Origin of the sequence: Stenotrophomonas sp. SMYL86 (assembly GCF_036320025.1) — a bacterium.
GTDB lineage: Bacteria > Pseudomonadota > Gammaproteobacteria > Xanthomonadales > Xanthomonadaceae > Stenotrophomonas > Stenotrophomonas maltophilia_A.
Genome location: NZ_JAWIRU010000013.1, coordinates 57,165 through 113,543, shown reverse-complemented (window position 1 = coordinate 113,543; position 56,379 = coordinate 57,165). Strand labels below are relative to the sequence as shown.

The following is a 56,379-nucleotide window of genomic DNA, read 5'->3' as shown; positions in this document are numbered from 1 at the left end:
CGCAACCACACCGCGCGCCAGTTCATCCTCACCCGCCAGCACCACGAAGCGGATGCCTGCCTTGGCCGCGTACTGGAACTGCTTGCCGATCTTCTTCGGCTCCATCTGCACTTCGGTGTTGATGCCACCGGCACGCAGGCGGCGGGCAATGTCCAGCGACTGCGGCATGCCCTGCTCGTCCATCAGCGCCACCAGCGCCTGTACGCTGCTGGCTTCGATGCCGTCGATCAGGCCGGCCTCGCGCAGCTGCCAGAACAGACGCGACAGACCAATGGAGATACCCACACCCGGCAGCTTGGACTTGCTGTAGTGGCTGGCCAGGTCTTCGTAACGGCCGCCCGAGCAGATCGAACCGATCTGCGGGTGGTCGGTCAGCGTGGTCTCGTAGACGGTACCGGTGTAGTAATCCAGGCCGCGCGCAATGGAGAAGTTCAGGCAATACGCGGTTTCCGGCACGCCCAGCGCCTGCACCAGCTGCAGCACTTCGCGCAGTTCGGCGACGCCGGTACGCAGGATCTCCGAAGAACCGGCGTCGGCTTCCAGCGTGGCCAGCTGCGCCAGCGCATCGGCATGGCCCTGCGAACGCACGGCGACGAACGCCAGGATCTTCTCGACCTGTTCTGCCGGGATGTTGAAGCCCTCGCCCACCAGCGTCTCGCGCACGTAGTCGGCGCCGCGCTTGTCCAGCTTGTCCACTTCGCGCAGCACCGCCAGCTGGCGCTCACCCTCGGCCACACCCAGGCTTTCAAAGAAGCCGCGCATCAGCTTGCGGTTGTTCAGCTGGATGCTGAAGTCACCGATGCGCAGTTCCGAGAACACCGCATGGATGACCGCCAGCACTTCAGCGTCGTAACGCACGCTCAGGCTGTCCTTGCCGATCACATCGATGTCGCACTGGTAGAACTCGCGGAAGCGGCCGCGCTGGGCGCGCTCGCCGCGGTAGACGCGCTGCATCTGGTAGCGGCGGAACGGGAAGGTCAGTTCGTGTTCGTGCTCGGCCACGTAGCGCGCCAGCGGCACGGTCAGGTCGAAGCGCAGCGCCATTTCCGGCAGCGAGCGATCGCCCGACTCGGCCGCGTTCGCCAGCGCCCCGGTGGACTGCACGAAGTACACCTGGCGCTCGGTCTCGCCACCGGACTTGGTCAGCAGCACGTCGGACAGCTCGAACACCGGCGTCTCCACCGGCAGGAACCCGAAGCGCTCGTAGTTGCGGCGGATGACGTCCAGCATGCGCTGGAACGCAATCTGCTCGCGCGGCAGCAGTTCAAGGGTGCCGGGCGGGGTACGGGGCTTGATCACGGGCGGAACTCCTGCTGGAACGGGACGTGGGAGGGGGCGACATTCTAGCGCCCCCGCCACGGGCAGGGTCGAACGGCCGCTTGAAGTATCATAAGGCCCTCCCCGCCCGCGATACGCCCCCCGCAACATGTCACGGCCTTCCGGCGCTCCGCCCGCCACCAACGATCCCGCCTCGCCGTCCTGCGCCACGCTGGACTGCCTGCACTGCTCGGTTCGCCACCTTGCGGTGTGCTCGGCGCTGTCGCCCGATGAAGTGCAGGCGCTGGAGCAGGTCACCGTCTCGCAGCAGGTCAGCATGGGCAGCACGCTGGCCCGCACCGGTGAAGAGCGCGACCATGTCTATACATTGACCGGCGGCGCACTGCGCCTGGTGCGCACCCTGGCCGACGGCCGCCGCCAGATCAACGGCTTCGTGCTGCCCGGCGACTACCTGGGCCTGAGTGGCAGCGACCACCATCGCTACGACATCGAGGCCATCGCCGACAGCCGCGTCTGCCGCGTCGCGCTGCCACAGATGAAGGCACTGCGCAGCCGTTTCCCGCACCTGGAGCGCAAGCTGCTGCAGCGTGCCTGCCAGGAACTGGATGCCGCGCAGGACGCCGCGCTGGCACTGGCGCGCCTGCAGCCGGCCGAGAAGCTGGCCGATTTCCTGCTGCGCCTGGCCGCGCGCGAGGCCAAGCTGGGCGGCGACGGCCTGCGCGTATCGCTGCCGATGGGCCGCGGCGATATTGCCGACCATCTGGGCCTGACCATGGAAACGGTCAGCCGCACCTTCACCAAGCTGCGCCAGCAGGGGTTGATCGCCCTGCCCCACCTGAACGTGGTGGAGATCCTCGACGAGGATGGGCTGCGCACGCTGGCCGGTGAAGGGTTGATCTGACCGCATCGCGGTTCATGGGGTTGGGGGGGGGGGGGGGGGGGGACGCCCTGAAGCACGCCGCCGGGTGGGGGGCGCGCGGGCGCGGGGCCCCCCCCCCCCCCCCCCCGCGGGCCCCCCCCCCCCCCCGGGGGGGGGGGCGCCCCCCCCCCCCCCCCACCCGCGTCCCTCTCCGCTCAGCGCAGCAGTACCTCACGCAACGCCGCGTAATCGGCCGCCAATGGTTCGGCGTGCGCCGGCCGCTGCAGCAACGCATCCAGCGCAGGCGGCACCGCCACCGTTTCGCCGATCAGCGGCTCGACCACAGCCTCGAACTTGGCCGGGTGCGCCGTGGCCACCACCGCCCAGTCGCCCTTGGCACCGCGTGCACGCAGGTCCTGCAGCACCTTCACCGCCGTCGCCGTGTGCGGGCAGAACAGCTCGCCGCGGCTGGCATGCGCTGCCGCAATCGTCGCGCGGATGGTCACGTCATCCACCGCGAACGCGCGGAACGCAGCACGCAGTTCCGCGTCGTCGCCGTGGTAGAGCCAGCGCAGTCGCTCGAAGTTGCTCGGCGCACCCACGTCCATTGCATTGGCCACCGTCGCCACACTGGCCTGCGGCTGGTACTCGCCGCCATTGAAGTACACCGGCAGCACCGCATTGGCATTGGTGGCCAGCACGATCTGGCCGATCGGCACGCCCAGCGCGCGCGCCAGCACGGCCGCCATCGCATTGCCCAGGTTGCCGGTCGGCACCACCAGATTGAGCCGGCGACGATGCGCCGCGTAGTGGCTCAACGCCGCATGCGCGTAATAGCTCATCTGCGGTAGCAGTCGGCCCAGGCTGATGCTGTTGGCCGAGCTCAACGGCACCTGCGCCTGCAGTTCGCGGTCAGCCAGTGCCTGCTTGACCATCGCCTGGCAATCGTCGAACGCACCCGCCACACGCAGGGCCTGGATGTTGTCGCCGAAACAACCGAGCTGATGCGCCTGGCGCGGAGATACGCGGCCATCCGGATACAGCACCACCACGCGCACGCCGGGCTGGCGATGGAAGGCCGCCGCAACGGCGGCACCGGTATCGCCGGAGGTGGCGACGACGATCGTCAGATCGCGGTCCTTGCCGGCCTGCAGCCGCGACAGCGTACCGGCCAGGAAGCGCGCGCCGATGTCCTTGAACGCCGCGGTTGGTCCATGGAACAGCTCCAGCACGTGGTCACCATCGCCGAGAGCGCGCAGCGGGACCGGAAAGTCGAACGCCTCGCGGCAGATCGATGGCAGTGCAGACTCCAGCGCGTCGCCAGCAAAGAACGGCATCAGCAGATCGGCGGCGGTATCGGCCAGGGTCGCCCCGGCCTGTAGCTCGCGTGGCGCCGGCAGTGTCTGCGGAACGTACAGCCCACCATCAGGCGCCAATCCGGCGGCGATCGCCGCGCTGAGGCCAACGGCCGGAGACTGGCCGCGGGTCGAAACAAATTGCATGGGTTCGGTATCCAGTAAAGGGGAAGGATTCAGCACAAGCGGGCTCCCGGTGCATCCAGCGGTGACACCCAGGCATCGCTGTCAAAACCTGCGGCGGCGAATGCCGCCTGCACCGGTGTGGCGGCGGCACGCGCCTGGTCGGCATCCTCGAACCAGGCGAACACGCTGGGACCGGCACCGGAGATGCCTGTGCCCATTGCATTGGCCGACAGCGCCGCATCACGGGCGGCTTCGAAGCCGGCAATCAATCCGGCCCGTCGCGGTTCGACCAGCACATCGCGCAGGCCCGCGCGTACCAGCGCCGCGTCACTGCGATGGCAGCCACTGAGCACCAGCGCGAGGTTCGCGCTCTGCGCCACGAACTCGCCCAGCGCATAGCTGCCCTGCAGCGCCTGGCGTGCGCGGCGCGTTTCCAGCACCGCATGCGGATGCACCAGCAGGCTGTGCCAGGTAGCCGGCACCGGAATCGGCAGCAGCCGGTCGGCCGTGCACAGCGCAAGACCACCCAGCAGCAGCGGCCCCACGTTGTCACCGTGGCGGCCACCACTGGCCACCGCCTCGCCATCCAGCGCAAACGGATACAACGCCTCGCGCGACAGCGGCACATCCAGCAGCGCGTTGGCGGCGACCAGCGCCGCAACACTCGACGCTGCCGAACCGCCCATGCCGGAACCGAACGGAATGCCCTTGTCGATCTCCACCGCGAAACCGAAGTCCAGGCCCAGCCCTGCGCGCAGCGACATCAACGCTGCACCCGCAGTGTTCCCGGCGGCATCCAGCGGCAACTCGACGGCACTGCCACGGATCGCCTCGATGCGCACCACGGGCTCATTGATGCGGCGCACGCTCACGGTATCGCCAATGCCGGCAATGGCATGGCCGAGAATATCGAAGCCCACCGCCACGTTGGCCACCGAGGCAGGCGCGAACGCACGTGCGATCACAGCCGCGCTCCTTCACCGGCCGCGACCCGCAGCAGGTCGGCAAACACACCCGCCGCGGTGACTTCCGGGCCGGCGCCCGGACCCTGCACCACCAACGGGTTGTCGCAGTAGCGACGGGTGCGGAACTGCACCACGTTGTCGGTCAGCCGCAGGTTGGCGAAGGCGTGATCGGCCGGCAGCTCCTGCAGACCGACCGACGCGCCATCGGCACCCAGCCGTGCCACATAGCGCAGCACCGCCCCCCGCGCCCGCGCGTCCTGCAGGCGCTGCAGCAGGCTGGCATCAGACTGACCCAGCCGCGCCATGAACTCATCCACGCTACCCTCGCGCAGCAGCGCCGGCACCAGGCTTTCCACCTGTACCTGTTCCAGGCTGAGCGCGTGGCCGGCTTCGCGGGCGAGGATCACCAGCTTGCGCGCCACATCCACACCCGAAAGATCATCGCGCGGGTCCGGCTCGGTGTAGCCCATCGACCGCGCCTGCGCGACCAGCTGCGAGAACGGCTGGCTGCCATCGAAGCGGTTGAACAGCCAGGCCAGCGTGCCGGAGAAGATGCCTTCAATCGCCAGCACCTCGTCACCGGTATCGACCAGATCGCGCAGCGTGGTGATCACCGGCAGGCCCGCGCCGACCGTGGCCTCGTAGCGGAAGCGCGCGCCACTGGCCGCCGCTGCAGCACGGATGCGCTGGTAACGCGGCAGCGGCCCGGCACCGGCCTGTTTGTTGGGGGTGACCACATGGATGCCGGCCGCCAGCCAGCCCTCATAACGCTCGGCCACCTCGGCACTGCCACTGCAGTCGATCACCACCGCATGCGGCAGGTGGGCGGCCAGCAGGTGTTCGGTGAAACGATCCAGATCGCTGGACTCGCCCGCTTCGCGCAAGGCCTCCCGCCAGTCGGCGTGCAGGCCATCCACTTCCAGGCGCATGCGCGAACGCGAGGCCAGCGCGCGCAGGCGCAGATCCACATTGGCCTTGGCCAGCAGCTGCGGGCGTGCGGCAAGCAACTGGTCCAGCAGTGCGGCACCGACGTTGCCCGGCCCGATCACACCGACCGCAAAGGTCTGCGGCGACAGCCAGAAGCCGGCATGTGCAGCGCGCAAGGCGCGGGTGGCATCGGCACTGTCCACCGCCACCGAAATGTTGCGTTCGGACGAGCCCTGCGCGATCGCCAGGATGTTCACCTGCGCACGGCCCAGCGCCTCGAACAGACGTGCGGCCACACCGGGCTGGCCGGCCATGCCGTCTCCGACCGCGGCCAGCACGCTGACGCCTTCGCTGACCTGCACGCGCTGCACCTGGCCCACCGACAGCTCATGCGCGAACGCATGCAGCAGCGCCTCGCGGCCACGGCCGGCTTCAGCAGCACGCACCACGCAGCAGATCGAATGTTCCGACGAACCCTGCGAGATCATCACCACCGACACCTGCGCCTGACGCAGGGCGGCAAACACACGCTCGGCGGTACCGGGCACACCGATCAGCCCGGTGCCTTCCAGGTTCAGCAGGGCCAAGCCGGGGCTCAGGGTCAGGCCCTTCACCGGCCCGCGCGGCGAGCGCTCGGCGCTGATGCGCGTCCCCGGATGCGCCGGCTGGAAGGTATTGCGGATGAAGATCGGCAGGCCGAGGCGGATCGCCGGCGACATCGTCTGCGGGTGCACCACCTTGGCGCCGAAATAAGCCAGCTCGCAGGCCTCGTCGTAGCTCAGCGACTCCAGCTGCACCGCCTCGGGCACCAGCCGCGGGTCGGCCGACAGCACGCCGTCGACATCGGTCCAGATGTGCAGTTCATCGGCGTTGAACAGCGCGGCGAAGATCGCGCCGGAGTAATCGCTGCCGTTGCGGCCGAGCGTGGTGATGCGGTCATGACGGTCACGGGCGACGAAGCCGGTGGCGACCAGGCGTGGCTGCGGATGCTGCAGGCGCCACTTGGCCAGGCGGTCGGCACTGGCTTCCCAGTCGACATCCACGCCCAGTTCGCCATGCCCCACCACCAGTACGTCGCGCGCATCCAGCACTGCACAGTCTGCGCCCAGCGCCTGCAGGTGCGTGCCGAGCAGCTGCGCGGAAAACACTTCGCCCAGGCCCTGCACGCGGTCGAGTACTTCGCGTGGCAGCTCGCCGATCACCGCCAACGCCGCCAGCACGTCGGCCAGTTGATCGAAGCGGGCGTCGATCCATTCAACGGTCTCGCCCACCTGCTCGCCCAGCAGGGCCACGGCGGCACCACGGTGGCGCGCGCGCAGCGCATGCCAGGCCTCGCGCCAGCCTTCGTCTCCCTTGGCTGCCAGCTGGGCCAGGTCGATCAGTGCGTCGGTGACGCCCTTCATCGCCGAGACGACAGTGACCTGCAGCGATTCGGGGCGGGCCAGCAGCAGGCCGGCAACATGGCGGTAGCGTTCGGCATCGGCCACCGAGGTGCCGCCGAACTTGTGCACGACGATGGGCGGTGCAGCCAGATCGGCCGGGGCAACGGGATGAGCGGGGGCGTGGGAAGACATGCAGACCTCGGTAGGAGGCCCCGTCGCATGCAGGTGTCGAGTTTCCCCGCCACCTGTATGGTGCGGGGCCGTGGTTTTCGGGAGTTACACGAAGACGACGGGCCGCACCAGGGCAGTGGTGACGGTGGTGGTGGTAATGGTGGTGGTGGCGACCGGCGCAGTCGAACGGCCCGCAGTAGCGGGGGCGATCAGGCTGGCGTGGGCGGCATCAAGAACCATGACGCACAGAAAACACCGTGCGCCGGGCCGCTGTCAAGTGCTGCGGTGCAAAAAGTCGTTGCCGCGATCATCGGCCAACATGCCGGCATTTGGTTGCATCTGAGACAAAGCGGCCATCAGTATGCTTGACGACCGCATTCAGCCGGCATGTTCGGCGATCGCGCGGGGCGTGCGATGCGCATGCGCGCACAGCATCACGCCGGCCACCAGGAACACGATCGCCAGCGCTTCGAGCAGGGAGGGCCAGCGCTGCTGCCAGGCGAATGCGTAGAGCAACGCGAACAGGGTCTCGAACACGATCATCTGGCCGGTCAGGGTCAGCGGCAGCAGGCGGCTGGCACGGTTCCAGAACGCATTGCCAAGGATCGAGGCGACCACCGCCACACCTGCGCTGATCGCCCAGAAACCACCCCACTGCGCCGCCGTGTGCCCGCCGCTGTGGCCGATGAAGGCCATCGGCACCAGCAGTAGAGCCAGGCCGCCGGTGGTGACACCGGTCAGCAGCGACCAGTCGTGGCTGGACAGATCCGGTCGGCGCGCCAGCCAGCGGCTGTTGCCGATCGAGTACAACGCCCACGAGAACAGCGCGCCGAATGCGCACAGCAGGCCGATCAGGCGCTGCCGCCACGGTGTCGCGAGGTGCTCAGACATCAGTGCTTCCCAGCCAACCAGTGCCACGCCCAGCACGCACAGGCCCAGTGCCGGCAGCAGCTGCTTCAGCGGCACCGCGCCCTGCTCGCGCACACCGACCAGGGTCACTACCACCGGAATCAGGCCGACAATCAAGGACGCCGCCGCACCGCCAGCCCACTGCACCGCCGTCGCCAGCAGCAGGAAATACACCAGGTTCCCGGCCAGGCTCAGCCACAACAGGCCGATCCACTCGGCGCGGCCCAGCCGTGGTGCCAGCCGCTTCCAGCGCGGCAGCAGCAGGGCTACGGCGATCAGACCGTAGACCAGATAGCGGCCGGCCGACAGTTGCAGGGCATTGAACGACTGCAGCACGGCGGGCGCGAGGAAGACCACGCCCCACAGCGCGCCAGCGGCAACGCCATTGGCGATGCCCAGGGCCATCGGGTTGTTGCGCATTCGGGTTCTTCGGGAGGAGAGAACAGGCCGCGCAGTGTAAGCGCTGGCCGCTGGGCGCTCTTGACCGAGGCTACTGCCCGCCCGCCTTTGTAGCGGCGCCCCATGCTCGACTGCCGTTCGCGAGGTGGCCGGTGCAGAAGCCGTCGAGCATGGCTCGACGCTACAGTCCGGCGTTCCTGCGCCACGCGGCGGGGGTCTGCCCACACTCACGGCGCAGCGCGCGGGTCAGTGCGCTCTGCTCGGAATAGCCTGCGGCCAGCGCGATATCACTGATCGGCGCCGTGCTGGTGCGCAGCTGGTGCTTGGCCCAGCGCAACCGGCTTGCACTGAGCCAGGCCTGCGGACTGAGCCCGAACTCACGCTGGAACAGCGCGTGCAACCGGCTCTCGCTGACCCCGACAGACGCGGCCATGCGCGCCACCGGCCACGCCTGGCCCGGATCGGCCTGCACTGCCGCACACAGTCCCTGCATGCGCGCGCCACTGCCGGCCGGTGCAAATACCTGCAGCAGCTGCGGCAGCAGGGCCGGCATCGGCTGCCCGTCCTGCACGCCCGCCAGGCGTTGTCGCAGCGCATGCGGCAGGTGCAGCCAGCGCTGCCGGCACAGATGCTCCTGCGTGCCGTCATCAAGCACGCCGGGAGGACAATCGACGATCACGAAACCGTTCGGGCCATCGGCCATCTGGTCATGCGCTTCGCCGGCCGCAACGAAAACCCCCTGCAGCAGGTCCAGGCGGCCACCGCGGCCTTCCATCTCGAAGTGCAGTTCGCCCTGCAGCGGCAGCACCCATTGCGCGTAGTCATGGCGATCCAGGCCGGTGGCCTGGCCGTAGTGCCGCAGATGGAAGATGGCGCCCATCCGCGCAGTGTGCGCGTGTAGCAACGGCCGTGCAAACCGCTGCTATAGTCGATCCGTCATCCAACGCAGGGAGTGCAGGACATGACCCATCGGCAGGTGTCACTGGTGCTCGCCAGCAGCCTCGGCCTGGCGCTCGCAGCTTCGGCGTCCGCACAGGAGCGTACGCCCCCGGCCCCGCACTGCATGGACGCGGTCGGCGTGCAGGAAGTGGAGCAGGCATCACCGCGCTCGATCGCACTGCGCGCCGCCTCCGGACAGGCCTATCGCATCGACTTCAGCGAGGATTGCCCCGGCGTCCGTGGCGCTACCTCGCTGAAGCTGGAAGCACCTGCCGGCTGGGCCTGTGGTCGTCCCAGCGAACGCGTCGTGGTCGACGGCCGCCGCTGCGCCGTCAGTGCGGTCACCCCGCTGCAGGATCGCGACTACGCCAGCGTCGCCCGCGACAGCGACCGCCGGCGCACGGCCACCCTGCCCGCCGTGACCATCCGCGAGCGCAGGGAAATCCGCCGCAGCTTCGGCGGCTCACCGTCGTATTGCTTTGCCACCCGCAACGTGCGTGCCTGGTCATCCGACCCGCAGGGCATGCTGGTGGAGACCAATCCGCGCCGCAATGGCGGCCACCGCTACTACCGGGTCGAACTCGGCAGCCACTGCCGCCAGCTCGACCGTGCGCCGCAGCTGAGCTTCCACTCGGGCCTGCAGAACGGCCTGATCTGTGGCAATCCCGGCGATCGGATCATGACTGCCGAGTTCGAGACAGACGATCTGCGCGGTGAAAGCATCGCCCCGCTGCCGCAGTACACCCGCGGCAGCTGCGCGATCGAGGCGGTCTACCCGGCCTCCAGCCAGGCGTCGAACTAACCGTCGACGCCCAGGAAGGTGAACGGTGCGCTGGGCACGAACTGGCCCAGTGCATCGCCGGCAAAGGTATTGCGCTGGTCCTTGCCAAGATCGAGCTTGAGCACCTGGCCGCCGAAATCGACCTTGTTCAGATCGACCCAGAAGGTGTTCGGGGTCAACGCCGACTCGAAGAAGTACAGCCGCCGCTTGTGATCGGCCACCGTGCGCCAGCGCGTGGATGAGATGTTCGGCTCACCCGGCGTGGTGATGCCATACGGCACCGACGCATTGCGGATCACGCTGAACACACTGGCCAGCGCCTCCACCGGGTCTTCGGCCTTGGGTATGGCGTTGATGTAGAACGAGGCGCGCGCGAAACGATCGGCGGAGCGGTTGGTGCCCGGCAGCATCACCGTGCCGCCGATCTGCTGCCAGTAACTGTTGAGGGCCAGCTGCTGCTCGAAGATCGGCGAATTGGTCATCACCTGATAGCGCCGGTCATGGTGGATCACCTGGCGACCGCCGATGTACTCGACGATGGCGCTGTCGCCGGTGGCATCGGACAGCGACAGGTGCAGCGTCGCCTGGCGGTCTTCGCCCGGCACCTTGTCGGTGACGATCGAGTACGGCTCACGCTTGAGCGCCGCGACCGCCTCGTCCACGGTGGCGAAATTGTCCAGCACATACTGCGCCCACAGCGAGATCGCCAGTCCCGGCTTGTTGCCACGCTGCTGCGGATACTCCGATTCCACCAGCCACAGCAGGTTGGCCACCAGCCCCTTCTCGTTCATGCCATCGGTGGTCGACACGTCGTAGCCGGTGGCCACCACGCTGCCGTAGCGCGCAGTCCAGGCCAGCGATTTCGGACCGGCCAGGCCGGTGCGTGCGATGCCACGCGGCAACACGTAGAGGTTGGTCGCCACATCGACCTTCCAGTCCATCGAGCGCGCAGTGATCACATCGCCGTTGTCGCCCCGATACACCGCACGCGTGCAGGCCAGTGCCGGCGTGATCGCAGATGCCAGCGCCATGGCCAGCATTGCCTTTCCCTTCCACTTCATCCGTGCCATGTCGTTACGCTCCTTTCCCCGTGGTCCGTCGATCTGACCCGATCCATGGTGACACAGGGGTGAAGCCTCAGCGCACGAAGCGATCGTGCAGCCAGAAGCCCACCACCATGGCAGGCACGAACCACAGCGCTTCACGCGATGCGACAGCCAGCCCGGCGATGGCCGGTCCGGGGCAGTAACCAGCCCATCCCCAGCTGATACCGAATAGCGCGGCGCCCAGCAGCAGGCGCGCATCGACATCACGTGCGGTGGGCAGCTGGAAGCGGGCCGCATACCCGGGACGCGCGCGTCGCAGCACCCAGCGCTGCCCGACGGCACTGACCAGCAGCGCCGAGGCCAGCACCCACATCAACGTCGGATCAAAATCACCGGCGACATCGAGGAAGCCGAGCACGCGACGCGCGTCGGTCATCCCGGAAAGCGCCAGCCCAGCGCCAAACAGCGCACCCGACACAGCGGCGGCCCATACCCCGCGACTCATGCCAGGCCTCCGCCGTGCCGGATCAGGAACGTGGTCAGCATCGCGCAAGCCATGAACACCAGCACTGCCAGCAGCGAGCGCTTCGAGCCTCGGGCCATGCCACAGACGCCATGACCACTGGTACAACCACTCCCCAGGCGCGTGCCGAAGCCCACCAGCAGGCCGGCGCCGATCAACTGCCAGGCCGGCAAGGCATCGCGCAGCAGCACGCGTGGCGAGGCCTCGGGCAACGCCTGCCACCACAGCACCAGCCCCGCTGCTGTGAGCAGGCCCAGCAGGAATGCCCAGCGCCAGCCGCGCTCGCCTTCCGCTGCGCGCAGGCTGCCCGCGGCGATCCCGCTGATACCCGCTACGCGCCCGAGTGTGGCGAGCAGCAACACCGCGGCGGCGCCGATCAGCGCCCCGCCAGCCACCGCAGTCCATGGCAGGTTCACGCCCTGCCCTCCTTCACGCCGCTCATGGGATTGCCCTTTGATTTAGATTTATCTAAATTAGACACTTCTAAACAAAAAGGTCAACCATGGCCCGCACCCCGCTCGACAGCGCCGCCATGGCCGAACACGCCGCAGAGGCTGCAACGCTGCTCAAGAGCCTGGCCCATCCTGCGCGGCTGCGCGTGCTGTGCCGCCTGGTCGAAGGTGAGGCACCAGTACCGGAACTGCAGGCATTGACCGGCCTCAGCGCATCGGCGCTGTCACAGCATCTGGCGGTGTTGCGCGAACTGGATATCGTCGCGACGCGTCGCGAAGCGCAGACCATCCACTACCGCGTGATTGAAGGGCCCGCACTGGGCGTGCTGCAGGCGCTGCATGCCGCCTACTGCGGTGGCACTTCGCGTTGACGCTCAGCCGGCGTGCAGGGCGGGCTGCACGACGTTGTCGAGCAGATCCACCGGGGTCGGCGCCGAACGATCACCTTCCAGCGCCCGGCTGAAACCCGACCAGTCGCTGGCCGAAAGCTGGCGCAGCAGTGCTGCATCCACCGGCAACGCGCGCATCGACCAGTACGGAAACTGACGCTGGCCCAGGCGGCCGCGCGCCAGCTCGATGATGTCGACATGGCTGCCGGCCTGCAGGATGCGCTCGTACACCGAATCGATACCGTCCGGCGGCCCCTCGATGTACTGCAGGAATCGCCCGCCGTCATGCAGCAGCACACCGGTCACGCCCGCCATCTTGTTGAAGCGGGCGGCATCGTCGACCAGCGCCTGCAACCGTTCAGCGGAAAGATCCGGCAACGCCTGGCTGACGTAGGCGATGGCACGCAGTGGCATGGTGCTTCCTTGACAAGATGTACACCCACGGTAGCAGTTGCGGACGAGTCCGTCTCAGCGCCCGTGGATGTTTCCTGAAGAATTCAGTTTGCCGCTGCAGGCAGCCCTTCTGCGCGTCTCGGCAGCAGCGCTTCGAACACCACCTGCCCGGCCTCGTTGCGCGCTGCGATGCGCCCCCCGTGCGCACGCACGAACTGATCGACGATGTACAGGCCCAGCCCCAGGCCCTTGCTCTGGTGGAAGCTGGCCTTGAACGGTTCGAACAGCCGCGGCAGCAGCGCGTCGTCGATCCGGCCGGCATTGCTGACCCGGAGCAGCACGCTGCGCGGATCGCGCCCGTCCACCTCCACCCTCGCCTCGCTGCCGTGGGTGAGCGCGTTGCCGACCAGATTGGCGGCAACCTGGCCGAGACGGTCCAGATCGCCCTGCAGCCGCGTATCGCCGTGCATGTCCAGATGGATCCGGTCCGCGCCATGCGCGCTGCCCGCTTCGGCCACCACCGCGCGGGTCACGTCGGCCAGATCGCAGGCACTGGCCTGCAGGTGCAGGCCACCGCTGCGGATCCGTGAGAAGTCCAGCAGCTGTTCGACCATGCGTGCCATGCGCAGAGTGCTTGCCTCCAGGTACTGCAGGGTCTGCTGCGCGCCCGCATTGTCCTGCGGGATCTCCATCGCCAGCTTGTCACTGCACAGCAGGATCGCCGACAGCGGCGTGCGCAGGTCGTGGGTCAGCACCGCCGCCATTGTTTCGTTGAGCTTGAGCGCGCGTTCCAGCGCCTCGTTGCGCGTCTTCAGCAGCTGCCGCTGCTGGTACAGCTCAATGAAGACGTTGACCTTGCTCAGGATCACCTGCGGCGCCACCGGCTTGTGCAGGAAATCGACCGCACCGCTCTCGTAGCCCTTGAACACGCGCAGGGGATCATCCGGGGAGGCGGTCAGGAAGATGATCGGCACGTCGCGGCTGCGATGCGAACCGCGCATCAGTTCGGCCAGGGTGAAGCCATCGATCTCCGGCATGTGCACGTCCAGCAGGGCCAGTGCCACCTCGTGCTCGAGCAGCAGCTCCAGCGCCTGCGCGCCGGAGCCGGCCAGCAGCAGATTCACGCCCTCGCGCTGCAGCAGCGCCCGCATGGCCACCAGGTTCTGCGGTACGTCATCGACGATCAGCAGGTTGACCGGGGACTGCGACTGCGCAGGGTCCGGTGGCAGCAGGTTCATGCAAACAACTCCTTCAGGCGGCGACACATCAGTTCAAGGGGCAGCACGGCATCGGCGCCGGCGTACTGCAGGGCGGAGGCCGGCATCATCGACGCTTCGGCTTCCTCGGGACATTGCAGCCAGGCACGGCCACCGGCACGGCGCACGGCGGCAACGCCCTCGCTTCCATCACTGCTGGCACCGGTCAGCAGCAGGGCCAATACCCGCCTGCCGAACACCGCAGCAGCGGAGTCGAACAGCGGATCGATGGCCGGACGGGAGAACAGCACCGGCGCATCCACCGACAACGCCACCGCCCCCTCGTCCTCCACCAGCAGGTGGTAATCCGGCGGCGCGAACGTCACCGTGCCCAGCTGCAACGGCTGCTTGTCTTCAGCTTCGCGCACCGGCAGCGCGCAGTACGGCGCCAGCACCTCGGCGATGCGGCTGGTGCGGTCACGCGGCAGGTGCAGCACGGCCAGTACCGGCACCTGCAGCGTCGCCGGCAGCGCACCGAGTACCGCCTGCAGGGCCGCCACGCCACCGGCAGACGCGCCGATCACCAGCACGGCAGGACGCGCCGGCAGCGCCATCAGGCCACCTTCCGGTACAGGCGGTGCTCGCGCGAACAGACCTCGAAGGCGTCATGGTGGCATCCGAACTGCAGCGATTCCTTGCTGCCAAGACCGAGGAAGCCTCGATGCACCAGCGCCTCACGGAACAGGCCGACCGCGCGGTCCTGCAGATCGCGGTTGAAATAGATCAGCACGTTGCGGCACGACACCAGGTGCACTTCGGAGAACACGGTATCGGTGGCGAGGCTGTGGTCGGCGAACACCACGTTGCGGCGCAGCTGACGGTCGAACACCGCGCCGTCGTAGGCCGTGGCGTAGTAGTCGGACAACGACGCCGTGCCACCGGCCGCCAGGTAGTTGCGGCTGAACTGGGCCATCCGGTCGATGCCATAGGCGCCCGCCTCGGCGGTGGCCAACGCGGCCGGATTGATGTCGGTGGCATAGACGATGCTGCGATCAAGCAGGCCTTCCTCATGCAGCAGGATCGCCAGCGACCACACCTCCTCACCGGTGCTGCAACCGGCCACCCACAGCTTCACCGAGGGATAGGTGCGCAGTACCGGCACCACCTGCTCGCGCAGTTCACGGAAATACGCTGGATCACGGAACATCTCCGAGACCTGCACGGTGAAGAACTGCATGGCCTGGGCGAACAGCTCCGGCTCGTGCAGCAGCCGGTACTGCAGGTCGACCAGCCGTTCGCACTCATAGCGCTGCATCGCCTGGCGCATGCGCCGGCGCAGCGACGACACCGCATAGCTGCGGAAATCGTAGTGGTAGCGCTGGTACAGCGCTTCCAGCAGGACCTTCAGCTCCAGGTCGAACAACGCCTGTTCGTTCATTGCCGCGAGCACCAGACCCGGCACAGCGAGACCAGCTTGTCGACGTCGATGGGTTTGGCGATGTAGTCGTTGGCACCGGCCTGCAGGCAACGCTCGCGGTCATCGGGCATGGCCTTGGCGGTCAGCGCGATGATCGGCAGGTCCTGCAGGTGACGTTGCGCGCGGATCTCGCGCATCGCGGCCAGGCCGTCCTTCTCCGGCATCATGATGTCCATCAGCACCAGGTCGACCTCGCGCTCAGCCAGGCGATCCACCGCTTCCTGGCCGTTGCGCGCGATCTCCAGCGTCACGCCCAGCGGCTCAAGCACGCTGGACAGCGCGAAGATGTTGCGCACGTCATCCTCGGCCAGCAAAACAGTACGGCCATCGAGCACGGTGTCGCGACGGCGGGCCTCGCGCAGCAGGCGCTGCTGGTCGGTGGGCAGGCTGGCTTCCACGCTGTGCAGGAACAGGGTGACCTCATCCAGCAGGCGTTCGGGCGAACGCGCGCCCTTGATGATGATGCTCTTCGAATAGCGGCGCAGGCGCTGCTCTTCCTCGCGGCCGAGCGCGCGACCGGTATAGACGATCACCGGCGGGAAGCCGACATCATCATTGCCGGCCATGTGCTCGAGCAGGTCGTAGCCGCTGCCGTCGGGCAGCGACAGGTCCATCACCATGCAGTCGAAGGTGACCGTGCTGAGCTGCTCCAGCGCGCCGGCCAGCGTTCCCACTGCAACGATCTGCAGCTGATCACGGCCCAGCAACAGTTCCAGGTTGTGGCGCAGCTCGCTGTCGTCCTCGACGATCAGCAGGCGCCGCACGTCGCGCTGGCTGGTCTGTTCCAGCTGTTCGATGGCCGTCACCAGCCGCTCGCGCGTGGTCGGCTTGATCGCGAAACCAATCGCACCCAGCTCGCGCGCCACCTGGCTGCGGTCCATCGCCGAAACCACGTGCACCGGGATATGCCGGGTATCGGGGTTGCGCTTCAGGCGCTCCAGCACGCTCAGGCCGGACACGTCCGGCAGGCCGATATCGAGCAGGATGCCGTTGGGGCGCAGTTCGCTGGCCAGGGTCAGTGCCTCTTCGGCAGTCCCGGCCACCACGCAGTCGAAGTCCAGTTCATGGGCCAGGGCCACCAGCGCTTCGGCGAACGTGGCGTCGTCCTCGACGGCCAGGATCAAGCGGCCGGCGCGTTGGCGACGGCCGCGGTCATCGGCCACGCTGGCGGTGACGGGCGCCACGGATGCAACGGTCGGTGCGACAGCGGTGCGCGCAGCGATCGGCGGCGCAGGCTGCGGCGCAGGCGCTATTGAGGCGGCGGCAGGCACTTCGCCCGGTTCCGAAACCGGCGCGCCCTGCAACGGCAGTTCCAGGATGAAGCAGCTGCCGCGACCCGGTTCACTGTCGACCTGGATGCTGCCACCCATGCGCTCGGCCAGATCGCGCGAGATCGACAGGCCCAGGCCGGTGCCACCGTAGCGGCGGCGGGTGCTGCCATCGGCCTGGCGAAAGGCTTCGAAGATGACCTGCAGCTGCTCGCGGGCAATGCCGATACCGCTGTCGCAGACCTCGAAACGGATGCGTCCTTGACCGCCCGCACGCACGTGCAGGCTGACCTTCCCATGCTCGGTGAACTTCACCGCATTGGCCAGCAGGTTCTTCAGGATCTGCTGCAGGCGCTGGCTGTCGACCACCAGCTGGCTCGGCGCCAGCGCATCGGCCTCGATCTGCAGGGCCAGGCCCTTCTGCCGCGCCATCGGCTCGAAGGTCTCACGCAGGCGCTGCAGTACGCTGCCCGTCACCACCACTTCATCGGCCAGCTCGACGTGGCCGGCCTCGATGCGCGAAAGGTCCAGGATGTCGTTGATCAGCGCCAGCAGATCGTTGTTGGACGACAGGATCGCGCGCGCATACTTCACCTGTTCTTCGGTGAGCGTGCCGTCCTTGTTGTCGGCCAGCAGCTTGGCCAGGATCAGCGAGCTGTTCAGCGGCGTGCGCAGTTCATGCGACATGTTGGCCAGGAACTCGGACTTGTAGCGCGAGGTGGCGGCCAGTTCGTTGCTGTTGCGCACCAGCTGGCTCTGCGCGACCAGCAGCGCCTGCTTCTGCGCCTCCAGCTCGTGGGTGCGCTCTTCCAGCTGGACGTTGCTCTGTTCCAGCTCGGCCTGCTGTTCTTCCAGATGGCTCTGCGACTGCAGCAGGCTGCGGCTCTGCTCTTCCAGTTCCTCATTGGCCACGCGGAGCTCTTCCTGCTGGGCCTGCAGCTCCTCACCCTGGCGCTGGGATTCCTCCAGCAGTACCACCAGTTGTGCGCGCAGCAGCGAGGCACGCAGCGCCATTCCGATGGTCTCGGCACAGCGCTCCAGCAGCTCGACATCGAGTCGATCCTGTTCGCCGGCGCGGGTGCGTCCCAGTTCAATGATGCCCACCACCGCACCATCGCTGCTGATCGGCGCCAGGATGCGCTCGCGCACCGGCAACCGCCCCAGGCTGGTCTGCAGCTCAAGCACCGCATCATCCCCCCCATGCAGGTGGCGGATGCGTTCGTCCCGTGCCACCTGCCCGGCCACGCCCTCCTGCAATGCCAGCGACGCCGGCATACCGGACGGCAACGCCAGACCGCCGGTCAGCTGCAGTCTTCCCCCTTCCAGACGGTAGACGGCGGCGACATCGGCCTGCAGCTGAGCCCCCAGGCTGGTTGCCGCCGCCTCGGCGATCTGCTCTGGACCCAGGTCACCGCGCAGGCTCATCGCCACCGCGTTCTCGGCCTCCTGCAGCCACAGCGCGCGCATCGCTTCGCGCCGCGCCTGGATGGCGCGGGAGACGATCAGCGCGATCATCAGGAACGCACACCCGCCAATGCTGCGGTTGACGAACGAGAACGCCGAGTTGGAGCTGGCCGGGGCAACGTTGTAGCCGATGATCAACAGGATGCAGGCGACGACGGCCACGATGAACGGCGCGCGTGCACTGCGCTGGAACAGCGTGACGCCGACAGCGAGGAAGTACGCCAGCCAGACGGCGTAGCCCAGCGGAACCACCAGTTCCAACGCAATGGTCGCTGCCAGCAGTACGGCGGAGGTCATCCAGATCCAGCGGTCACGCGTAGTCGCACCAGGACGCATGCAGGTCGGTTCCAGAGCACAAAGGGTGGGTGATGGTACTCCGTGTCGTATTCAGCCGCACAGGACCATTGGCACGTGCCGCGCCTGCACGCACTCTTCACACTGCACTGCCTAGCTTCACGTCCCTCCCAGGGGTAATGCTCATTTCCACGTGGACGCAGCTGCTTCTACGACGTCCGTGCTGACGGACCCTTCCCGCCAACTGCGACTGCTGATCGACAGCGTGCGCGACCATGCGCTGTACCTGCTTGATCCTGATGGCATCGTCTGCAGCTGGAACCCCGGCGCGGAGCGCATCAAGGGCTATTCAGCCGGTGAAGTGGTCGGCACGCACTTTGGCCGTTTCTATCTGGCTGCCGATCGCGAAGCCGGGGAACCGCAGCGCCTGCTCCGCCTCGCAGCGCAGCACGGTCACGTCGCCAGTGAAGGCTGGCGGGTGCGCCGCGATGGCTCGTCTTTCCGTGCCAGCGTGGTCATCGAGCCGGTCGTCGAAGCAGGCGAGCTGCTCGGCTTCGTCAAGATCACCCGCGACATCACCGAGCAGTGGCAGGCACAGCGGCTGCTGCGTGATGCCCAGCGTGCGCTGCGCAATACCCAACAGTTCGAGACCGTCGGCCGCCTCAGCCGCGGGCTGTCGCACGAGTTCAACAATCTGTTGACCACCATCGGCAACGCCCTGGACCTGCTGTCCCTGCGCGTGAACGGTGACGATGCACGCGCCGCCGAGCTGCTTGATGCGGCGCAGACCGCGACCGATCGTGGTGCGCTGCTGACCCGCCAGCTGCTGGCCTTCAGCACCGGCCAGACCCTGATCCGCGAACCACTGGATATCAATGCGCTGATACGGCAGTGGCTGCCGGACCTGCAACGCGCCTGCCCGCCCACGGTGGTGCTGGATGCCCAGCTGGCGCCCGGCCTGCCTGCGATCAACACCGATGCGCTGCAGCTGCAGACGGCGCTGGCCAATCTGGTCGCCAATGCCGCGGATGCTACCCTTGAAGGCGGCCGCATCCTGATCGGCACTGCACTGGAGCATCGCCTCGACCCGGATGCGGACTCCACGCTGCAACGTGGCTATGTCACCCTCAGCGTCTGCGATGAGGGCCACGGGATGGCGGCCGACATCGCCGAACGGGCGACCGAGCCGTTCTTCACCACCAAGGACATCGGCAAAGGCAGCGGCCTGGGCCTGAGCCAGGTGTTCGGATTCACTACCCAGAGCGGCGGCTTCGTCGACGTGTCCACCACGCCCGGTGTCGGCACCACGGTCAGCCTGCTGCTCCCCGCAATGGAGGACCCTGCCGATGACCGATGACCCGATCCGCGTATTGATGGTGGAAGACCAGACCGATCTGCGTGAAATGATCGGCCTGGCCCTGCGCGACCTCGGCATCGACGTGGCCACGACCGCCGATGCGCATGAGGCCGCCGCCCTGCTGAAGGGCGAAGCGCGTTTCGACGTGGTGTTCAGTGACGTCAGCATGCCCAACGGCATGTCCGGCATCGAACTGAGCGAGCATGTGGCGCGCGAACAGCCGCAGGCGCGGATGATCCTGTCGTCCGGTTATGCGCGCTCGCAACTGCCGCCCCTGCCGGAACAGGTGGAATTCCTGCCCAAGCCGTATCGGCTGCGCCAGTTGGTGCAGTTGTTGAAGCAAGCGTAAGGCACGGTGCCCCGGCAGCAGGGCCCTGCGGTCAACCCGTCATCGCCCCCCGCTGGAACGAAGCCAGCAGCGTAGAGGCTGCCGCTGCCGGCGCCAGCCGACCGCGCGCCAGTGACCAGGTGATGCCGTAGAAGCAGGTCCAGTAGAAGTCCGCGAGCCACACTGCGGTGAAACCAACATTGAACTCTCCGGCCGCCTGACCACGCAGGAAGAAGGCCTCGAAGCGCTCGCCGATCGGCGCCCAGCGCTCCGGCAGCAGATGCAGGTCACCCTGGCGCTGCTGCTCTTCCATCATCCGCGCGAACAGCAGCGTTACCAGTTCCCAGTCCGCCAGCAGCGTGGCGGTGACCTGCTCCAGCACGTGGTGTGCATCACCGCCCTCATCGAACCAGACCGCCGCCGCTTCCACGCGCTCGAAGCCGGCCGCGAACAGTGCCTCGTCGATCGCCTCCCGGGTGGGCGCAAACCGGTACAGGGTCGCGCGGCTGATACCCGCCCCGCGCGCGAGTTCGCTGAGGGTGCAGCGCGGATGGCTGACCAGGGTGGCCGCCAGCGCGTGGGGCAGGTCGCGGCGGGTGCGTGCTGCAGCAGGTCGCATGAAAGCGCTGAGGTGTGGGTTCGCCCTCACGCTAGCATGAATCACCAATTAATAAACTGAATCAACGATGATTCATTCCGATCACCGATGCGCTAAAACAGGGATGCGTCCGGTGCACCCGGGTCGGTGCACGGCAGGGAACGCGTCACAGGCATCGAAGGAGACAACGCCATGCTGCATCCACTACGCGATATCGCTGTGTTGTTCGACGCCAGCGACACCGGGGACCGCGTTCTCAACATCGCCGCCCATCTGGCGCAGGCACAGCAGGCCCATCTGGTCGCGGTCTCCACCGCCCAGCATCCCACCGACATCGCCAACGGCTTCGCGCGCGGTGCCGGCATCGCCGCCGCACTCGACCACGAGGCGCGCGCGGATGCCGCCTGCACCGCGCAGCTGATGCAGAACCTGCGTGCCGTGTCCGAGCCGCTGCAGATCAGCACCGAACTGCGCATCGTCTCGGACTATCTGGGCGGCGCCGACCTGGCCCTGCAGTCGCTGTACTGCGACCTGATCATCGCCGGCTATCCGCGTACTCCCGGCGCCCCTTCTGGCTGGCACCCGCTGGGAACGCTGCGCCAGACCGGCGTGCCGATGCTGCTGGTGCCACCGCATTGGCATGGCGACCAGGTCGGCCATCGCATCGTGGTGGCCTGGAATGCCAGCAAGCAGGCACGCCGTGCGGTAGCCGATGCGCTGCCGTTGCTCGCACGTGCAAAAGCGGTGCACCTGCTGATGGTCGACACGCCCAGGGCCGAGGCCACACCTGGCGCCGAGATGGCCCAGCACCTGGCGCGGCACGGCGTCGAAGTAGAGATCCAGGCGATCAGTTCAAGCCAGGGCGGCGTTGCCGCGACCATCCGCCAGCACGTGCTCGATGCCGACGCCGACCTGCTGGTGCTGGGCCCCTACAGCCGCAGCCGGGTGGTCGAGCGTGTGCTCGGCGGGGTCACCGAGGATCTGCTGGCCGAAGTACCGGCGCCCTTGTTCGTGTCGCACTAGTACCGCCCTGCCCTGCCCGGCGATAGCCGGTCAGCGACTGCCCGGTGTGCCGCCGGAAGTAGCGGCACAGGTAGGATGCATCCTCGAAGCACAGGCGCTCGGCGATGCGACCGATCGGCAATTCGCTGTAGGTCAGCAGCGCCTTGATTTCCAGCACCACCTGGCGATCAATCAACGCCTTAGGCGTTTCGTCGAAGCACTCGCGGGTCAGCTGCGCAAGATAGAACGGGGTGATGCACAGCGCGTCGGCATAGGACTGCACGTCGCGCTGGCGCGTGCTGCGCTCACCGACCAGTTCCCAGAAATTCCAGGCCAAGCGCTCGCGTCGGCTGACCTGCGCCACGGCCACACCGCGCGCCGGCAACAGCGTTGCGAATTTGAGGAAGAACGTCTGCAGCAGGTTGCGCAGCATCACGTGACGATAGCGGCCGCCATTGTGCTGTGCATCCATCAACTGCTGCAGCCAGCCCTGCAGCAGCGGCACGTCCAGCGGCGACGGCACGCAGTGGGGCTGATCGTGCAGGAACTTGAACAGTGCATTGGGAAGCACATAGGCCACCTCCGATGCCAGCGCCTTGGGCATCAGGCAGACCACCGCCAGAAAGCCGCGTGAGCGCTGCCGCAGCAGCGCCAGCGTGTCCTCTGCCAGCACCAGCACATCGTGCCGCTGCACCGCTACCTCGCGGAAGTTCAGTGCAAAGCGTGCGCGCCCCGATACGCATACCAGCACCGCCAGATAAGCGTGGCCGAACGACAACGGGATGCCTTGCCCTTCGGCCAGCGTACTGACCTCCAGGCGCATGGATTCGTCCTGGTCCAGGAGCTGGGGTACGCGATCCATGGGCCGACCCGGCTGTATTCCGGGCCCCAGCATACCCGGGCTCGGCCACCCGTTGTGAAAAGTACCGAAACCATCAAGGTCCCGCTCTGGGCCGATCGCGCCTGGCGACCTAGCCTGTGCACTCTCTTTGTTCCCGTGGAATTGACATGCAGCTGCACACCGAACGCTTGATCCTTCGCCCCTGGCGCGACACCGACGCTGCCGATCTGTACGAGTACGCCCGCGACCCGCGCGTGGGCCCCATCGCCGGCTGGCCGGTGCACACCAGCGTTGAGGAAAGTACCGAAATCATCCGCACCGTCTTCAACCGGCCAGAGGTCTACGCGCTGCAGAGCCGCGAGGACGGCCACGCGATCGGCTGTGTCGGCATCCTGATCGGCACCGACAGCAACTTCGAGATCAGCGATCGAGAGGGTGAGATCGCCTACTGGATCGGCGTTCCGTACTGGGGCCGCGGACTGGTGCCCGAAGCGGTGCGCGAAGTGATGCGGCACGCCTTCATGCAACTGGAACTGGACGCACTGTGGTGCGGCTACTTCGCTGACAACCTGCAATCGCTCAGCGCGCAGAGCAAATGCGGCTTCCAGCATCACCATACCGAAGTGAACAAGTTCAACAGCTTCCTCGGCGACTACCGCACCGAGCACATCAGCCGCATCACCCGCGAGCAATGGTTTGCCCTGCAGGCCACCTTGCCAGCATGAGCGAAGTTCAGGCCGACGTGCGCTGCATGAACAGAAGTTCCGGCGTCGAGGACGCATCAACCTGCTGGAAGCCGAGGTCGCGATACAGGGCCACGGCAGCTGCGTTGTCACGATAGACGCGCAACGTGAGGCGCTGCACACCGGCTTCGCGCATGGCCTGTGCACTCAAGGCCTGCATGAGCAGCCGGCCAAGGCCGCGCCCGCGTGCCAGCGGGGAAACAATGATGCGGCCCAGGTGCGCGGCACCGGCGTCGGTCATCCAGTACTGGCCAAAGCCCAGGCACTGGCCCTGCTCGTCAAGCAGCGCCCAGCCCGGCCGCAGCCCGAGTTCGAGCACCTGCGCGAACCGTTCCTGCGGCAAGGGAAACGGCACGCCGGGGCCCGCCCAGCGCTGGGTGGCCTCGGCGGAATCAAGCCAATCGGCAATGGTGGCGTAGTGGGAAGGCTGGACGGCGCAAAGGCTTGGTTTCATGACCCGCATGGTGCGTCATTCGTGACGATTAGACACGCTGCGTGGCGACACTTGAGTTTTGTCATAGGACAATAAACAATTCCAGGCGTCCAGCCCATTCCCCCTTCGGGAGATCCCATGTTCAAAGGCCTCAGCGCGTTTCCACTGACCCCGCTCTCTGAAGCCGGCATCGACTTTCGTGCGTTTGCCGGACTGATCGAGCGCCTGGCCGATTCCGATGTTGATTCGATGGGCGTGCTTGGCTCCACTGGCAGCTACGCCTATCTGGAGAAGCACGAGCGCAAGCGCGTGCTGCGCGAAGCCCTGGCGCACGCAGGAGGCGTACCGGTCATCGCCGGCATCGGTGCACTGCGTACCCGCGATGTGCTGGAGCTGGCGCTGGATGCGGAGGATGCAGGTGCTGCAGGCCTGCTGCTTGCCCCGGTGTCCTACCAGCCTCTGAAGGACCATGAGGTGCAAGGGCTTTTTGAAGCCGTATGCGCGGCGGTGCGCACGCCCATCTGCGTCTATGACAACCCCGGCACCACGCACTTCCGTTTCTCCGATGCACTGCATGGCCGGATCGCCGCGCTACCGAACATCGCCTCGATCAAGATTCCGCGCCTTGCTGATGATCCCGCCGAGGCTGTCGCGCGCGTTGCCGCACTCCGCGCGTGCGTTCCTGCGCATGTGACGCTGGGCGTCAGCGGTGACGCGTCGGCCGTACGTGGACTGCTGGCGGGGTGCGATGGCTGGTATTCGGTAACTGCCGGACTGTTCCCCGAGGTTGCGCTGCAGATCGTGCGGGCCGTGGAAAACGCCGATGAGGAAGGTGCGATTGCCCTCTCCGCACGGCTGGCGTCGCTGTGGTCGCTGTACGACCGGTTTGGCGGGATTCGCGTGATGGCCTGCGCGGCGGCGCTGCTGGGGCTGTGCAGCGAGAACTGCCTGCCGTTGCCGTTGCAGGGGCTGCGGGACGGTGAGCGCGAGGAGGTGGACGCGGTGCTGGGTGGGCTGGGGTTGTTGTAGAGCCCCGGAGTGCAGCTGCCATGCGCCTGCGGAAGATGGTGACCCCGGCCCGATTCGAACGGGCGACCTTCCCCTTTGGCGCAGCGGCTACTGGGGAGCAGGTGCTTTCGCGATCTTGGCGCGCGCCAGTCCGTCACTCCCAGTCGCAGGCCTTGCGACTGGTTTATGGGTGAATTCGGCCCAAATCAGGAGGCCAAAAGCAGATGACTGAAGAGAACATCACCCGAAGCTACTTCCTTGAAGGAATTCTTGAACTTGGAAGGAATTGGGCGCTTGCTGTAGCCATAGCATCTGCAGGACTGGTTGCTAGCCGGACGGAGACCATCGATGGCCCACAACATTGGGAGCAACACGTGTTTATTGCATGCGCCATGACAGCATGCCTCTGGATGGTGCTTGCGGTTCTTCGCTTTGAAGAGGGGCTGACGCATCGAGTGAAAGGGAAGGGCTGGCTGGCCAGATTTTCTGCGCTGGCGCTCTATGCATTTCTGGCAATGCTTGGCGTATCCGTGATCACCGTTGTCAGCCATTTTTCATGGAACAACGAGGTTGTTCAGATCTGCGACTCTGCAAAAGGACGCGCAGATAGCAAGATCCCCCATTACGATGAGTGCAAACGACTACAGGCACAGCGCCAGATCGTAGTGGACAAGCTGGAAGGCCGAAATGGGGCTCCTGCAGGACGTGAGTAGCATTACGCCCCTCCTGACTTGCCCGGCCAGCCTCTGGATTTCGCGCGAACCTCATCCAACGTAACGTGCGCGTAGTGGTCAACGATCCAAGTGGTGACGCCTTTAGGGAGGTGGCGAATTCTCCTATCTCCATGGAATCGAAGCCCAAGGACAGGGCCACCTTCAGCAGGATGATTCGATTCAATCAGCAACCGCGATCCCCGCCGCATGGCGGCGCTCTCGCAGTAGCCAGCACGGATGGCCGCCCGCATACCAAAGAGGTCCGTCAGGCACTCCTGTACGAAGCGCTACTGCTTCGAGGAGAGAGGCGGCCGGGGATATTCGGATCCTTTCATTGCATGCTCGCGTGATGAGCCGAACGGCAACCCTCAAGCTCAAGAAGCAATCGGCCGATAAACAGTCCATGAGAATTACCTTGAAATACAAGGCGATACTGTGGGTAATGGAAGCCCTTTTGCGTATCCCCACCTCATATCAGGGTTTCGTCTGGTATCAGACGAAACGTGCCAAGCAGCTCAGCAATTGCGTTGCCGACATGTGTGAGGCCGACTACATTTCGGAGCAGGCCATCAAGGCGGCCCAAGCAGAGCCGGAGAGGTGTCGAGAAGAGGTAGATCGGAAGAATGGGACCGTTGAATTCATCAAAGAGGAGGCATAGCGCGCTCGTCAGGGACTTACGTAGGTCCAAATTGCGACTTGGCATGTTCGGACGTGGTTGTCGGCGCCACGCCCGATTTGAACAAGAGCTCCTGCGACCTCGGCTCGTAGTTGGGCATGCGAATCAAGCTCGATGGTGCCGGCGACGGCTTCGGACATCCGTACTACTCGCTCGCCCAGTCGGGTCACCTCTCCGCGTATCAGCTGGATCACGCTGACTCCCCCCTCCCTTGCTGACTCCGCGAACTGCTTGGGCAACCGTCGGCTTGCTGGTAGAGCGGCAGCGCTTCACGCTTATGCCTCCCAACAAAAGGACTCGTCATGGTCATACAAAGCGCCGATCAAACGATCGCCCTCTCCCAGTTCAGTCAGGTTGAAGTGACTGCTTGGCTGCAGGTCGGAGCAGCAATAGCCGCCCTCTTCTGCGCGTTCTACGTTCCGATCAGGATGCGCAGAATTGACGAATTGGAGCGCCTTCGATCGGTTATTGACTGCGTTAACCAGGTCAATACGATCTGCCAATACTTCAAGGACGCTGTGGCTGACCTCGAAAACGCGGTGGGAACAGTTCCCGTGGAGTTCATCGCCGCGCATAACGCTTGCGAAAGCCACAAGATCAATCCAGGAACCCCTGCGAACCTTCTTCCCGCACTCAGTCAGATCGTGAGGGCATCCAATAGCATCCAAGGAAATTGGATTACCGCCAGCTCTCATCCCGATCAGCGCAGCAATGAAAAATTCATTAGTAAGATTGGTTCCACGGCAGACGGTCTTTCCCATCATCATGAGGCGTTGAAAAGGATCCTTAAGCATTGGCGCCGGAAGCACTGGTTCGTGCTTTTATTCGTCTAAGTAGTGCCTCATGCCGCATACCTCTGCAGTCGCTTCGGAGCCTGATCGCTCAGGCGCACGTTGTTTTCCACGGCCCAGGCCTGCGCGAAGGTGATCAGGTTGATCCACCCCGAGAAGCCGGGCCAGCGTAAAGGAAAGACTTCGCCCCACATGACCCCGTGGATCACGAGGAATCAGGCGATGAAGAAGTCCCGTTTTACTGAGGAGCAGATTACCTAAGCGCTCAAGTGGGTCGAGCTAGGGATGGCGGTCGGTTAGGTCTGCCGCAAGCTGGGCATTGCGGAGACGGCGTACTACGTGCAGCGCAAGGAGTACTGCGGGTTGGGTCCGTCCGAGATCAAGCGGCTGAGGTTGCTGGAGGAGGAAAACCGCAAGCTCAAGCAGCTGGTGGTCGACCGGAGCCCCGACGAGGCGATGCTACAGGAGGTGGTCACAAAAAGCTCTGAGGCCTGCCCAGAAGCGTGCCTAGGTGCGGCGGCGGCTGGAGCGACTTGGAGGCAATGAGCGGTGTACGCTGCGGATCGTGTCGATGTCGCGCTCGGCATTCTCCTTCACGCCCAGAGCGCGTGACAATGGCGCTATCCGCCAGCGGATGCACGAGACTACTCAGGCACGGGTTCACTACGATTGTGAGCACGCTGGTGATGCTGCGCCGGGAGGGCTGACCGTAGACGAGGACGCGCATTACTGCAGCGTATCCCGTAGCCAGTTCGATTCGAACATCGCCGACTACGGCGTCGAACCCCGAAATTTCATGGGCAAGAAGCTCTACGATCAGGCTGCCCTCTACTCCGCGATCTACTGCTCCAAGCAATAATCAAGATCACAATCTTCTGGCGCGATGGCGCCACGCGCCTCAACTGGCGGGAAGGCGGCAAGCGAAGCTGTATCGCCATTGGTCGCGTCAGCCCACGCGAGGCTGAGGGCGTACGAGCAGCGAAAGAAGCGGAACTGACCCATGGAGTGTGCATCCGCCCCCAGCTACCCACCGCCAGGGACTTTCTGGAGGCATACCTGGACTGGTACAAGGCCGAGCACCCCACCACGCCCGGAAAGGCCAAGAGCGAGGTTCCGCTGTTCATTGCCTGCTTCGGCCACCGCCCCATCGACACCATGCGTCCGATGGAGATGGAGTCCTACAAGACGGACCGACCAACCAAGAGCAAGGTGGTACCTGAGACCGTGGGCAAGGAAGTGCGCGGGCTGCAGGCAGCATTGCGGCGTGGCGTGAGGTGGATGGAATTGGACTTCAACCCGCTGGAGAAGACTCAGTCACCGCGCGGCGTCCGTGGCGTGGCCGTCCGGTTCTATACCGCCGATGCCATGCAGCAGCTCTATGCAGCCAATGCCGCCCGGGCGAATCTGTGGCGGTTTATGGCACATACCGGGATCAGGCGCGGTGACCCGATGCACCTGCGGCACGAGAACTTGGTCGCTGTGCACCTGCTGGTCGAGAGTGACCCGGGCGAGGAGGCGATGGGCGCACGAAGTCTGGGAAGTGGCGGGAGGTTCGATTGAACACCCATGCGGCCGCAGCTCTATCCACCCTCCCCGACCCACTGGTGAGTGCCTACAGGGACACAGTGAGCGACTGGTTCAAGGATGACGCGACGGCAGCAGGGGTTGGCGGGAGTCTTCACCGCCTGAGGCACACGTTCTGCGCTCATATGGTCATGGCCAGGGTGCCTCTTCGCAGGGTGCAGATCCTGGCCGGGCACGCTGACTACGCGACTACTGAGAAGTACTACGCGCACCTGACCCCTGAGGGCGATGACGGCGCAGTGGCGAAGCTAACCTATTGATTCTCCGTTGTGACCACTGTGACCACTGTGACCAACAGGTGCCTTTTGATGACCTGATATGGCCAGCGGAGAGATATCGCCTTCCGCAAGTTGTTGATTATGGCGACCCCGGCCCGATTCGAACGGGCGACCTTCCCCTTAGGAGGGGGACGCTCTATCCAGCTGAGCTACGGGGCCATTGGCAGCTGGCAAGGATACCGCGTCTGGCTGAATGGACCAAGCGCGGGAGGCAGTGGAACGGAGCTGGTGTCGCTATGATCCCCTGCCCCTACCCATTCAAAATCAGATGCCTGACGTCTGGACACTGCTATCGAGCCTGGGTGACAGCCGCTGGCTGCTGCCCATGATCGCCATCCTGCTGATCAGCCTTCCCCGCTCGGCATTCAAGTGGCTTGCACTGACGGCTATTGCCTTCACGGCGGCGCTGACCCTCGCAAGCAAGCTTGCCTACATGGGCTGGGGCCTGGGCATGGCCAGCATCGATTTCACCGGATTTTCAGGGCATGCCGCGATGTCCAGCGCTATCTATCCGGTGGCCGGGGCCCTGTTGGCGGGAACCACAAGACCAGCGAGAACTGCGGGCTTTGCTGCAGGGGCAATCCTGGCACTGCTGATTGGCTCATCCCGCATTCCATTGCATGCCCACAGTCTCTCGGAGGTGGTCGCAGGCCTGACGCTGGGCTTGAGCGCAGCGGCGTGGAGTCTGCGATCCAGCCCCCTTCCAGCGAGGCCGCATGCGTGGATTCTCGCTGCCGCTTTGGTCGCGGGGCTCGTGCTTCCAACGGCTGCGCCGCAGATGCAGACCCATCAGCTGGTCGTGGAACTCGCGAAATGGCTCTCAGGGCGTACGGAAGTCATGCAACGTCACAGTTCGTAATGCCGACATTCAGATTTCTTGACATAACACCCTCCAATTGGCGACGATGGCTGCGGAAATTTCCCTCACGGAGTAGGAGACCCCGTAGATGAAGAAGATGATTGCCGCTCTGGCCCTGCTGGGTCTGTCCTCCCCGGTATTCGCACAGGAAGCCCCGACTGCCCAGCCGGCCGCCGAAGTTGCTGCCGGTGCTGAAGGCGCCGGCGCTGCCGCCACTGGCACCCTGACCACGGTTGCGACCGTTGGCCTGGGTGTTGCTGCCGCCGCTGTTGTCTACAGCATTGCCAGCGACAGCAGCAAGGACGATGCGGGTAACAACAATGGCGGTGGCACCACCCCGCCGACCGGCACCACCGGCACGACGGGCACTACCGGCACCACCGGCACCAACTGATCGGTCGACCGAAGATGTACCCCCGCCCCCGCCGGGCGTCAGTTCGGCGGGGGTTTTTTCATGCCCGTCAGGGCCAGGATGAATTCTCGATGGACTGCAAGCGTCTCGTTGCCATGACGGCAATCGCCTTTACCCTGTCAGGCTGCATGTGGGCTCCTGGCCAGCATATGCGCTCAAGCGTACTGGCCCGCGACGACCAGCCCCTCGGAAACGATCAGATCGAGTTGATTCCCATCACGCCGAAGCTGATCGCAATGGATCGTGCATCGGACACTACGCCAGCGCTGCCGACTGCGTTAACGCAGTTCCAGCCCGCCCCCTACCGCATTGGCGCCGGTGACGTCCTCTACATAACGGTTTGGGATCATCCCGAACTGACAGTACCGGCCGGTGCGCAGCAGCAGCTCAATGCCGCCGGCCGCCCGGTGCAGGCCGATGGGTCTCTGTTCTACCCTTACATCGGCAAGATCACTGCGGCAGGCAAGACCCCCGGCGAACTCCGCGAAGAGCTGACCTCCAAGCTCGCGCGCTATATCGAGGCACCGCAGGTCGATGTCTCGCTGCTGACGTATGCGAGTCAGCGCGTGTGGGTTACCGGCGCCTCGCGTCAGCCCGCTACAGTGCCCCTCACGGTCGTGCCCCTGACGTTGGGCGATGCCATTAGCCAAGCAGGCCTTGACCCGAACCAAGCAGACCTGTCTGGCGTACGCCTCACGCGCGATGGCACCACCTACACCATCGACCTGGATCGCCTGGGCCGCAACGGTGGTGGCGACACCAACGTATTTTTGGCCGCCGGCGATCATATCTACGTGCCGTACCTGGATCGCAAGGAAGTGTTCGTGGTCGGAGAGGTCAATCAGCCCGGCGCACTGAGCTTCAAGACGGGCGACATCTCCCTCAGCCAGGCCTTGGGCCGCGCCCGCGGGCTCTTGCAGACCACTTCTAACGGCAACGCCGTGTATGTCATTCGCGGCTCCAATGATCTGCAGAACACGCCATCTCAGGTGTTCCATCTTGAAGCACGCTCGCCGGCAGCATTCGCCGCAGCAAGCCAGTTCAGCCTGCAGCCTGGCGATGTCGTCTTCGTCGGCGCCGCAGGTGTCACGCGGTGGAGCCGGTTCGTGAACCAGTTGCTGCCGTTCACCGCGATCATCAACAACGCCGCCAGCGTCAAGAACGACTTGGACAATTGACGAGGTTCACCATGCGCGGGAGCGCTTTGGCCAGTCTTGCACGTTTCGCTGTACTCCAGCCCGCTTGGATGCTGGCTGCATTGACCGTTCTGATGATGGCGGGCTGCGGCGTAGTCGGTCGCACTAGCATCAAGACGGTACAGCTAGCCATTCAGGGCAAACCCGATGTAGAACCGACTGCAGCCGAGGTTGCGGCGACACGCTATCCGCAGATAAAGGTCACCGGGCCCACCGGCGGCGCAGTACTCGTGCTGGGTAACGTCGACGGTGAACGCCGCGCGTGGTACAGCGCTGATCGCAGCATCGTTTATCTGACCGATGGCTTGGTCGTCGGGACCTATAGCGGCCTGCCAGAGCTGCAGGGGATGAATATTGAGGGCGCGTCCCCGTTCCGGGCACTCCATCAGGTGCCGAATGGGACAACAGTACAACGGCGCTACGACGTGATGCCCGGCTACCGCTTCGGCATGGAAGTCACAGGCACGTTGAACACCCTGGGCCGCGAGAAGGTTGAAATTCTTGGAAAATCACGCGAATTGCTTCATGTTCGCGAGCAACTGCGTGGCAGCGGCTGGAGCCGCAACAACGACTACTGGGTAGACCCTACCAATGGCTTCATCTGGAAGAGCGTGCAAGCCATTGCACCCGACACCAGCCTGGAAATCATTCAGCTGAAGCCCTATTCGCAGGACCTGAAAGCCCAATGATGCTGCGATTGACAGCGCTCATGCTTGGCATAGGCATAGGCATGGGCTATGGCGCGAGTGCCGCTGCGCCCATTCACGTAGACGTCAGTGGCCATGTCCGCACCGGCGGCAGCCAAGCAATACCAGCCGGAAGTCGCCTGAGCGTCGCCGCACTGGGCGCTACCCCCACCTCAGATGCGTATCTTCTGGGTGCCGCCCTGCTGCGCCAACGCGCCACACCGTCGCAGACTCGCCTAAAGGCCGGGCTGCTGTTCGACCTGGAGATCGTCGCCGGGCAACGAGAATCAGCGGATCTTGCAAATGCTGCGCGTGCCGTTAGCGACCAAATCGCCGATCTACCTATCACTGGTCGTGAAGTGCAATTGCTTGATCCACGCGCGCTCGAGGCAAACCCGCAAAAGGATCGCCCTGCACTAGACGGGGACAAACTTGTCTACCCCACGCGCCCTGAGACTGTGACGGTAACAGGCGCAGTGACTCGCCCCTGCACGCTCCGACACAGCTTCCTCCGCGACGCACTCTCCTACCGAAACAGTTGCGAACCTCTCCGCCGAGCGGCCAGTCGAGACTACCTGTACGTGATCCAGCCAGACGGCCGCGCACAGAAGCTGGGTATTGCCCTATGGAACCAGGACGCCCCTGCACATCTTGCACCAGGAGCCATAGTCTTCGTGCCATTGGACGAACACCAGATTAGTTCGATCGCCCCTGACATCAATGAAGAAGCAGCCAGCTTCCTCGCCACCCAGGTGCTTACGGCACCCAGAGCAAGCCACTAATGCAGCACCGCCGCCCACCCTTTACGCGCACGAGCATCGCGCTCATAAGTATCAGCATCAGCACTGCACTACATGCACAGACGCCCCCAGTACCGACAGCGAGCGACTGGGGTGGCATCGGGCTACTGCAGACTCCAACTGCAAGAATGGCTGATGAGGGAGAGCTAAGCTTTACCGCAAGCTACACCACCCCTAACAGCCGATACAACGTTGTTCTTCAGCCACTCCCTTGGCTAGAGGGAGCCTTTCGCTACGTTTCCGTTTCCAACCGACGATACGGGCCGGAGTGGCTGAGCGGCAATCAGAGCAACAAAGACAAGTCAATCGACCTCAAACTCCGCCTTCTCCGGGAGTCCCGCTGGGTACCAGAAGTTGCAGCAGGCTTTCGCGACATTGGCGGCACCGGACTCTTTTCTAGCGAATACGTCGTCGCAAGTAAGCGCATTGGGGATTTTGACGCCAGCCTGGGATTGGCAACTGGCTATATCGGTAATAGGGGCGACTTCAGAAACCCCTTGGCCGCCATTGATCACAGGTTCGAGGAAAGGCGATCTGGTGTACAGGCGGGAAAGCTGAACAGCAAGAGCGTATTCCAAGGCCCCGTTGGCGTATTCGGCGGCATCGCGTATCAAACCCCCTGGGATCCGCTTCAGATTAAAGTTGAGTATGACGGCAATGACTACAAGCATGAGCCGCAACAGAACAATTTTCGCCAGAGAAGCCCAATCAATATTGGTGCGAGTTACGCACTGAACAAGAACGTTCAGCTTCACCTCGGTTGGGAGCGAGGTGATACTGCCATGTTCGGTATAACCGTTCACGCGAACCTAGCCAAGGCAACAGCAATGCCCAAGCTACTAGACCCGCTTCCGATAGACGGGGGCACCGGCGCGCGTGCAACAGCAGGAACACCGCCGGATGTCGGCATTGATTGGACTCGAATTACAGACCAGCTAAGCGATAACGCAGGATTGCGCGTGAGCGAGATAAGCCGACGCGGCTCGGAACTTATCATTTCCGGCGAACAACGAAAATTCTTCTATCCCGCACAAGGTCTCGGCAGAGCCTCGCGCGTTGTCGCCCAAAACCTTCCTTCAGACATCAATTGGATCACGATACAGAACACTCGCTTGGGGCTTCCAATCGTAGAAACCAGCATGGAACTAAACGCATTCCATGATTACCTCCATCGTCGAATCGAACTCAATCAGCTAGCAGGCCACATCGAGCAAGCTCGGCCTGCACTGCAAAGACGGACGAATGTATATACGACTCCCATCCACCGATTTGATGGCGGATTTAATATCGGCTACCAACAGTCCCTAGGTGGCCCGGATGGATTCATTCTATTCCAGATCGCAGGGACTTATTCGTCTACATTCTATTTCACGAGAAATACCTGGCTGAGCGGAACAGTCAGCTATAACGCGTACAACAATTACAACAAGTTTCGTTATGACGCACCCAGCAACCTCCCGCGCGTCAGAACAAACGTGCGACAGTATCTGACGACCGCCGACCTTACGCTCCCCAACCTCCAAATTACTAGCACGCGGCAGCTCGGAAGCGACTTGTACGGAATGGCCTACGCGGGTCTTTTTGAATCGATGTATGGCGGCCTTGGGGCTGAAGTAATCTACAGGCCGCTCGGTGAACGATGGGCTATCGGCGCCGAGATGAACTGGGTAAAGCAACGCGATTTCGATCAAAGACTGAGTTTTAGGGATTATAGCGTCGCCACAGGTCACGCCACCTTCTATTACCAGCTGGGCAACGAAAGAAAGATTATATTTTCAACCAGTGCAGGTCGTTACCTGGCGAAAGACTGGGGCGCAACAGTTTCATTGTCGCGCGCGTTCAGCAATGGCGTGTCAATGGGCGCGTACGCAACCAAAACAGACGTATCTTCTCAGGACTTCGGCGAAGGCAGTTTCGACAAGGGAATATACGTTTCCGTTCCATTTGACTTTATGCTACCCAGATCCACGCGGGCGCGAGCAAATTTCCTATGGAATCCGCTATATCGCGATGGCGGAGCTCGACTCTCCCGAAGCTACAGCCTCTATCAGGCGACTTCAGAAAGAGATCCTGGCTTTTTCTTCGACAACCTAGACGCCATCGAAAAGTAACTATCTTGATGTGCAAACGGGTGGCATCCGCAAAGATGCCACCCGAAGTCATAATTCAAGACGCATGAGCTCGAAGAGTTATACCTCCCGGAGTGAGCCCTGATTTTCCAAAAACCACTGATAGGTGGCAGTAACGCCTTCGCCCAGGCCGATCTTTGCCTTCCATCCCAGATCACTCAGTCGACTGACATCGAGCAATTTCTTGGGAGTACCATCAGGCTTAGTCAAATCATTCACGATACGCCCGGAGAATCCCGTAACTACGCGGACAAGCTCAGCAAGCTCAAGAATGCTGATGTCCTCTCCCACCCCGACATTAACAATGTCCTCACCACTGTATGTCTCCGCCAAGAAAACAGAGGCAGCAGCCATGTCGTCAACATGCAAAAACTCGCGACGAGGCGTGCCGGACCCCCACATGACAACCTCAGGCATCCCGGCGATCTTGGCATCGTGGAACTTTCGGATTAGAGCCGGAAGCACGTGAGAGTTCTGGAGATCAAAATTATCACCAGGACCATATAGGTTCGTCGGCATCAGGCTTATGGCATTGAAGCCGTACTGCCTCCTATATGCCTGACACATTTTAATTCCCGCAATTTTCGCCACAGCGTACCACTCATTCGTCGCCTCGAGCGAACCGGTCAACAATGACTCTTCGCGAATGGGCTGCTCAGCATGCTTGGGATAAATACAGGAGGAGCCAAGAAACGCCAGCTTCTCAACCCCGAAACGATACGCCCCATCTATAACATTATTCTGAATCTGTAAATTTTCAAACAGAAAATCTGCGGGATAGGTGCTATTCGCATGGATGCCGCCAACTTTTGCTGCAGCCAAGAATACAATTTCCGGCCTCTCACGTTCGAAAAAAGCATCTACTGACTGACGATCTCGAAGATCCAAGGCATCTCTACTTGCAAGAATAAGGTTCCGGTAACCTAGCGAGGTCAGGCGACGGACTATTGCGCTACCAACAAGACCACGATGGCCTGCTACGAAAATGCGAGATTCAGGTGTCATGAATTTGCTTCAGGGGAGAGGTGGATGCGCACGGAAACGTCAAATGCAGCCATCGACCTCACCTTGTCAGCACCAAAAGGTACCAAAGCGCCGCCGCTGCTTCCGTGCTCCTAACCCTCTCATGCAACGAGAGGGCCTGCAAGTGTGCCATGAGCCGCGGACTAGGCCTACCCCATCCCGGACCTTTCGGACGACCCTGCAGGTCCAGCAATCCCTGCCAGCAACACGCAAGCGCACTCTTCACGCAATTTTGATACAATGAATGATTGCTACGAGCCGCCCTGCAGGAATGCCTATGGCGATTCGAGGTCCAGCTCGCGCGGATGCCCAGACCAGCGTAGACAAGCTGAGCAGATAGTGGCATTTGCGCGCCATGGTACAGAAGGATCAGATAGATGTTATTGAACACATCAAGGCAGGAAGCCGACGCAGACCAGGACCATTTCGATTATTGGCAAATCCGCTCACTTGAATGCACTGCCAGCTTACGCAGGAGTTACAGTCCAGTAAGCGCTACCAGTACGCCCGCGAGGCCGACTCAGCGGCCGCTCCAATGGGGCACTCGCCCCACCCATTTTGATTTGCGGATGGGCGGAAAAGAACTGCTGGCCAGCATCCCGCGCCGTCACCTAAGAAACCCAGAGGCCCACGAATGGCTCGCGTTCTGATTGTTGGGATCAACTACGCCCCCGAGGACATCGGCACTGGCAAATATACAGGCGAGATGGCCACCTGGCTTGCGGCGAATGGCCATTCGGTTCGCGTAGTTACCGCTCCGCCATACTACCCGTCATGGAAAATATCAAACGGGTATCGTCGTTGGTGGTGGTCACGCGAATGGATATCAGGAGCAGAGGTTCTCCGCTGCCCTATCTGGGTCCCCGCCAAACCTCGAGGCCTAACGCGCCTGCTGCACCTCGCGTCCTTTGGCCTGACTTGTATCCCAGCACTCGCCGCATCACTCTTTTTCCGAGCCGAAGTGGTGGTAAACATCGCGCCGACAATGTCGAGCGCTCCAGCAGCTTGGCTCTATGCAAAAGTCACAGGCGCCAAGACCTGGCTACACATTCAAGATTTTGAGCTTGACGCGGCATTGGAAATGGGCGTGATTCGAGCAAACGCTGGCCGCAAAATAGCCTTTGCAATTGAGCGCGCAGTAATGCGTCGGTTTGATCGTGTGTCGACAATATCCGAAATGATGATTTCACGTCTATCCACAAAGGGTGTCAAAGCGAGCTCACGCACACTCTTTCCAAACTGGGTGGACATTGGCGCAATACGCCCTCTCGCCGACTCAAGCCCTTACCGGAGATTGCTTAATATTTCAGATTTAGCAGTAGTGGCACTTTACTCTGGAAACATGGGCCTTAAACAGGGACTTGAAATTCTGGAGAAAGTCGCGCGCTCTCTGAAGGACATGGAGCAACTTCACTTCGTCTTTGGCGGACAAGGCCCCGGGAGATCGCTACTAGAACAAAGTTGCGCGGATCTCCCGAACGTGCATTTTCTCGACCTTCAACCGATCGACAAGCTTAATGATTGGCTGGGACTAGCGGACATACACTTACTACCACAACGAGCCGACGTTGCAGACCTCGTTATGCCATCAAAGCTAACAGGAATGCTTGCTAGTGGGCGTACGGTGGTCGCAACCGCAGCGCATGGCACGGGTGTAGCAAAGGCGCTAGCTCAAAGCGGAGTCGTCGTCCCGCCAGGCGATGCTCAAGCAATGGCAAGCGCAATTCGTGAATTATGCTCCCAACCTGACAGACGAAGAGTGTTAGGCGCCGCAGCTAGACATCAGGCGGAGCACACTCTCGGACTAGACGCGATTCTTGCCGGCTTCAATAGCAATCTTACTTCCATCCTAACGCCGAAAGAATCCAGCGTTTCCACCAACTAGAGACGGACCTAGCATGACCAAACGGGCACTCATTACTGGCATAACCGGCCAAGACGGATCCTACCTCGCAGAGCTATTGCTTGAGAAAGGATACGAAGTTCACGGCATCAAAAGGCGCGCATCATCGTTCAACACGCAACGCGTTGACCATATCTATCAAGATCCCCATGAAGCGGGTGCACGCATGCACCTCCACTACGGCGACCTCACGGATAGCAGTAACCTGACACGCATCATCGCAGAAGTGCAACCAGATGAGGTGTACAACCTCGGCGCACAAAGTCACGTGGCAGTGAGCTTTGAAGCACCCGAGTACACAGCAGACGTGGATGCCCTTGGCACCTTGCGTCTCCTCGAGGCAATACGATTCCTCAAACTCACTGATAAGACGCGCTTCTACCAAGCCTCTACAAGTGAACTTTACGGCCTAGTTCAGCAAGTACCTCAGACGGAGACAACCCCTTTCTACCCGCGAAGTCCGTATGGTGTAGCAAAACTTTATGCTTACTGGATTGCCGTAAACTATCGCGAGTCATATGGAATCTACGCATGCAATGGAATCCTCTTTAATCACGAGAGCCCGCGCCGCGGCGAAACATTCGTAACGCGCAAAATAACCCGTGGACTTGCCAATATTGCGCAGGGGCTTGAGAGCTGCCTCTTTATGGGCAATCTAGACGCACTCCGCGACTGGGGTCACGCAAAAGACTATGTGCGTATGCAATGGATGATGCTTCAACAGGATGCCCCGAAGGACTACGTCATTGCGACAGGAGTGCAGTACAGCGTCCGCCAATTCATTGAGATGGCTGCAAGAGAACTTGGGATAGAACTGAGCTTCCTAGGAACCGGCGCTACTGAACACGCAATCGTCAAATCGGTGACCGGCAATAGGGCACCAGGAGTAACGGCCGGCGATGTCATCGTTAGAATCGATCCGCGCTACTTCCGCCCAGCCGAAGTTGAGACCCTACTGGGCGACCCAACATTGGCCAAAACCGACCTTGGATGGGTACCGCAGATTTCCCTGAAAGACATGGTAAAAGAAATGATTGAGTGCGACTGGACCTTGGCAGCCAAACAGGTCGTGCTACGGGACAATGGCTACCCAATTACGCAAAGCAAAGAGTAACTGATCAGCATGACCTCTGGTAACGGCAGCGCGAGCTTTTCGCTTTTTTCAAGGGTAGCCGCCGCTGCCTGCCAAGGAGCTTTCCTAATACTTTTGGCGAGAACGGCCAATCTGGCGCAGTTCGGCATTTATTCTACAACGTGCGCAATTGGAGCCATCCTAATTGGATTTCTTAGCGCTGGACTCCCCAACAGGGCATTGCAGATAACTGAACCCAAAAGCAGCATCGGTGGCAGCTATCTTGCTGCAGCGATCGTACTGTCAGCCACTGCTTTTCTAGCTACGCTTCTTGCAAGCGCCACTTCGCTGGGATCGCTTAGCTGGATAATGGTTTCGGCTGCCACTTTCACAGCAGCTGAGCTACAAAACAATATCGCACAGTCATATCTTTATGGACTAAAGAAGAACAAGGAGGCCGACATCTTCACCCTGCTTCGGAGAGCGCTTCCTCTGGCCGCGGTAGCTGCCGCAAGCACGTTGCGGCCCTCCTGGGACAAATTCGCGATTATTAGCGGATGTTTTGCCCTTGCCTGGCTCGCCGGCGCCATCCGCTTTCTCGGCCAGTACAACTTCAAGAGTCTACATAAGAATGCCCTGCGAGGGGGCTCCAATTATTGGCTTATCAATATTTGGACCATGCTACAGCAGCTAGATGTAATCCTGATAAATGCGTTCCTTGGTTCGCACTTGTCAGGCCTGTATGCAAGTGCCGTACGCCTGGCCAGTCCCGTCCACATCATAACCTCACTCATAGCATCCAGACTGGTACCGAACCTACGACATGCAGAGTCATCGTCCGAAAGGCAGGCCATTTGGGAAAAGACATATAAGCCACTTAGACTAGCGCTTCTGCTCTTAGCAGCAACATCTCCTGCACTCTTCTGGATTGCCCCGATGCTTTTCAAAGCTGACGCCGCCTCCCAGAATTTTGTTTATGTGGCCGCATTTTGCGCAGCACTCCTGAGCTTACTCTGCCAAATACTGTCTGCATGCCTATACACAAAAAACCAGGAGGCGGCTGTTCAACGACTCACAAGACTCTCGGTCTTTACTGGCTTAGTAATTGTAAGCATCGGAAGCTACGCAGGCAGCTTCACAGTGGCAGCACTGGGCATTCTATGCTCGCAGCTAATTCTAGCTTGGTTCTTAACAAAGAGTAACGGCACGAATAGATGGACAGGAAAAGCAGAAGCGTCGTCGTGATCTTCTCCGACAGCGGCCTCGGCGGCACCAGCCGCAGTGCACTTACTTCTTGCGAGTGCTGGATCGCCCTGGGATACAATCCGATCATTCACGCAACGAAGGGCATTACCCCCTCAAGGCGTGCAGTATTTCAATCAAAAGGCCAGATTCTCGAGAACCTGACGGATCTAGACTGGGCAGAGGTGAGCGTAGTCCACTTCCACTACTCGAGCTACTCCGCAGGCCAGCACGCGGCAATTCAGCTACTTCAGCAGACTGTTCGCAGCCTCGGGTCTCACGCGCCACACCTTATCGTCAACAATATTTTCGCAATCCAAGACAGCACCTTTGCAAGGTGGCCGGGCAAATGGTGCACGGCCGTACTTGGTGAATGGGCAGCCATGCAGTATCGACTTTCAGGATTCCCATCCAACAAAGCGCCATTTGTCATTGGAAACTGTCAGGATACCGACACATTCCGCCCACCGACGGCCGAAGAGCGTGAAGAGTCAAGGAACTCGTTGAACATCGCTGCATGCGACAACGTCATCCTTCGCGTTGGCTCCCCCCATGATGGGAAGTGGTCAAGCTCATATCTCAAGCTCGCTCAAATGATCAAAGGAACATCAACCAAGATGATTCTTATAGGTGCGCCTGAGTCCATATCTTTGAAACTTGAAGGTAATGAAAACTGCCATCTGATCGCCCGCGTGGACGATGATCACAAGCTTCGGCGCTACTACTGGGCAAGTGACTGCTTCGCACTTGATGCCGAGCGAGGGGAATCATTCGGTAACGTCATTCTAGAGTCGCTGGGCTCAGGACTACCAGTGGTCTATCGAGCAAGAGAGTATCGTGACAATACCCCATGGGAGTTCACTTCTATAAAGGGGTTTTCCTATCAACGAAACGAGAGCGCATTCTTAAGCAAAGCAATCTGCAAAGCATCTGTCCGTGAGAGCCCAACCAGTACTCGAGCCCGGGATACTCACAGGATCGTAGTTTCACGCTTTTCTACAGAGGCTACAGCCGCGAAACTGGAGGCTTTGGTTCAAATCCTGGATAGCGCAAGTACTGATGGGAAAGTATGCAGCACCTCCAACTCAACCATACCAAAGCTTAGCTACGCAAAATCTTTCTTAAGGCACAATCCTCTGATCGCATATCTCAAGAAAGTACGCCTGGAGGTTCGCGGATAGTGCAGACCCTGAATATTATTCTGGCCCTAATCACTACTACACTGTGCCTGGCAATGATCGTTCAGGTCGTGAGAAGGGAAACGATAACCTACTGGGCTGGCGTTCAACTAGGATTTTCTTATTTTGTTGGAGCGCCTATATTTCTTTCCGCGGTCTTCGGCAGAATTCGACAAGTAGACATCCCCATCCCGAATATGACAATTGACGGGAGTCCAGGAGTGTACCTAGTGACCGCCGGAGTCGCGGTTATCATTTCCCTAATCCCCAATCGGCATATCGGCCTCCCGAAGATAAACATCAATCAAAATATAGTTCAGAACAAGAAACTGCTGCATTGGTACACGGCAACCTATCTTGCATTCTCTATTTACGGATTTATTTCCTCGGGGAAGCTCACAGGAGGGCACTGGTATAGCAGCCACGGCGAGTCTATGCAGGGAGATGCTGTTGCGGTTGCTCTCTTGCAGATACGAAATGTAATGCGTTTCACGCTGCCATTTCTGCTGCTCTTCTATAAGCGAAAGGAACTGATTACGACCAGAGCGTTCTGCATTGGCTTAATTTGCATAGCAGGCCTGGAGCTCATCATCTCCGGAAACAGAATTATCGCACTAACCTGCATAATATCTTACGCGCTCGCCTATAAATCAGTACCCAAGAAGGGCTATGCGATCCTACTCCTTGCCGCTCCAATCATAATTCAAGCCAACTCTATATTCCCAATTGTTCGCGGGATGATGTGGAGCAATGGCCTAAACCTCCAGCAAATGAGCTACGCAGTAGACACGGCAACCCAGCACCTTGCCACGTCCGAGGGGCAGGATATCCAGCTAATTCTTTCCTCCGCGTTTGAGGCGAGCAACCTGAATATGGCCAACATGGTCATCGCGAACTATCCGTCCAAGCATAGTTACTTAATGGGCGACACATTCATAGTTCGCCCACTAACATTCTATCTTCCCAAAGCGATCTGGCCAGGACGACCCGAGGGCTTTGGACTGACCCTCGGAAGACTGTCTGGACTGGATGTTGATGGACTCGCACTGAATTCAACATACATCGGCGAGGCCTACGCAAACTTCGGGCCATTTTCCGTCATAGCCCTCCCATTAATTCTCTGGGGAATTTCAAATCTGTTTAGAATGTTTGACTCGAACTCAATCCAATACATGACCTTTGCAGTCGGCTTCGCTGGATGGAGATTTGATTTAGTCTTTTCCATTGTAGCCATAATCGTTATCCTAGTCATATGCACTACGTCAAAGATTCGATTTCGAAGCAAGCCGATAATACGATAACACTTCCTCAGCGAGCGCAAATGAAGGTTTCCGTCATATACCATCAGTTTCCGCATTATAGGGCGCCAGTTCTGCGCGAACTATCTTTGAATGGACGTCATGAGTACGAATTTCACGCATCAAAAGATGAATTTGACGGAATAAAACCATATAAGGGCGAGCCTGGTGTGTTTATTAACGAACTCGCGGTCAAACGAACCGATCGCGGATTTAGATTTAAGAACTACATCCGACTTGCGACTGATAGCTCGGTCGACGTACTATTAATCCTTGGCAACCCCAATATAATTGCGACTTGGGCTCTTGGCATCGTCGGCAGAGCGACCGGCAAGAAGGTAGTTTTCTGGGCCCACGGATGGCTCTCAGAAGAGAGAAAAGCAAAATCCTTGATCCGAAATTTTTACTATTCGATATCCCACCTACTGCTTGTTTACGGCGAGCGCTCCCGAGAAATGGGAATTAGACAGGGGTACCCAGAGTCAAAAATTAGAACTATTTACAACAGCTTGGACTTTGCTGCATCCTCCTCAATCCTCCAGAGGATAGAGCGTGACGTTTCCCGCGCACCTGGTCGAGCGCTATTCGAAGACCCGGACCGGCCATTGATTATTTGCACGGCTCGACTTACGCAGATTTGTAGGCTCGACTTACTTCTTGATGCGGGCGAGCTACTGGGGAAGCGCGGGCTACCAGTAAATATATTGCTAATTGGTGATGGACCCGCCAGAAAGTCTCTGGAAGCGCAGGCCGCTCGCATTGGCGCAAGCGTGCACTTCTTTGGCGCTTGCTATGATGAAGAGATTGTTGGCAGGATGATTTATGATGCTGATGCATGCGTGTCACCCGGGAAAATTGGCTTGACGGCAATTCACAGCCTTACATACGGCACGCCAGCCTTTACCCATGGAGACTTCAGCAATCAGATGCCAGAATTTGAGGCAATTGAACCTGGACGAACCGGGGATTTCTTCGAAAGAGGAAGCTCTGAGAGCCTTGCCGATTGCTTAGAAGCATGGATGGAACAGAAGCCCGATCGGGCGGAAGTTCGGAATAGATGCCGCGATGTAATTAGTAGGCGATGGAACCCAAGTGTTCAGCGTACCCTCATTGAAGACGCACTTGATGAGATCAGCAAAGAGAGGCGCATGTAATGGGAGGGCGTAATAGAGGTGAAGTTCCAACCGTCCCTGAGCCAGCACGCGTTGCTGATTCAATCATCAGTATCTGCGGCTCAATCATCGACAGACCGATTAAGAAGATGCTGAGGAGGCCAGTAAATTTTATAAAGGCGCTGCGACTTAACCTTACACAGGTCGGAGAAGGAGTCCAGTTTGGCCGGAATGTCGACATCCCAGCGGGTAGCAGACTAGGCCGCTACTGCTATGTCGGAGCTGGCTTCGAGTCTCCAAGTCCAGTCTCAGTGGGAGATCTGTGCATGATCTCGACTTCTGTACGCATCGTAGGGAATGATCACGGAATCGAAGATCCCCGTGTGCCAACGCGCCTTGCATTCCGATGGCGCCACTCCATTACGGTTTTTGGTGCGGATGTATGGATTGGTCATGGTGTCATCATCCGATCCGGTGTCCGCGTAGGAGATGGGTCGGTCGTGGCAGCTGGCTCCGTTATTGTAAAGGATGTCCCGGAGAACTCTGTCGTTGGAGGCAACCCGGCACGATTTATCAAGAACCGATTTTCAAATGAAGATTGGGAAATTTATCGTAAAAGCATCGGGTTAGACTGCAATGGAAAGCAATAGCACTCGCAAAGGGCATACCACCTACCCTCTTACTCACAGACTCTTCCGATTAGCGTGGTCATTAACGTGGGCCTTACTTGCCTCCTGGACTCCCACTCCGCTTCATCGATGGAGGGTCTTTTTGCTGAACATCGCGGGAGCACGAGTGCACCAATCCGCCCATGTCTATTCAACTGCCCGCATTTGGTATCCCCCAAATTTAATTATGGAAGAACACACCTGCCTCGGCCCCAAGGTAAACTGCTACAACATGGCGACGGTATTAATCGAAAAGAGGGCGACAGTAAGCCAAGGAGCCCACCTTTGTGCGGGCACTCATGACATCAACGACCCGATCCACCCCTTGGTAACCAGACCAATTTCAATTGGCCAGCGTGCGTGGATCGCAGCTGAAGCTTTTGTAGGTCCTGGAGTGGCGATTGCAAGATCCACCGTTGTCGGCGCGAGAGCGGTCGTGTTCCGAGATACCGAGGAATTTGGGGTCTACACTGGAAACCCTGCAAAACTTGTAAAGCATAGGGACCGGGCTACTGCGGAGTCGACAGATGGCTGAAATTTCGGTAGTGATCCTGACGTACAATGAAGAAATTCATATTGCCCGTGCAATTCAGTCTGTGAAGTCATTTGCAGCAGAAGTGATTGTTGTTGATTCATACTCAAACGACCGAACGACTGAAATTGCGGAGAGCCTTGGGGCCAAGATTTTTTTCAATAGGTTCGTAAATCAGGCAAATCAATTCCAATGGGCGATGGATCACTGCGAAATTCGTTCGCCATGGATCATGCGCCTGGACGCTGACGAGATCATCTATCCGGATCTCTCTGAGGAGATCAATTTCCACCTACCTCAACTTGACGAATCCATTTCTGGCATAAATCTTAAGCGACGACACATATTTATGAACCGCTGGATTAAGCACGGCGGCCGTTACCCTCTGCTTATGCTTCGGATTTTTCGCAAGGGGAAAGGCACAGTTGAGGATCGTTGGATGGATGAGCATATCCAAGTATCGGAGGGACGCACGATAACATTTACCGGAGGATTCGCCGATCACAATCTCTTCGACTTAAGCTATTTCATAGATAAACACAATCGATACGCGACTCGCGAAGCGATTGAAATAATTAACTCCCGGCACGAACTTTTCTCTCGAGAAGTGCTCTCAGCTGAAGGAAGCTCCGGCCAAGCGTCATTTAAACGCTGGCTAAAGGAAAATGCTTATAATAAGGTTCCTTTCACTGTAAGCTCTACTGCGTATTTCTTGTGGCGCTACCTCATTCAGGGCGGATTTCTTGATGGAAGAGAAGGATTGACCTACCACTTTCTCCAAGGATATTGGTATCGCTTCCTCGTGGGCGCAAAGGTCGTCGAACTGGAAGCTGCCATCGCTCATCTTGACGAGAAAGGACATAAAATCGACGAACTAAGTCGTTTAACTGGGCACAATTTAGCAGCAGGCAAACTGTAGCGGCTTGCAGTTGCACGCAAGAGCGTGATTCGTTCAGCCCAAGCTTAGTCCTCTCGAATCCAGAGTTGGGACTCAGAAGATTGGAGTTCCCGACAACCAGACGCCAACTGCCGAGCATGCGGTAGGTAGCCGTGCTCTCTTTGCGGATTTTCCACTCGGCACATCTCAGAGAACTGGTGATCCCCCCCCCCCCATCCGAACCCTAAAGGGCCCGGATGAAAAAGGTCCCCATACGCAGCACGCCGCTCCTAGATGAGCAGTTGAGCAGATCGAAGAGCATCGGCGTAAGCTGCGAGCCTACCTCACTACCGGGATTCGGCCACCCTACGGGCCATAAACCAATGCGCGCCCATGTTCTGAGTAGGCCCTTCCCACTTGAGCCGCTTGGTGATTCGTTACGATTGCGACCACCTAGGTGGCCCGCTGTGCCTAAGGAAGCCGCGCAGCCCCTGGCAGCCGTGTCATAGGCACGATCCCAATCGCCGGAGAAATGCTGGCGGTGGTGAGTGGGAGTATGCCCACTCACCATCGGCGATCAATCGCGCACCGCCTTGAGGAGCATGCATCCCGACGAGCGGGCCTAAACCCCCTGCTACAACGGCGCTACCGGGAACCGCTTACACCTGGCACAGATCACTTATTATCGTAGCGTCGCTGGTTTGGCGAAATAGCGACCAACGACCACCCACCCTACTGCTACCAAAAGCCCAAAGCATGCCGCAGCGGGCCAAGGCAGGAAACGCAGCGAAATTGAACATCTGCTTGAGACCAAAGTGCCTTCGAACAACCGCAAGCACCTTCCGAGTTGCCGTCGCCCATAAACATCTCAGGCGCTAGACCCACCATCACTTTAACGTCCGTTCACACTTACAACCACGCCCTACTCAGGATCTCCAGCACTTAGGTACTGGACTTGTACTCATAGTATCCATAACTGTAGTAACCGGTAGCGCGCCGCTCGACAGCATTGAAAATCGCGCCCTTGATCCGGACGTTGTTCTGCTCAAATCTGCGCTTCGCCAAGGCCAGCTCCTTGGCTTGATTCAAGCCAAAGCGAGCCACCATCAGACAGGTGCCGGCATGATGCGCAATAATTGCCGCGTCGGTCACAGCAAGAATCGGCGGCGTATCGACAATCACCAAATCGTACTGCGGCGACAGAGTTTCAAGAAGCTGCGTGAAGTTCGCATGCATCAACAACTCGGATGGATTTGGAGGAACGTCACCGCGGGTAATGAAACTGAGGCTGTCTATGCCCGGCAGCGTCCGAACTACGTGAGCCAGATCGGCCTTACCCACCAGAAGATCCGAAAGACCGGGCGACTGCACAGCACCCAACGCTTTGTGCAGCGTCCCCTTTCGCATATCGGCATCGATGATGAGGACGCGCTGACCAGCCTGCGCTATCACTGCGGCGAGGTTCGACGAAACGAACGTTTTGCCGGCATTCGGGCTGGCGCCAGAAATCAGAACGATGTTGTTCTTTGCTTCAAGGCGAGCGAAATGCAGGCTAGTACGGAGGCTGCGTACGGCCTCAATCGCCAGGTCGGCTGGATCCTTGACCGCCAGTAGATGCAACTTACCATCTGCACGGAACTTGCCACGGACAGAGTCGCTCTGCTGCTGCGCACTTACAGGAATCGAGGCATACACGGGCAGACCAAGCTCCTCAATCTGCGCCGGATCTTCCACGCCACGATTGAGCATCTGCTTCAGCAGAACCAGCGCAATGGAAAGGAAAGCGCCAAGAATAGCGCCGATGAACACGACGAGCGTCTTACGGGGTCGAACAGGGGTGGTGGAATCAACTTCGGCCGCGTCAACAATACGAACATTACCGACAGTGCCCGCGCGCGCCACATCAAGCTGCTGCGCCTGGTTGAGCATCCCGGTATACATCTCATTGCTGACCTGTAAATCGCGGGTCAAACGAAGCAGTTCCTGTTGTGCTTCCGGCAACTGCTTCACCTGGCCCTGGAAACCACTCTTGCGCCCCTCAAGCTCCCCGATCTGCCGCATCAACGCCTGGTACGCAGGGTGGTCCCGCGTGAACTTGCGATCCATTTCAGCCTGCTGGAGGCGAAGCTGCTGGATACTGGTTTCAACGGCGACCTCCTGGTCGAGGAGTCCCTTGGTCTGCAGGCTCAGATCAACAGAGTTGGCACGGGTCTGGTAGGCCGCCAAGGCCTTTTGCGCTGCGTCCACCTGGTTACGCACGTTAGGCAGCTGCTCTTTCACGAAGGTCAGCTGCGCCGAGGCCTCTGCAGAGTTTCGTTCAACATTCTGGCGAACATACGCCTGTGCGACCTGCTGCAGAAAGCGCTGTGCCAGCTCCGCATCAGCGTTCTCGTAGGCAAGCGTAAGGATCCCGGACTCCTTGCCAGACTCACTTACTGCTACCTTCTTCTGAAGCCCGCCAACCACTGTGAGATGACGCTGACGTGTCACTTCAAAGCGCATGCCAGGATGTGCGCGCATCTCGGCAATCTGCATCACAACCCCCTTTCCGGAGGCGACCTTCCCAACCTGCCCCTTCAGCAGCTGGTTACCGGAATCATCCACGAGCTCATACGCGCCCTTCTCACCTGCAATCAGGGTCAGGGGCTTAGCAACCAGATGACGCGGAACATCGAGCTGGAACACGTGAAGCTTCTCCCCACCCCAACCAAACCTGGACATTCCAAACCGCAGGTCGGCCAACCTCCCTGGGTCCGCACGTTCTGAATTACGGGCAAAATAGCCGCCAATAAGCGGAAATCGATTCGGCTCAACTTCAACATCCAGCTTCAGCGCATTAACAGCACTACCTACCACCGCGCGAGAAGTAATCAATGCGATCTCGGTGGTTGCTTCGGCAGCCCCCCCTCCCATACCAAGGGACTGACTGATGTCGGAAAGACCCGGCAGGCTCGGCACCTTCGACTCCACCTGCACGATGGCATCAGCACGGTAGATCGGTGTGGAGAGCAGTGCATACGCCACGGCAACGGCAAAGAACGCGCCAGTGATTCCCGCAATCCACCACTTATGATCAATCAACGTGCCAAGCAACTGCCGCAGGTCGATTTCATCGCTATCGTCCTGCGCCGGATTACGGGTTTCGGTGGTCATCAGTAAAGGCTCTTCAATTGGGTACGGATTAGGGGACAGAGAGAATGCAGCAGCACTACAAGTGCCGCGCCCAACTCTCAACACCCTCAGCCATCAACTTGTATACGTGCTCAAACGCCGGCCGCTGCTGCCGGTACGGGTCAGGAATTTCCTGCTCTTGCTGCCACTTGCCCAGCAGAAACGTCTTGCCCGAGGCCTGCGGCGCGATTTCGGCAATTCGGCGCACGTGCTTGCGCTCCATGGTCAGCACCAGGTCGGCCGCTCCCAGGATGGCGTCATCGATCTGCCGGGCGCGGTGCGCCAGGCCGTCCATGCCCTGCTCCGCCAGCAATTCCTGTGCCGTGGCATCAATGCCATGGCCGATCAGTGCCCCTAGTCCTGCGGAGGAGATCTGGATGCCCTTGCCGGCGACGGCCTGCCTCAGCATGACTTCGGCCGAAGGACTGCGGCAGATGTTGCCGACACATACGAATAGAACATTCTTGAACACTGACTTCGATCCTGTGGCATTCCATGCAGCGCCACGGCCCCAAAGTGGAGCGGCGGCAGCCATACAGGATACCTTACGATGACGTTACAAGCGATGAAATGGCCAGTAAATTCATGGCATTACGTCGCACTTCCCCAACCAGCGACGCGTCAATAAGCCGACTTCTGGCCCAACACCTTGAATGCCGTCATCACGATGATGCGCACATCCAAAGTCGGACTCCAGCGCCGGATGTAATCGATGTCGTACTGGACGCGCTTCTTCATCGAGCGCAGCTCCGGCGTCTCGCCACGCAACCCATGCACCTGCGCCCAGCCTGTGATTCCCGGCTTGACGTAGTGGCGGTGCATGTAGCGTTCGATCACCCGCTCGTAGTGGTTGTTGTGCTGGATCGCGTGCGGTCGCGGCCCCACCACCGACATGTTCCCACCCAGTACATTGAAGAACTGCGGCAATTCATCCAGGCTGCTGCGGCGCAGGAAGGCGCCAAACCGGGTGACGCGCGGATCCCCGCGCGTGGCCTGGGTGATCCGCCCCTCCCCCTCCGCATGCACGCGCATGGATCGGAACTTGAGCATCCAGAATTCCTTGCCACCCAGCCCATGGCGCTTCTGGCGGAACAACACCGGCCCGGGCGAACTCAGCTTCACGCCAATGGCCAGCACGGCAAACAACGGTGCCAGCAGGATCACCGCGACACCCGCCACCAAGATATCCTCGACGCGTTTGAACAGGCGGAACCGGTGGTCTGCCAAGCCCTGGCGCACGCCGATCATCGGCACGTCACCCACCTGGTGTACGCCGGGATTCAACGCACCCAGCCCCGTGGTATCCGGAATCAGGCGCACCGGCACCGGAAATCGCTCGATCTGCTTGAGCATGTCCTTGATCGCGGCCGCGTGCCCCATCGGCATCGACACCCAGACCTGGTCGAATTCTCCGCGGTGCTGATCCATGTACTGCGGAACGTCTTCCAGCCGTCCCAGCCTGCACGGCGCATCCCCACCGCGACGGGTAGCGATATCGCCTGCACTGGCGAAGTAGCCGATGACGTCTTTGCCAAGCTCTGGTTTACCACGCAGCAGACGGTGCAGCCTCAAGGCAGGCGCCCGCAGCCCGACCAGCAGGATCCGCTCATGATCCATCCCGCGTGAACGCAAGCGATGCAACTGCACTCTCAGCAGTACGCGCAGTGCAGCCATGGAGCCCAAGCCAAAGGCATACCAGCCGATCAGCCAGGTAGAGGGGACCGCATCGGCAAGTCCGACCAGGACGACGTAGAGCGAGAACAACGCGAAGGTGCCGGACCAGGCCAGCAACAACAGCCAAAGATCAGCCAGAAGGCCACGGATCCGCCAGTTGCGGTACATCGGCGCTACAGAGAAGCAAACGATGGCGCTGAGGATCACCGCGCCGAACACGATGCGCTGGGAGGAATCCGGCGCGCCTGCTCCGTTCAGCAGAATGTGGGAGAGCACCGCCATACCCGGCAGCAACAACAGATCGCCCAAGCGCAACCCCAACTCGAGGGCGGCTCGGGCCTCGACGCGGCGGCGACCCGCCCGGGCCCGCTCTGCGGGAAGGTCTTCTACTGATCCATGTAGCAAAGCACTTCTCCAATACCTGCTCGACCGGACGCCGGAGCGTCCGCGGTCACGTGCATGGACTCCCCACCCAGCACGGAAATATCGAGGCTGCGTCAATTAAATGTGGAGGGATTGTGAATGAAGTCCGAAGCAAAAGATAGGAACGTCAAGTCGGGGACTGAATGAAGTTATCGTCAGGAAGTTACGTAAGTCCCTAGAATTATTGTGAATTTCATGTGTGTCACAATGAGTCAATGTGCGTCATTTTGCGTCGAAATCATCCATCCACGTCCAGATCGCATGTTGGCAAATTGACAGTCTCGAGCTCACCCCACCCCGCACCGCACCAAAGCCCAGCAACCTCCCTCTGCTACCATCGGCGGTTCTGTTCATCGCGTCCCCCCACCTGCCCGCGATGGCGCCAAACAACGTAACGAAACACAGGAGTCTGCATGTCTTCCGAGCTGCTCAAGTCCCTTGGCCTGGACGCGATCAACGCTGGCACGTACCTGGGCAACGGGGAGTGGTCGAGCGCGACCAGCGGTGAGCTGATCACCCCGGTCAACCCGACCACCGGCGAGCCGATCGCGCAGGTCCGCGCGACCACCGAGGCCGAGTACGAGACCGTCGTCGCCCGCGCCCAGGAAGCTTTCAAGGTCTGGCGCACCACGCCGGCTCCGCGCCGCGGTGAAGCCGTGCGCCTGTGCGGTGAAGCGCTGCGCAAGCACAAGGACGCCCTGGGCTCGCTGGTTGCGCTGGAAATGGGCAAGAGCAAGCCCGAAGGCGACGGCGAAGTGCAGGAGATGATCGACATCGCCGATTTCGCCGTGGGTCAGAGCCGCATGCTGTACGGCTACACCATGCATTCCGAGCGCCCCGGCCACCGCATGTACGAGCAGTACCACCCGCTGGGCCTGGTCGGCATCATCTCGGCCTTCAACTTCCCGGTCGCGGTGTGGAGCTGGAACTCGTTCCTGGCCGCCATCTGCGGCGACGTGTGCATCTGGAAGCCGTCCAACAAGACGCCGCTGACCGCCATCGCCTCGCTGAAGATCTGCAACGACGCCCTGCGTGAAGCCGGCTTCCCGGACATCTTCTTCCTGATCAACGATGCCGGCACCGCGCTGTCGGAGAAGATGGTCGATGACCGCCGCGTGCCGCTGATCAGCTTCACCGGCTCGACCCAGGTTGGCCGCACCGTCAACGAAAAGGTTGCGCGCCGCCTCGGCCGCTGCCTGCTGGAGCTGGGTGGCAACAACGCCATCATCCTGGACGAAACCGCCGACCTGAAGCTGGCCGTGCCGGGCATCGTGTTCGGCGCGGTCGGTACCGCCGGCCAGCGCTGCACCACCACGCGCCGCCTGATCGTGCACCGCTCGATCTATGCCGACGTGCTGGCCACGCTGGTCAAGGCCTACAAGCAGGTGGAAGGCAAGATCGGCGACCCGACCGACGCCGCCAACCTGATGGGCCCGCTGAACAGCGATGGCGCCGTGCAGCAGTTCCTCGATGCCATCGCCCAGGCCAAGGCGGCCGGCGGCACCATCGAAACCGGCGGCACCCGCATCGACCGCGCAGGCAACTTCGTGCTGCCGGCGATCGTCTCGGGCCTGAAGAACAGCGACGCCGTGGTCCAGCACGAAACCTTCGCGCCGATCCTGTACGTGATGCCGTACGACAGCATCGACGAAGCCATCGACATGCAGAACGGCGTGCCGCAGGGCCTGTCGTCTTCGATCTTCACCCAGAATCTGAAGACTGCTGAGAAGTTCCTGTCGGCGGCCGGCAGCGACTGCGGCATCGCCAACATCAACATCGGCACGTCCGGTGCGGAGATCGGTGGTGCCTTCGGTGGCGAGAAGGACACCGGCGGTGGTCGCGAGTCCGGCTCGGATGCATGGAAGGTCTACATGCGCCGCCAGACCAACACCATCAACTATTCGGATTCGCTGCCGCTGGCGCAGGGCATCAGGTTCGACCTGTAACGCTATCTGTAGTGCCGGGCCATGCTCGGCAGGATGCGCCATGAACACCGCAGGTAATGCAGCCGAGCATGGCTCGGCTCTTCAGGCTGGGAAGCCGGTGATTGATTTCACCGGCCGCTGCGTGCTGGTCGCCGGCGGCAGCAAGGGCATTGGCCGTGAAATGGCGCTGGCGTTTGCCGGCGCCGGTGCGCAGGTCTCGGTCTGCGCTCGCGGCCAGGCCGGCCTGGATGCCCTGCGCGCCGATGCACGGGTGCAGGGCTTCGAACTGCACACGTTTTCCACCGATCTGGCCGATCCCCGCCAGATCCAGGCCTGGCTGCAGGCCGCCGCCGACGCGCTCGGCGGCATCGATGTGCTGGTCAACAACGCCACCGGCTACGGTATGGCCGACGACGAGGACGGCTGGGCCGCCAGCCTGCAGATCGACCTGATGGCGGCGGTTCGGGCCTCTCGCCTGGCCCTGCCCTGGCTGCGCAAATCCAGCGACGCCTGCATTCTCAATCTCTCTTCGATCGCCGCGCAGCAGCCGCGTCCCGGTGGTGCGCCCTACGCCGCCGCCAAGGCCGCGCTGTCGCACTACACCACCTCGCAGGCCCTCGCGCTGGCCAAGGACCGGATTCGGGTCAATGCCATCGCACCGGGCTCGATCGAGTTCGATGACGGCCTCTGGGACCGCCGCCGCACCGAAGATCCCGCCCTGTACCACGGTACGCTGGCGAAGATTCCGTTCGGTCGCTTCGGCCACCCGCGTGAGATCGCCGATGCCGCCCTGTTCCTGTGCTCGCCGCTGGCGCGCTGGATCACCGGCCATGTGCTCAACGTGGATGGTGGCCAGGTGTTGATGGGCTGACACCGGCACGCCGGTAGTTGCCTACCTTGGTTGGCATGCCTTTCGTCGACCAAGGTCGACGCCTACCACGGCTGGCATGCCTTTCGTCGACCAAGGTCGACGCCTACCACGGCTGGAATGCCTTTCGTCGACCAAGGTCGACGCCTACCGTGGCTGAAATGCCTTTCGTCGACAAGGTCGACGCCTACCGTGGCTGGAATGCCTTTCGTCGACCAAGGTCGACGCCTACCGTGGCTGGAATGCCCTTCGTCTGCCAAGGTCGACGCCTGCCATCGCATCCGCCGGGCATGGGATTGCCCGGGCAGAGGCACTATCATGTGCACACTGCCAAGGAGGACCCCGATGAGCGTGGCACCCCGACAGACAAGCGCCCTGGCCGTGGTCAGCCTGGTCATGGGCATCGCCAGCTGGACCGTCCTGCCCTTCGTGGCCAGCATCGTGGCCATCATCACCGGCCACATGGCCCGCGCCGAGATCCGCCGCCGCCCGCATGAACTGGAAGGCGATGGCCTGGCCGTCACCGGTCTGGTACTGGGCTGGGTGATGGTCGGCGCCGTGATCGCCGCCATCCTGGTCTTCATCCTGTTCTTCGGCGGCCTGGCCTGGCTCGCTGCGATGTCGAACTGACTGCCATGACCGCCTCCGACAGCACTGAACGCTTCAGCAGCCGCGTCGCCGATTACGTCCGCTACCGGCCCGATTACCCACCCGCGCTGCTGGAATGGCTGCACGGCCCGATGGGCGTCAGCCGCGAGGCGCTGGTCGCCGACATCGGCGCCGGGACCGGTATTTCCAGTCGCCTGTTCCTGGCCAGCGGCCATCCGGTAGTCGCGGTTGAACCCAACGCCGCCATGCGGGGCGCGGCCGAGCAATGGCTGGCACCGCAGTACCCGCAGTTCCGTGCGGTGGACGGCCGCGCCGAGGCCACCGGTCTGGACGACGCCAGCATCGATCTGGTCAGTGCCGCGCAGGCCTTCCACTGGTTCGACACCGTAGCGGTACGCGCCGAATGGCAGCGCATCCTGCGCCCGAGTGGCCAGGCTCTGATCTACTGGAATTCGCGCCTGCTCGATGCCAGTCCGTTCCTGGTCGGCTACGAACAGTTGCTGCTGGATTACGGCACCGACTACTCCGCCGTGGCCGAGCGCTACCAGGACGATGCCACCATGCAGGCCTGGTTCGGCCCCGGCCTGCGCGGCATGGTCGAGCTGCCGAACGTGCAGCACCTGGACTTCGATGCCCTGCGCGGGCGCCTGCTGTCCTCCTCCTATGCCCCGCAAGCCGGTCATCCGCGCCACGCGCCGATGATCGACGCTCTGCAGGACCTGTTCGCCGCCCACGCGGTCGACGGCCAGGTCGCTTTTGAATATCGAACCCGAGCCTTCCTCGGCACGCTGGACTGAACCGACGCATGTATTCGCTTGCCCGCCCCTTCCTGTTCTCGCTCGACGCCGAGCGCGCCCACGGCCTTGGCCTGTCCGCACTGGACCTGGCCTACCGCACCGGCACCACGCCGCTGCTGGCCGCACGCATCGCGCCGATGCCCAGCACGGTGTTCGGGTTGACCTTCCCCAATCCGGTCGGCCTGGCCGCCGGCCTGGACAAGAATGGCGAGCACATCGATGCGCTGTTCGCGCTGGGTTTCGGCTTCGTCGAAATCGGCACCATCACCCCGCGCCCGCAGGCCGGCAATCCGCAGCCGCGCCTGTTCCGCCTGCCTGCACACAACGCGATCATCAACCGCATGGGCTTCAACAATGCGGGCGTGGACGCGCTGGTGCGCAACGTCGAGCGCGCGCGCAACCGCCGTGGCCTGCTCGGCATCAACATCGGCAAGAACAAGGACACCCCGAACGAACAGGCCGTGGACGATTACATCGCCTGCCTGGACAAGGTGTACCCGCTGGCCGACTACATCACTGTCAACATTTCCTCGCCCAACACCGCCGGCCTGCGTGAACTGCAGGAAGAAACCGCGCTGCGCCAGCTGGTCAGCCAGTTGCGCGACCGCCAGGAAGATCTCGCGGCCCGCCACGGTCGCCGCGTGCCGATGCTGGTCAAGGTGGCGCCCGACCTGAGCGAGCGCGACATCGATGCCGCTGCCCGCGTGCTGGGCGAACTGCAGGTGGACGGCGTGATCGCCACCAACACCACCATCGACCACAGCAAGGTGGCCGGCGACCCGCTGGCCAACGAGGCCGGCGGCCTGTCCGGCGCGCCGGTGCTGGAGCAGTCCACCCTGGTACTGCGCCGCCTGCGTTCGCGCCTGCCCGAGTCGGTGCCGTTGATCGGTGTTGGCGGCATCCTGTCCGGTGCCGACGCCGTGGCCAAGATGGCTGCTGGTGCGGCGCTGGTGCAGTGCTACAGCGGCCTGATCTTCCGT

General features: G+C 61.8%; 55 protein-coding genes and 1 tRNA gene (2 of these 56 running past the window's edge). 34 read left to right on the top strand and 22 right to left on the bottom strand.

Annotated features, from left to right (window positions below; translation table 11 throughout):
- Positions 1 to 1,299, bottom strand: the 5' portion of a protein-coding gene (gene hisS / locus V3B64_RS14945; RefSeq protein ID WP_121503147.1) for a histidine--tRNA ligase. It extends 99 nt beyond the left edge of the window; 1,299 of the gene's 1,398 nt are visible here — the first part of the coding sequence; the start codon lies at positions 1,297 to 1,299; its stop codon lies beyond the left edge, outside the window.
- 127 nt (positions 1,300 to 1,426) lie between these two features.
- Between hisS and V3B64_RS14940 the strand changes: the two genes are divergently transcribed.
- Entirely contained in the window at positions 1,427 to 2,179 is a 753-nt protein-coding gene (locus V3B64_RS14940; RefSeq protein ID WP_043397202.1) for a helix-turn-helix domain-containing protein, read from the top strand.
- A gap of 173 nt (positions 2,180 to 2,352) precedes the next feature.
- Here the strand turns inward: V3B64_RS14940 and thrC are convergent, their stop codons facing one another.
- From thrC to thrA, 3 genes are read right to left on the bottom strand one after another with little or no spacing between them, the layout of a single operon-like run.
- Positions 2,353 to 3,639, bottom strand: coding sequence for a threonine synthase (gene thrC / locus V3B64_RS14935; RefSeq protein ID WP_329914385.1), 1,287 nt, complete (start codon positions 3,637 to 3,639; stop codon positions 2,353 to 2,355).
- 29 nt (positions 3,640 to 3,668) lie between these two features.
- A complete protein-coding gene (locus V3B64_RS14930) occupies positions 3,669 to 4,583 on the bottom strand; it encodes a homoserine kinase (protein ID WP_329914384.1) in 915 nt (304 codons plus the stop codon).
- A complete protein-coding gene (gene thrA / locus V3B64_RS14925; RefSeq protein WP_329914383.1) occupies positions 4,580 to 7,084 on the bottom strand; it encodes a bifunctional aspartate kinase/homoserine dehydrogenase I in 2,505 nt (834 codons plus the stop codon). Before thrA ends, V3B64_RS14930 begins: the two co-directional genes overlap by 4 nt.
- 27 nt (positions 7,085 to 7,111) lie before the next feature.
- On the opposite strand from thrA, the gene V3B64_RS14920 reads away from it, so the two are divergent.
- The gene (locus V3B64_RS14920) at positions 7,112 to 7,432 is read left to right on the top strand and encodes a hypothetical protein (RefSeq protein ID WP_162489853.1); all 321 of its coding nucleotides are present in this window, start codon (positions 7,112 to 7,114) and stop codon (positions 7,430 to 7,432) included.
- 9 nt (positions 7,433 to 7,441) lie between these two features.
- On the opposite strand, the gene V3B64_RS14915 is transcribed toward V3B64_RS14920, so the two are convergent.
- Both V3B64_RS14915 and V3B64_RS14910 read right to left on the bottom strand, forming a co-directional pair.
- The gene (locus V3B64_RS14915) at positions 7,442 to 8,392 is read right to left on the bottom strand and encodes a DMT family transporter (protein ID WP_049398520.1); all 951 of its coding nucleotides are present in this window, start codon (positions 8,390 to 8,392) and stop codon (positions 7,442 to 7,444) included.
- 160 nt (positions 8,393 to 8,552) lie between these two features.
- On the bottom strand, positions 8,553 to 9,251 hold the full coding sequence (locus V3B64_RS14910; RefSeq protein ID WP_049462025.1) for an AraC family transcriptional regulator: 699 nt from the start codon (positions 9,249 to 9,251) through the stop codon (positions 8,553 to 8,555).
- Between the two features lie 81 nt (positions 9,252 to 9,332).
- On the opposite strand from V3B64_RS14910, the gene V3B64_RS14905 reads away from it, so the two are divergent.
- Complete coding sequence (locus tag V3B64_RS14905; RefSeq protein ID WP_329914382.1) at positions 9,333 to 10,112, top strand: DUF6491 family protein; 780 nt, start codon at positions 9,333 to 9,335, stop codon at positions 10,110 to 10,112.
- On the opposite strand, the gene V3B64_RS14900 is transcribed toward V3B64_RS14905, so the two are convergent.
- The 3 genes from V3B64_RS14900 to V3B64_RS14890 form a co-directional block, all read right to left on the bottom strand.
- The gene (locus V3B64_RS14900) at positions 10,109 to 11,161 is read right to left on the bottom strand and encodes a linear amide C-N hydrolase (protein WP_032127421.1); all 1,053 of its coding nucleotides are present in this window, start codon (positions 11,159 to 11,161) and stop codon (positions 10,109 to 10,111) included. The genes V3B64_RS14905 and V3B64_RS14900 overlap by 4 nt on opposite strands.
- Positions 11,162 to 11,228: 67 nt before the next feature.
- On the bottom strand, positions 11,229 to 11,642 hold the full coding sequence (locus tag V3B64_RS14895) for a DUF6691 family protein (protein WP_329914381.1): 414 nt from the start codon (positions 11,640 to 11,642) through the stop codon (positions 11,229 to 11,231).
- Entirely contained in the window at positions 11,639 to 12,076 is a 438-nt protein-coding gene (locus V3B64_RS14890) for a YeeE/YedE thiosulfate transporter family protein (RefSeq protein ID WP_329914380.1), read from the bottom strand. The genes V3B64_RS14895 and V3B64_RS14890 overlap by 4 nt, the downstream gene beginning before the upstream one ends.
- An 86-nt stretch (positions 12,077 to 12,162) precedes the next feature.
- Here V3B64_RS14890 and V3B64_RS14885 point away from each other — a divergent pair, with 86 nt between their 5' ends.
- The gene (locus V3B64_RS14885) at positions 12,163 to 12,483 is read left to right on the top strand and encodes a metalloregulator ArsR/SmtB family transcription factor (RefSeq protein WP_329914379.1); all 321 of its coding nucleotides are present in this window, start codon (positions 12,163 to 12,165) and stop codon (positions 12,481 to 12,483) included.
- A gap of 3 nt (positions 12,484 to 12,486) precedes the next feature.
- Here V3B64_RS14885 and V3B64_RS14880 read toward each other — a convergent pair whose 3' ends face one another.
- The 5 genes from V3B64_RS14880 to V3B64_RS14860 form a co-directional block, all read right to left on the bottom strand.
- Positions 12,487 to 12,915 carry a BLUF domain-containing protein gene (locus V3B64_RS14880; protein WP_032127425.1) on the bottom strand — a complete coding sequence of 143 codons (429 nt, stop codon included), beginning with the start codon at positions 12,913 to 12,915 and terminating at the stop codon, positions 12,487 to 12,489.
- An 83-nt stretch (positions 12,916 to 12,998) separates the two neighbouring features.
- Positions 12,999 to 14,132, bottom strand: coding sequence for a hybrid sensor histidine kinase/response regulator (locus V3B64_RS14875; protein ID WP_329914378.1), 1,134 nt, complete (start codon positions 14,130 to 14,132; stop codon positions 12,999 to 13,001).
- Positions 14,129 to 14,704, bottom strand: coding sequence for a chemotaxis protein CheB (locus V3B64_RS14870; protein WP_032127501.1), 576 nt, complete (start codon positions 14,702 to 14,704; stop codon positions 14,129 to 14,131). Before V3B64_RS14870 ends, V3B64_RS14875 begins: the two co-directional genes overlap by 4 nt.
- Positions 14,704 to 15,528 carry a CheR family methyltransferase gene (locus tag V3B64_RS14865; RefSeq protein WP_032127427.1) on the bottom strand — a complete coding sequence of 275 codons (825 nt, stop codon included), beginning with the start codon at positions 15,526 to 15,528 and terminating at the stop codon, positions 14,704 to 14,706. Before V3B64_RS14865 ends, V3B64_RS14870 begins: the two co-directional genes overlap by 1 nt.
- Entirely contained in the window at positions 15,525 to 18,635 is a 3,111-nt protein-coding gene (locus V3B64_RS14860) for a response regulator (protein WP_121503138.1), read from the bottom strand. Before V3B64_RS14860 ends, V3B64_RS14865 begins: the two co-directional genes overlap by 4 nt.
- 178 nt (positions 18,636 to 18,813) lie before the next feature.
- Between V3B64_RS14860 and V3B64_RS14855 the strand changes: the two genes are divergently transcribed.
- Positions 18,814 to 19,950, top strand: a complete 1,137-nt coding sequence (locus tag V3B64_RS14855) for a PAS domain-containing sensor histidine kinase (RefSeq protein WP_032127429.1) — start codon at positions 18,814 to 18,816, stop codon at positions 19,948 to 19,950.
- Positions 19,940 to 20,299: a response regulator gene (locus V3B64_RS14850; RefSeq protein ID WP_010482617.1), complete on the top strand. Its 360-nt coding sequence runs from the start codon at positions 19,940 to 19,942 to the stop codon at positions 20,297 to 20,299. The genes V3B64_RS14855 and V3B64_RS14850 overlap by 11 nt, the downstream gene beginning before the upstream one ends.
- Before the next feature lie 31 nt (positions 20,300 to 20,330).
- On the opposite strand, the gene V3B64_RS14845 is transcribed toward V3B64_RS14850, so the two are convergent.
- Positions 20,331 to 20,897, bottom strand: coding sequence for a transcriptional regulator (locus tag V3B64_RS14845; protein ID WP_049421338.1), 567 nt, complete (start codon positions 20,895 to 20,897; stop codon positions 20,331 to 20,333).
- Between the two features lie 171 nt (positions 20,898 to 21,068).
- On the opposite strand from V3B64_RS14845, the gene V3B64_RS14840 reads away from it, so the two are divergent.
- The gene (locus V3B64_RS14840; protein ID WP_329914377.1) at positions 21,069 to 21,899 is read left to right on the top strand and encodes a universal stress protein; all 831 of its coding nucleotides are present in this window, start codon (positions 21,069 to 21,071) and stop codon (positions 21,897 to 21,899) included.
- Here V3B64_RS14840 and V3B64_RS14835 read toward each other — a convergent pair.
- Complete coding sequence (locus V3B64_RS14835) at positions 21,847 to 22,740, bottom strand: helix-turn-helix domain-containing protein (RefSeq protein WP_329914376.1); 894 nt, start codon at positions 22,738 to 22,740, stop codon at positions 21,847 to 21,849. The genes V3B64_RS14840 and V3B64_RS14835 overlap by 53 nt on opposite strands.
- A gap of 146 nt (positions 22,741 to 22,886) precedes the next feature.
- Between V3B64_RS14835 and V3B64_RS14830 the strand changes: the two genes are divergently transcribed.
- The gene (locus V3B64_RS14830; RefSeq protein WP_132809997.1) at positions 22,887 to 23,444 is read left to right on the top strand and encodes a GNAT family N-acetyltransferase; all 558 of its coding nucleotides are present in this window, start codon (positions 22,887 to 22,889) and stop codon (positions 23,442 to 23,444) included.
- 7 nt (positions 23,445 to 23,451) lie between these two features.
- On the opposite strand, the gene V3B64_RS14825 is transcribed toward V3B64_RS14830, so the two are convergent.
- Entirely contained in the window at positions 23,452 to 23,925 is a 474-nt protein-coding gene (locus V3B64_RS14825) for a GNAT family N-acetyltransferase (protein WP_329914375.1), read from the bottom strand.
- Positions 23,926 to 24,033: 108 nt separating this feature from the next.
- Between V3B64_RS14825 and V3B64_RS14820 the strand changes: the two genes are divergently transcribed.
- The 7 genes from V3B64_RS14820 to V3B64_RS14790 all read left to right on the top strand — a co-directional run bounded on the left by V3B64_RS14820 (position 24,034) and on the right by V3B64_RS14790 (position 28,927).
- Complete coding sequence (locus V3B64_RS14820; protein ID WP_329914374.1) at positions 24,034 to 24,924, top strand: dihydrodipicolinate synthase family protein; 891 nt, start codon at positions 24,034 to 24,036, stop codon at positions 24,922 to 24,924.
- Positions 24,925 to 25,127: 203 nt separating this feature from the next.
- The gene (locus V3B64_RS14815; RefSeq protein WP_329914373.1) at positions 25,128 to 25,616 is read left to right on the top strand and encodes a hypothetical protein; all 489 of its coding nucleotides are present in this window, start codon (positions 25,128 to 25,130) and stop codon (positions 25,614 to 25,616) included.
- Between the two features lie 349 nt (positions 25,617 to 25,965).
- Positions 25,966 to 26,274: a hypothetical protein gene (locus V3B64_RS14810; protein WP_329914372.1), complete on the top strand. Its 309-nt coding sequence runs from the start codon at positions 25,966 to 25,968 to the stop codon at positions 26,272 to 26,274.
- 320 nt (positions 26,275 to 26,594) lie between these two features.
- On the top strand, positions 26,595 to 27,125 hold the full coding sequence (locus V3B64_RS14805) for a hypothetical protein (protein ID WP_329914371.1): 531 nt from the start codon (positions 26,595 to 26,597) through the stop codon (positions 27,123 to 27,125).
- A 529-nt stretch (positions 27,126 to 27,654) separates the two neighbouring features.
- Positions 27,655 to 27,942 carry a hypothetical protein gene (locus tag V3B64_RS14800; protein ID WP_329914370.1) on the top strand — a complete coding sequence of 96 codons (288 nt, stop codon included), beginning with the start codon at positions 27,655 to 27,657 and terminating at the stop codon, positions 27,940 to 27,942.
- 146 nt (positions 27,943 to 28,088) lie between these two features.
- Complete coding sequence (locus V3B64_RS14795) at positions 28,089 to 28,643, top strand: hypothetical protein (RefSeq protein WP_329914369.1); 555 nt, start codon at positions 28,089 to 28,091, stop codon at positions 28,641 to 28,643.
- Positions 28,644 to 28,687: 44 nt separating this feature from the next.
- Complete coding sequence (locus V3B64_RS14790) at positions 28,688 to 28,927, top strand: tyrosine-type recombinase/integrase (RefSeq protein WP_329914393.1); 240 nt, start codon at positions 28,688 to 28,690, stop codon at positions 28,925 to 28,927.
- Positions 28,928 to 29,027: 100 nt separating this feature from the next.
- Here V3B64_RS14790 and V3B64_RS14785 read toward each other — a convergent pair.
- A tRNA-Arg gene (locus tag V3B64_RS14785) sits at positions 29,028 to 29,104 on the bottom strand.
- Positions 29,105 to 29,270: 166 nt separating this feature from the next.
- On the opposite strand from V3B64_RS14785, the gene V3B64_RS14780 reads away from it, so the two are divergent.
- The 6 genes from V3B64_RS14780 (at position 29,271) to V3B64_RS14755 (ending at position 35,009) form a co-directional block, all read left to right on the top strand.
- Positions 29,271 to 29,804, top strand: coding sequence for a phosphatase PAP2 family protein (locus V3B64_RS14780; RefSeq protein WP_329914368.1), 534 nt, complete (start codon positions 29,271 to 29,273; stop codon positions 29,802 to 29,804).
- A gap of 88 nt (positions 29,805 to 29,892) precedes the next feature.
- Positions 29,893 to 30,198 (top strand): hypothetical protein, encoded by a 306-nt coding sequence (locus tag V3B64_RS14775; protein WP_329914367.1) that lies wholly within the window; start codon positions 29,893 to 29,895, stop codon positions 30,196 to 30,198.
- Between the two features lie 89 nt (positions 30,199 to 30,287).
- Entirely contained in the window at positions 30,288 to 31,394 is a 1,107-nt protein-coding gene (locus V3B64_RS14770) for a polysaccharide biosynthesis/export family protein (protein WP_329914366.1), read from the top strand.
- A 68-nt stretch (positions 31,395 to 31,462) separates the two neighbouring features.
- Positions 31,463 to 32,101 (top strand): YjbF family lipoprotein, encoded by a 639-nt coding sequence (locus V3B64_RS14765; protein WP_329914365.1) that lies wholly within the window; start codon positions 31,463 to 31,465, stop codon positions 32,099 to 32,101.
- Positions 32,098 to 32,880, top strand: a complete 783-nt coding sequence (locus V3B64_RS14760; protein ID WP_329914364.1) for a capsule biosynthesis GfcC family protein — start codon at positions 32,098 to 32,100, stop codon at positions 32,878 to 32,880. The genes V3B64_RS14765 and V3B64_RS14760 overlap by 4 nt, the downstream gene beginning before the upstream one ends.
- Entirely contained in the window at positions 32,880 to 35,009 is a 2,130-nt protein-coding gene (locus V3B64_RS14755; RefSeq protein ID WP_329914363.1) for a YjbH domain-containing protein, read from the top strand. Before V3B64_RS14760 ends, V3B64_RS14755 begins: the two co-directional genes overlap by 1 nt.
- Positions 35,010 to 35,087: 78 nt before the next feature.
- On the opposite strand, the gene V3B64_RS14750 is transcribed toward V3B64_RS14755, so the two are convergent.
- Positions 35,088 to 36,032, bottom strand: a complete 945-nt coding sequence (locus V3B64_RS14750; RefSeq protein WP_329914362.1) for a GDP-L-fucose synthase — start codon at positions 36,030 to 36,032, stop codon at positions 35,088 to 35,090.
- A 652-nt stretch (positions 36,033 to 36,684) separates the two neighbouring features.
- Between V3B64_RS14750 and V3B64_RS14745 the strand changes: the two genes are divergently transcribed.
- From V3B64_RS14745 to V3B64_RS14710, 8 genes are all read left to right on the top strand, one after another.
- Positions 36,685 to 37,935: a glycosyltransferase WbuB gene (locus V3B64_RS14745; protein ID WP_134950985.1), complete on the top strand. Its 1,251-nt coding sequence runs from the start codon at positions 36,685 to 36,687 to the stop codon at positions 37,933 to 37,935.
- Positions 37,936 to 37,948: 13 nt separating this feature from the next.
- Complete coding sequence (gmd, locus tag V3B64_RS14740; RefSeq protein ID WP_134950986.1) at positions 37,949 to 39,067, top strand: GDP-mannose 4,6-dehydratase; 1,119 nt, start codon at positions 37,949 to 37,951, stop codon at positions 39,065 to 39,067.
- A gap of 9 nt (positions 39,068 to 39,076) precedes the next feature.
- Complete coding sequence (locus V3B64_RS14735; protein ID WP_329914361.1) at positions 39,077 to 40,270, top strand: hypothetical protein; 1,194 nt, start codon at positions 39,077 to 39,079, stop codon at positions 40,268 to 40,270.
- Positions 40,267 to 41,448 (top strand): glycosyltransferase, encoded by a 1,182-nt coding sequence (locus V3B64_RS14730; protein WP_329914360.1) that lies wholly within the window; start codon positions 40,267 to 40,269, stop codon positions 41,446 to 41,448. Before V3B64_RS14735 ends, V3B64_RS14730 begins: the two co-directional genes overlap by 4 nt.
- Entirely contained in the window at positions 41,448 to 42,746 is a 1,299-nt protein-coding gene (locus tag V3B64_RS14725; RefSeq protein ID WP_329914359.1) for a hypothetical protein, read from the top strand. The genes V3B64_RS14730 and V3B64_RS14725 overlap by 1 nt, the downstream gene beginning before the upstream one ends.
- A gap of 20 nt (positions 42,747 to 42,766) precedes the next feature.
- Positions 42,767 to 43,897 carry a glycosyltransferase gene (locus tag V3B64_RS14720; RefSeq protein ID WP_329914358.1) on the top strand — a complete coding sequence of 377 codons (1,131 nt, stop codon included), beginning with the start codon at positions 42,767 to 42,769 and terminating at the stop codon, positions 43,895 to 43,897.
- Entirely contained in the window at positions 43,897 to 44,505 is a 609-nt protein-coding gene (locus V3B64_RS14715; RefSeq protein WP_329914357.1) for a DapH/DapD/GlmU-related protein, read from the top strand. Before V3B64_RS14720 ends, V3B64_RS14715 begins: the two co-directional genes overlap by 1 nt.
- Positions 44,506 to 45,050: 545 nt before the next feature.
- Positions 45,051 to 45,974 (top strand): glycosyltransferase family 2 protein, encoded by a 924-nt coding sequence (locus V3B64_RS14710; protein WP_329914356.1) that lies wholly within the window; start codon positions 45,051 to 45,053, stop codon positions 45,972 to 45,974.
- 900 nt (positions 45,975 to 46,874) lie between these two features.
- On the opposite strand, the gene V3B64_RS14705 is transcribed toward V3B64_RS14710, so the two are convergent.
- The 3 genes from V3B64_RS14705 to V3B64_RS14695 all read right to left on the bottom strand — a co-directional run bounded on the left by V3B64_RS14705 (position 46,875) and on the right by V3B64_RS14695 (position 51,182).
- On the bottom strand, positions 46,875 to 49,085 hold the full coding sequence (locus tag V3B64_RS14705; RefSeq protein WP_134951082.1) for a polysaccharide biosynthesis tyrosine autokinase: 2,211 nt from the start codon (positions 49,083 to 49,085) through the stop codon (positions 46,875 to 46,877).
- Positions 49,086 to 49,140: 55 nt separating this feature from the next.
- Positions 49,141 to 49,575, bottom strand: a complete 435-nt coding sequence (locus V3B64_RS14700) for a low molecular weight protein-tyrosine-phosphatase (protein WP_134951083.1) — start codon at positions 49,573 to 49,575, stop codon at positions 49,141 to 49,143.
- Between the two features lie 149 nt (positions 49,576 to 49,724).
- Positions 49,725 to 51,182 carry an undecaprenyl-phosphate glucose phosphotransferase gene (locus V3B64_RS14695; protein WP_329914355.1) on the bottom strand — a complete coding sequence of 486 codons (1,458 nt, stop codon included), beginning with the start codon at positions 51,180 to 51,182 and terminating at the stop codon, positions 49,725 to 49,727.
- A gap of 431 nt (positions 51,183 to 51,613) precedes the next feature.
- Between V3B64_RS14695 and V3B64_RS14690 the strand changes: the two genes are divergently transcribed.
- The 5 genes from V3B64_RS14690 to V3B64_RS14670 form a co-directional block, all read left to right on the top strand.
- Positions 51,614 to 53,146: an aldehyde dehydrogenase family protein gene (locus V3B64_RS14690; protein ID WP_329914354.1), complete on the top strand. Its 1,533-nt coding sequence runs from the start codon at positions 51,614 to 51,616 to the stop codon at positions 53,144 to 53,146.
- Positions 53,147 to 53,186: 40 nt separating this feature from the next.
- Positions 53,187 to 53,996 (top strand): SDR family oxidoreductase, encoded by an 810-nt coding sequence (locus tag V3B64_RS14685; protein WP_329914353.1) that lies wholly within the window; start codon positions 53,187 to 53,189, stop codon positions 53,994 to 53,996.
- A 342-nt stretch (positions 53,997 to 54,338) separates the two neighbouring features.
- Complete coding sequence (locus tag V3B64_RS14680; protein ID WP_010484694.1) at positions 54,339 to 54,623, top strand: DUF4190 domain-containing protein; 285 nt, start codon at positions 54,339 to 54,341, stop codon at positions 54,621 to 54,623.
- Between the two features lie 5 nt (positions 54,624 to 54,628).
- On the top strand, positions 54,629 to 55,399 hold the full coding sequence (locus tag V3B64_RS14675; RefSeq protein WP_329914352.1) for a class I SAM-dependent methyltransferase: 771 nt from the start codon (positions 54,629 to 54,631) through the stop codon (positions 55,397 to 55,399).
- Between the two features lie 8 nt (positions 55,400 to 55,407).
- Positions 55,408 to 56,379: the 5' portion of a quinone-dependent dihydroorotate dehydrogenase gene (locus tag V3B64_RS14670; RefSeq protein WP_043397144.1), read on the top strand. The gene runs 84 nt beyond the window's last position; the window shows 972 of its 1,056 coding nt (coding positions 1–972); its start codon is at positions 55,408 to 55,410; its stop codon lies off the right edge, out of view.

What these genes read in the sequence shown, in the direction of transcription:
- V3B64_RS14940 (WP_043397202.1), top strand. Translation starts at nt 1,427, where the DNA reads ATGTCACGGCCTTCCGGCGCTCCGCCCGCCACCAACGATCCCGCCTCG.
- thrC (WP_329914385.1), bottom strand. Translation starts at nt 3,639, where the DNA reads ATGCAATTTGTTTCGACCCGCGGCCAGTCTCCGGCCGTTGGCCTCAGC.
- thrA (WP_329914383.1), bottom strand. Translation starts at nt 7,084, where the DNA reads ATGTCTTCCCACGCCCCCGCTCATCCCGTTGCCCCGGCCGATCTGGCT.
- V3B64_RS14920 (WP_162489853.1), top strand. Translation starts at nt 7,112, where the DNA reads ATGCAGGTGTCGAGTTTCCCCGCCACCTGTATGGTGCGGGGCCGTGGT.
- V3B64_RS14915 (WP_049398520.1), bottom strand. Translation starts at nt 8,392, where the DNA reads ATGCGCAACAACCCGATGGCCCTGGGCATCGCCAATGGCGTTGCCGCT.
- V3B64_RS14910 (WP_049462025.1), bottom strand. Translation starts at nt 9,251, where the DNA reads ATGGGCGCCATCTTCCATCTGCGGCACTACGGCCAGGCCACCGGCCTG.
- V3B64_RS14905 (WP_329914382.1), top strand. Translation starts at nt 9,333, where the DNA reads ATGACCCATCGGCAGGTGTCACTGGTGCTCGCCAGCAGCCTCGGCCTG.
- V3B64_RS14900 (WP_032127421.1), bottom strand. Translation starts at nt 11,161, where the DNA reads ATGGCACGGATGAAGTGGAAGGGAAAGGCAATGCTGGCCATGGCGCTG.
- V3B64_RS14895 (WP_329914381.1), bottom strand. Translation starts at nt 11,642, where the DNA reads ATGAGTCGCGGGGTATGGGCCGCCGCTGTGTCGGGTGCGCTGTTTGGC.
- V3B64_RS14885 (WP_329914379.1), top strand. Translation starts at nt 12,163, where the DNA reads ATGGCCCGCACCCCGCTCGACAGCGCCGCCATGGCCGAACACGCCGCA.
- V3B64_RS14880 (WP_032127425.1), bottom strand. Translation starts at nt 12,915, where the DNA reads ATGCCACTGCGTGCCATCGCCTACGTCAGCCAGGCGTTGCCGGATCTT.
- V3B64_RS14875 (WP_329914378.1), bottom strand. Translation starts at nt 14,132, where the DNA reads ATGAACCTGCTGCCACCGGACCCTGCGCAGTCGCAGTCCCCGGTCAAC.
- V3B64_RS14870 (WP_032127501.1), bottom strand. Translation starts at nt 14,704, where the DNA reads ATGGCGCTGCCGGCGCGTCCTGCCGTGCTGGTGATCGGCGCGTCTGCC.
- V3B64_RS14865 (WP_032127427.1), bottom strand. Translation starts at nt 15,528, where the DNA reads ATGAACGAACAGGCGTTGTTCGACCTGGAGCTGAAGGTCCTGCTGGAA.
- V3B64_RS14860 (WP_121503138.1), bottom strand. Translation starts at nt 18,635, where the DNA reads ATGCGTCCTGGTGCGACTACGCGTGACCGCTGGATCTGGATGACCTCC.
- V3B64_RS14850 (WP_010482617.1), top strand. Translation starts at nt 19,940, where the DNA reads ATGACCGATGACCCGATCCGCGTATTGATGGTGGAAGACCAGACCGAT.
- V3B64_RS14845 (WP_049421338.1), bottom strand. Translation starts at nt 20,897, where the DNA reads ATGCGACCTGCTGCAGCACGCACCCGCCGCGACCTGCCCCACGCGCTG.
- V3B64_RS14840 (WP_329914377.1), top strand. Translation starts at nt 21,069, where the DNA reads ATGCTGCATCCACTACGCGATATCGCTGTGTTGTTCGACGCCAGCGAC.
- V3B64_RS14835 (WP_329914376.1), bottom strand. Translation starts at nt 22,740, where the DNA reads ATGGATCGCGTACCCCAGCTCCTGGACCAGGACGAATCCATGCGCCTG.
- V3B64_RS14830 (WP_132809997.1), top strand. Translation starts at nt 22,887, where the DNA reads ATGCAGCTGCACACCGAACGCTTGATCCTTCGCCCCTGGCGCGACACC.
- V3B64_RS14825 (WP_329914375.1), bottom strand. Translation starts at nt 23,925, where the DNA reads ATGCGGGTCATGAAACCAAGCCTTTGCGCCGTCCAGCCTTCCCACTAC.
- V3B64_RS14820 (WP_329914374.1), top strand. Translation starts at nt 24,034, where the DNA reads ATGTTCAAAGGCCTCAGCGCGTTTCCACTGACCCCGCTCTCTGAAGCC.
- V3B64_RS14815 (WP_329914373.1), top strand. Translation starts at nt 25,128, where the DNA reads ATGACTGAAGAGAACATCACCCGAAGCTACTTCCTTGAAGGAATTCTT.
- V3B64_RS14810 (WP_329914372.1), top strand. Translation starts at nt 25,966, where the DNA reads ATGAGCCGAACGGCAACCCTCAAGCTCAAGAAGCAATCGGCCGATAAA.
- V3B64_RS14805 (WP_329914371.1), top strand. Translation starts at nt 26,595, where the DNA reads ATGGTCATACAAAGCGCCGATCAAACGATCGCCCTCTCCCAGTTCAGT.
- V3B64_RS14800 (WP_329914370.1), top strand. Translation starts at nt 27,655, where the DNA reads ATGTCGCGCTCGGCATTCTCCTTCACGCCCAGAGCGCGTGACAATGGC.
- V3B64_RS14780 (WP_329914368.1), top strand. Translation starts at nt 29,271, where the DNA reads ATGATCGCCATCCTGCTGATCAGCCTTCCCCGCTCGGCATTCAAGTGG.
- V3B64_RS14775 (WP_329914367.1), top strand. Translation starts at nt 29,893, where the DNA reads ATGAAGAAGATGATTGCCGCTCTGGCCCTGCTGGGTCTGTCCTCCCCG.
- V3B64_RS14770 (WP_329914366.1), top strand. Translation starts at nt 30,288, where the DNA reads ATGGACTGCAAGCGTCTCGTTGCCATGACGGCAATCGCCTTTACCCTG.
- V3B64_RS14765 (WP_329914365.1), top strand. Translation starts at nt 31,463, where the DNA reads ATGCTGGCTGCATTGACCGTTCTGATGATGGCGGGCTGCGGCGTAGTC.
- V3B64_RS14760 (WP_329914364.1), top strand. Translation starts at nt 32,098, where the DNA reads ATGATGCTGCGATTGACAGCGCTCATGCTTGGCATAGGCATAGGCATG.
- V3B64_RS14755 (WP_329914363.1), top strand. Translation starts at nt 32,880, where the DNA reads ATGCAGCACCGCCGCCCACCCTTTACGCGCACGAGCATCGCGCTCATA.
- V3B64_RS14750 (WP_329914362.1), bottom strand. Translation starts at nt 36,032, where the DNA reads ATGACACCTGAATCTCGCATTTTCGTAGCAGGCCATCGTGGTCTTGTT.
- V3B64_RS14745 (WP_134950985.1), top strand. Translation starts at nt 36,685, where the DNA reads ATGGCTCGCGTTCTGATTGTTGGGATCAACTACGCCCCCGAGGACATC.
- gmd (WP_134950986.1), top strand. Translation starts at nt 37,949, where the DNA reads ATGACCAAACGGGCACTCATTACTGGCATAACCGGCCAAGACGGATCC.
- V3B64_RS14735 (WP_329914361.1), top strand. Translation starts at nt 39,077, where the DNA reads ATGACCTCTGGTAACGGCAGCGCGAGCTTTTCGCTTTTTTCAAGGGTA.
- V3B64_RS14720 (WP_329914358.1), top strand. Translation starts at nt 42,767, where the DNA reads ATGAAGGTTTCCGTCATATACCATCAGTTTCCGCATTATAGGGCGCCA.
- V3B64_RS14715 (WP_329914357.1), top strand. Translation starts at nt 43,897, where the DNA reads ATGGGAGGGCGTAATAGAGGTGAAGTTCCAACCGTCCCTGAGCCAGCA.
- V3B64_RS14710 (WP_329914356.1), top strand. Translation starts at nt 45,051, where the DNA reads ATGGCTGAAATTTCGGTAGTGATCCTGACGTACAATGAAGAAATTCAT.
- V3B64_RS14705 (WP_134951082.1), bottom strand. Translation starts at nt 49,085, where the DNA reads ATGACCACCGAAACCCGTAATCCGGCGCAGGACGATAGCGATGAAATC.
- V3B64_RS14690 (WP_329914354.1), top strand. Translation starts at nt 51,614, where the DNA reads ATGTCTTCCGAGCTGCTCAAGTCCCTTGGCCTGGACGCGATCAACGCT.
- V3B64_RS14685 (WP_329914353.1), top strand. Translation starts at nt 53,187, where the DNA reads ATGAACACCGCAGGTAATGCAGCCGAGCATGGCTCGGCTCTTCAGGCT.
- V3B64_RS14680 (WP_010484694.1), top strand. Translation starts at nt 54,339, where the DNA reads ATGAGCGTGGCACCCCGACAGACAAGCGCCCTGGCCGTGGTCAGCCTG.
- V3B64_RS14675 (WP_329914352.1), top strand. Translation starts at nt 54,629, where the DNA reads ATGACCGCCTCCGACAGCACTGAACGCTTCAGCAGCCGCGTCGCCGAT.